Annotated in this window: 62 protein-coding genes, 1 tRNA gene and 2 riboswitches (1 of these 65 running past the window's edge); of the genes, 22 read left to right on the top strand and 41 right to left on the bottom strand. The window is 36.9% G+C overall.

Annotated elements, in window-relative coordinates; translation table 11 throughout:
* Positions 1–173 carry the 5' portion of a DUF3784 domain-containing protein gene (locus tag QI30_RS16770; RefSeq protein ID WP_126991729.1) on the bottom strand. It extends 106 nt beyond the left edge of the window, so the window shows 173 of its 279 coding nt (coding positions 1–173); the start codon lies at positions 171–173; its stop codon lies beyond the left edge, outside the window.
* A 97-nt stretch (positions 174–270) separates the two neighbouring features.
* On the opposite strand from QI30_RS16770, the gene QI30_RS16765 reads away from it, so the two are divergent.
* A complete protein-coding gene (locus QI30_RS16765; RefSeq protein ID WP_126991728.1) occupies positions 271–486 on the top strand; it encodes a helix-turn-helix domain-containing protein in 216 nt (71 codons plus the stop codon).
* 242 nt (positions 487–728) lie between these two features.
* Here QI30_RS16765 and QI30_RS21145 read toward each other — a convergent pair whose 3' ends face one another.
* From QI30_RS21145 to QI30_RS16755, 3 genes are all read right to left on the bottom strand, one after another.
* Positions 729–851: a hypothetical protein gene (locus tag QI30_RS21145; protein ID WP_255411584.1), complete on the bottom strand. Its 123-nt coding sequence runs from the start codon at positions 849–851 to the stop codon at positions 729–731.
* A gap of 57 nt (positions 852–908) precedes the next feature.
* Entirely contained in the window at positions 909–1,355 is a 447-nt protein-coding gene (locus QI30_RS16760) for a stage III sporulation protein AH (RefSeq protein ID WP_126991727.1), read from the bottom strand.
* Positions 1,356–1,455: 100 nt separating this feature from the next.
* A complete protein-coding gene (locus tag QI30_RS16755) occupies positions 1,456–1,713 on the bottom strand; it encodes a hypothetical protein (RefSeq protein WP_126991726.1) in 258 nt (85 codons plus the stop codon).
* A 149-nt stretch (positions 1,714–1,862) separates the two neighbouring features.
* Between QI30_RS16755 and QI30_RS16750 the strand changes: the two genes are divergently transcribed.
* The gene (locus QI30_RS16750; protein ID WP_126991725.1) at positions 1,863–2,120 is read left to right on the top strand and encodes a hypothetical protein; all 258 of its coding nucleotides are present in this window, start codon (positions 1,863–1,865) and stop codon (positions 2,118–2,120) included.
* Between the two features lie 40 nt (positions 2,121–2,160).
* On the opposite strand, the gene QI30_RS16745 is transcribed toward QI30_RS16750, so the two are convergent.
* On the bottom strand, positions 2,161–2,850 hold the full coding sequence (locus tag QI30_RS16745; protein WP_126991724.1) for a DNA alkylation repair protein: 690 nt from the start codon (positions 2,848–2,850) through the stop codon (positions 2,161–2,163).
* An 83-nt stretch (positions 2,851–2,933) separates the two neighbouring features.
* Positions 2,934–3,221, bottom strand: a complete 288-nt coding sequence (locus tag QI30_RS16740) for a YjcQ family protein (RefSeq protein ID WP_126991723.1) — start codon at positions 3,219–3,221, stop codon at positions 2,934–2,936.
* Positions 3,222–3,387: 166 nt separating this feature from the next.
* On the opposite strand from QI30_RS16740, the gene QI30_RS16735 reads away from it, so the two are divergent.
* Positions 3,388–3,642: a hypothetical protein gene (locus QI30_RS16735; RefSeq protein ID WP_126991722.1), complete on the top strand. Its 255-nt coding sequence runs from the start codon at positions 3,388–3,390 to the stop codon at positions 3,640–3,642.
* A gap of 52 nt (positions 3,643–3,694) precedes the next feature.
* On the opposite strand, the gene QI30_RS16730 is transcribed toward QI30_RS16735, so the two are convergent.
* Positions 3,695–3,979, bottom strand: a complete 285-nt coding sequence (locus QI30_RS16730) for a hypothetical protein (protein ID WP_126991721.1) — start codon at positions 3,977–3,979, stop codon at positions 3,695–3,697.
* Positions 3,980–4,342: 363 nt separating this feature from the next.
* Here QI30_RS16730 and QI30_RS16725 point away from each other — a divergent pair, with 363 nt between their 5' ends.
* Together QI30_RS16725 and QI30_RS16720 are read left to right on the top strand one after the other, a co-directional pair.
* Complete coding sequence (locus QI30_RS16725) at positions 4,343–4,804, top strand: CarD family transcriptional regulator (protein WP_126991720.1); 462 nt, start codon at positions 4,343–4,345, stop codon at positions 4,802–4,804.
* A gap of 207 nt (positions 4,805–5,011) precedes the next feature.
* A complete protein-coding gene (locus QI30_RS16720; protein WP_126991719.1) occupies positions 5,012–5,212 on the top strand; it encodes a cold-shock protein in 201 nt (66 codons plus the stop codon).
* A 252-nt stretch (positions 5,213–5,464) separates the two neighbouring features.
* Here QI30_RS16720 and QI30_RS16715 read toward each other — a convergent pair.
* The 5 genes from QI30_RS16715 to QI30_RS16695 all read right to left on the bottom strand — a co-directional run bounded on the left by QI30_RS16715 (position 5,465) and on the right by QI30_RS16695 (position 9,442).
* A tRNA-Arg gene (locus QI30_RS16715) sits at positions 5,465–5,538 on the bottom strand.
* 96 nt (positions 5,539–5,634) lie between these two features.
* Complete coding sequence (locus tag QI30_RS16710; protein WP_126991718.1) at positions 5,635–8,037, bottom strand: heavy metal translocating P-type ATPase; 2,403 nt, start codon at positions 8,035–8,037, stop codon at positions 5,635–5,637.
* An 81-nt stretch (positions 8,038–8,118) separates the two neighbouring features.
* Complete coding sequence (copZ, locus tag QI30_RS16705) at positions 8,119–8,325, bottom strand: copper chaperone CopZ (protein ID WP_126991717.1); 207 nt, start codon at positions 8,323–8,325, stop codon at positions 8,119–8,121.
* Positions 8,326–8,337: 12 nt separating this feature from the next.
* Positions 8,338–8,640 carry a metal-sensitive transcriptional regulator gene (locus tag QI30_RS16700; RefSeq protein ID WP_126991716.1) on the bottom strand — a complete coding sequence of 101 codons (303 nt, stop codon included), beginning with the start codon at positions 8,638–8,640 and terminating at the stop codon, positions 8,338–8,340.
* A 226-nt stretch (positions 8,641–8,866) separates the two neighbouring features.
* Positions 8,867–9,442: a transglutaminase-like domain-containing protein gene (locus QI30_RS16695; RefSeq protein WP_126991715.1), complete on the bottom strand. Its 576-nt coding sequence runs from the start codon at positions 9,440–9,442 to the stop codon at positions 8,867–8,869.
* Between the two features lie 117 nt (positions 9,443–9,559).
* Between QI30_RS16695 and QI30_RS16690 the strand changes: the two genes are divergently transcribed.
* The 5 genes from QI30_RS16690 to QI30_RS16670 all read left to right on the top strand — a co-directional run bounded on the left by QI30_RS16690 (position 9,560) and on the right by QI30_RS16670 (position 13,581).
* On the top strand, positions 9,560–9,997 hold the full coding sequence (locus tag QI30_RS16690; RefSeq protein ID WP_126991714.1) for a MarR family winged helix-turn-helix transcriptional regulator: 438 nt from the start codon (positions 9,560–9,562) through the stop codon (positions 9,995–9,997).
* Positions 9,997–11,199, top strand: coding sequence for an MFS transporter (locus QI30_RS16685; protein WP_126991713.1), 1,203 nt, complete (start codon positions 9,997–9,999; stop codon positions 11,197–11,199). The genes QI30_RS16690 and QI30_RS16685 overlap by 1 nt, the downstream gene beginning before the upstream one ends.
* A 276-nt stretch (positions 11,200–11,475) precedes the next feature.
* Positions 11,476–12,471 carry an NAD(P)H-dependent flavin oxidoreductase gene (locus tag QI30_RS16680; RefSeq protein ID WP_126991712.1) on the top strand — a complete coding sequence of 332 codons (996 nt, stop codon included), beginning with the start codon at positions 11,476–11,478 and terminating at the stop codon, positions 12,469–12,471.
* A 244-nt stretch (positions 12,472–12,715) separates the two neighbouring features.
* Positions 12,716–12,946, top strand: coding sequence for a hypothetical protein (locus tag QI30_RS21010; protein WP_233600622.1), 231 nt, complete (start codon positions 12,716–12,718; stop codon positions 12,944–12,946).
* A gap of 38 nt (positions 12,947–12,984) precedes the next feature.
* Positions 12,985–13,581: a zinc-binding dehydrogenase gene (locus QI30_RS16670; RefSeq protein WP_126991711.1), complete on the top strand. Its 597-nt coding sequence runs from the start codon at positions 12,985–12,987 to the stop codon at positions 13,579–13,581.
* A 184-nt stretch (positions 13,582–13,765) separates the two neighbouring features.
* Here QI30_RS16670 and QI30_RS16665 read toward each other — a convergent pair whose 3' ends face one another.
* Both QI30_RS16665 and QI30_RS16660 read right to left on the bottom strand, forming a co-directional pair.
* Positions 13,766–13,963, bottom strand: coding sequence for a DUF4017 family protein (locus QI30_RS16665; RefSeq protein WP_126991710.1), 198 nt, complete (start codon positions 13,961–13,963; stop codon positions 13,766–13,768).
* 15 nt (positions 13,964–13,978) lie between these two features.
* Entirely contained in the window at positions 13,979–15,475 is a 1,497-nt protein-coding gene (locus QI30_RS16660; RefSeq protein ID WP_126991709.1) for a class I adenylate-forming enzyme family protein, read from the bottom strand.
* A gap of 106 nt (positions 15,476–15,581) precedes the next feature.
* Between QI30_RS16660 and QI30_RS16655 the strand changes: the two genes are divergently transcribed.
* Positions 15,582–16,085, top strand: a complete 504-nt coding sequence (locus QI30_RS16655) for a GNAT family N-acetyltransferase (RefSeq protein WP_126991708.1) — start codon at positions 15,582–15,584, stop codon at positions 16,083–16,085.
* Between the two features lie 38 nt (positions 16,086–16,123).
* Here the strand turns inward: QI30_RS16655 and QI30_RS16650 are convergent, their stop codons facing one another.
* From QI30_RS16650 to ribE, 10 genes are all read right to left on the bottom strand, one after another.
* On the bottom strand, positions 16,124–19,984 hold the full coding sequence (locus QI30_RS16650; protein WP_126991707.1) for a metallophosphoesterase: 3,861 nt from the start codon (positions 19,982–19,984) through the stop codon (positions 16,124–16,126).
* A 152-nt stretch (positions 19,985–20,136) separates the two neighbouring features.
* On the bottom strand, positions 20,137–20,625 hold the full coding sequence (locus tag QI30_RS16645) for an LURP-one-related/scramblase family protein (protein WP_126991706.1): 489 nt from the start codon (positions 20,623–20,625) through the stop codon (positions 20,137–20,139).
* Positions 20,626–20,649: 24 nt separating this feature from the next.
* Positions 20,650–21,195 carry an RNA 2'-phosphotransferase gene (locus QI30_RS16640; protein WP_126991705.1) on the bottom strand — a complete coding sequence of 182 codons (546 nt, stop codon included), beginning with the start codon at positions 21,193–21,195 and terminating at the stop codon, positions 20,650–20,652.
* 15 nt (positions 21,196–21,210) lie between these two features.
* Positions 21,211–21,594, bottom strand: coding sequence for a hypothetical protein (locus tag QI30_RS16635; RefSeq protein WP_126991704.1), 384 nt, complete (start codon positions 21,592–21,594; stop codon positions 21,211–21,213).
* Positions 21,595–21,975: 381 nt separating this feature from the next.
* Positions 21,976–22,263, bottom strand: a complete 288-nt coding sequence (locus QI30_RS16630) for a hypothetical protein (protein ID WP_126991703.1) — start codon at positions 22,261–22,263, stop codon at positions 21,976–21,978.
* Positions 22,264–22,289: 26 nt separating this feature from the next.
* A complete protein-coding gene (locus QI30_RS16625; RefSeq protein ID WP_126991702.1) occupies positions 22,290–22,922 on the bottom strand; it encodes a FusB/FusC family EF-G-binding protein in 633 nt (210 codons plus the stop codon).
* 172 nt (positions 22,923–23,094) lie between these two features.
* Positions 23,095–23,466 carry a hypothetical protein gene (locus QI30_RS16620; RefSeq protein ID WP_126991701.1) on the bottom strand — a complete coding sequence of 124 codons (372 nt, stop codon included), beginning with the start codon at positions 23,464–23,466 and terminating at the stop codon, positions 23,095–23,097.
* A 356-nt stretch (positions 23,467–23,822) separates the two neighbouring features.
* The gene (ribH, locus tag QI30_RS16615; RefSeq protein WP_126991700.1) at positions 23,823–24,290 is read right to left on the bottom strand and encodes a 6,7-dimethyl-8-ribityllumazine synthase; all 468 of its coding nucleotides are present in this window, start codon (positions 24,288–24,290) and stop codon (positions 23,823–23,825) included.
* Positions 24,283–24,903 carry a 3,4-dihydroxy-2-butanone-4-phosphate synthase gene (gene ribB / locus QI30_RS16610; protein WP_126991699.1) on the bottom strand — a complete coding sequence of 207 codons (621 nt, stop codon included), beginning with the start codon at positions 24,901–24,903 and terminating at the stop codon, positions 24,283–24,285. Before ribB ends, ribH begins: the two co-directional genes overlap by 8 nt.
* 11 nt (positions 24,904–24,914) lie before the next feature.
* Entirely contained in the window at positions 24,915–25,544 is a 630-nt protein-coding gene (gene ribE, locus QI30_RS16605) for a riboflavin synthase (protein ID WP_126991698.1), read from the bottom strand.
* 164 nt (positions 25,545–25,708) lie between these two features.
* A riboswitch (FMN riboswitch) is annotated at positions 25,709–25,824 on the bottom strand.
* Between the two features lie 114 nt (positions 25,825–25,938).
* Positions 25,939–26,054, bottom strand: a riboswitch (FMN riboswitch).
* Positions 26,055–26,347: 293 nt separating this feature from the next.
* Between ribE and QI30_RS16600 the strand changes: the two genes are divergently transcribed.
* Both QI30_RS16600 and QI30_RS16595 read left to right on the top strand, forming a co-directional pair.
* A complete protein-coding gene (locus tag QI30_RS16600) occupies positions 26,348–26,551 on the top strand; it encodes a hypothetical protein (RefSeq protein ID WP_126991697.1) in 204 nt (67 codons plus the stop codon).
* A gap of 342 nt (positions 26,552–26,893) precedes the next feature.
* Complete coding sequence (locus tag QI30_RS16595) at positions 26,894–27,970, top strand: methyl-accepting chemotaxis protein (RefSeq protein ID WP_370323633.1); 1,077 nt, start codon at positions 26,894–26,896, stop codon at positions 27,968–27,970.
* A 98-nt stretch (positions 27,971–28,068) separates the two neighbouring features.
* On the opposite strand, the gene QI30_RS16590 is transcribed toward QI30_RS16595, so the two are convergent.
* The 11 genes from QI30_RS16590 to QI30_RS16540 all read right to left on the bottom strand — a co-directional run bounded on the left by QI30_RS16590 (position 28,069) and on the right by QI30_RS16540 (position 40,568).
* The gene (locus tag QI30_RS16590; RefSeq protein WP_126991695.1) at positions 28,069–29,481 is read right to left on the bottom strand and encodes an MFS transporter; all 1,413 of its coding nucleotides are present in this window, start codon (positions 29,479–29,481) and stop codon (positions 28,069–28,071) included.
* Between the two features lie 112 nt (positions 29,482–29,593).
* Positions 29,594–30,760: an acyl-CoA dehydrogenase family protein gene (locus tag QI30_RS16585; RefSeq protein ID WP_126991694.1), complete on the bottom strand. Its 1,167-nt coding sequence runs from the start codon at positions 30,758–30,760 to the stop codon at positions 29,594–29,596.
* A gap of 18 nt (positions 30,761–30,778) precedes the next feature.
* Complete coding sequence (locus QI30_RS16580; protein WP_126991693.1) at positions 30,779–31,972, bottom strand: acyl-CoA dehydrogenase family protein; 1,194 nt, start codon at positions 31,970–31,972, stop codon at positions 30,779–30,781.
* Positions 31,973–31,990: 18 nt separating this feature from the next.
* Positions 31,991–32,425 (bottom strand): Zn-ribbon domain-containing OB-fold protein, encoded by a 435-nt coding sequence (locus QI30_RS16575; protein ID WP_126991692.1) that lies wholly within the window; start codon positions 32,423–32,425, stop codon positions 31,991–31,993.
* A gap of 11 nt (positions 32,426–32,436) precedes the next feature.
* On the bottom strand, positions 32,437–33,600 hold the full coding sequence (locus tag QI30_RS16570; protein ID WP_126991691.1) for a thiolase C-terminal domain-containing protein: 1,164 nt from the start codon (positions 33,598–33,600) through the stop codon (positions 32,437–32,439).
* 18 nt (positions 33,601–33,618) lie between these two features.
* Positions 33,619–34,032: a MaoC/PaaZ C-terminal domain-containing protein gene (locus tag QI30_RS16565; RefSeq protein ID WP_126991690.1), complete on the bottom strand. Its 414-nt coding sequence runs from the start codon at positions 34,030–34,032 to the stop codon at positions 33,619–33,621.
* 12 nt (positions 34,033–34,044) lie between these two features.
* The gene (locus QI30_RS16560) at positions 34,045–34,494 is read right to left on the bottom strand and encodes a MaoC family dehydratase N-terminal domain-containing protein (RefSeq protein WP_126991689.1); all 450 of its coding nucleotides are present in this window, start codon (positions 34,492–34,494) and stop codon (positions 34,045–34,047) included.
* A 2-nt stretch (positions 34,495–34,496) separates the two neighbouring features.
* On the bottom strand, positions 34,497–36,665 hold the full coding sequence (locus tag QI30_RS16555; protein ID WP_126991688.1) for an acetate--CoA ligase family protein: 2,169 nt from the start codon (positions 36,663–36,665) through the stop codon (positions 34,497–34,499).
* Positions 36,666–36,960: 295 nt separating this feature from the next.
* Positions 36,961–38,829: a helix-turn-helix domain-containing protein gene (locus QI30_RS16550; RefSeq protein WP_126991687.1), complete on the bottom strand. Its 1,869-nt coding sequence runs from the start codon at positions 38,827–38,829 to the stop codon at positions 36,961–36,963.
* 110 nt (positions 38,830–38,939) lie between these two features.
* Positions 38,940–39,449, bottom strand: coding sequence for a GNAT family N-acetyltransferase (locus QI30_RS16545; RefSeq protein ID WP_126991686.1), 510 nt, complete (start codon positions 39,447–39,449; stop codon positions 38,940–38,942).
* A gap of 273 nt (positions 39,450–39,722) precedes the next feature.
* Positions 39,723–40,568, bottom strand: coding sequence for a C39 family peptidase (locus tag QI30_RS16540; protein ID WP_126991685.1), 846 nt, complete (start codon positions 40,566–40,568; stop codon positions 39,723–39,725).
* Positions 40,569–40,743: 175 nt separating this feature from the next.
* Between QI30_RS16540 and QI30_RS16535 the strand changes: the two genes are divergently transcribed.
* From QI30_RS16535 to QI30_RS21180, 3 genes are all read left to right on the top strand, one after another.
* On the top strand, positions 40,744–41,001 hold the full coding sequence (locus QI30_RS16535; RefSeq protein WP_126991684.1) for a GlsB/YeaQ/YmgE family stress response membrane protein: 258 nt from the start codon (positions 40,744–40,746) through the stop codon (positions 40,999–41,001).
* 138 nt (positions 41,002–41,139) lie between these two features.
* Positions 41,140–42,582 (top strand): NAD-dependent succinate-semialdehyde dehydrogenase, encoded by a 1,443-nt coding sequence (locus QI30_RS16530; RefSeq protein WP_139993081.1) that lies wholly within the window; start codon positions 41,140–41,142, stop codon positions 42,580–42,582.
* Positions 42,583–42,897: 315 nt separating this feature from the next.
* Positions 42,898–43,662: an NlpC/P60 family protein gene (locus QI30_RS21180; RefSeq protein WP_126991682.1), complete on the top strand. Its 765-nt coding sequence runs from the start codon at positions 42,898–42,900 to the stop codon at positions 43,660–43,662.
* 59 nt (positions 43,663–43,721) lie between these two features.
* On the opposite strand, the gene QI30_RS16520 is transcribed toward QI30_RS21180, so the two are convergent.
* The 3 genes from QI30_RS16520 to QI30_RS16510 form a co-directional block, all read right to left on the bottom strand.
* A complete protein-coding gene (locus tag QI30_RS16520) occupies positions 43,722–44,246 on the bottom strand; it encodes a GrpB family protein (protein WP_126991681.1) in 525 nt (174 codons plus the stop codon).
* A 2-nt stretch (positions 44,247–44,248) separates the two neighbouring features.
* Positions 44,249–44,542, bottom strand: coding sequence for a hypothetical protein (locus QI30_RS16515; protein ID WP_126991680.1), 294 nt, complete (start codon positions 44,540–44,542; stop codon positions 44,249–44,251).
* Between the two features lie 103 nt (positions 44,543–44,645).
* Positions 44,646–47,132, bottom strand: coding sequence for a S8 family peptidase (locus QI30_RS16510; protein WP_126991679.1), 2,487 nt, complete (start codon positions 47,130–47,132; stop codon positions 44,646–44,648).
* Between the two features lie 226 nt (positions 47,133–47,358).
* On the opposite strand from QI30_RS16510, the gene QI30_RS16505 reads away from it, so the two are divergent.
* The gene (locus tag QI30_RS16505; protein ID WP_255411582.1) at positions 47,359–47,679 is read left to right on the top strand and encodes a DUF3817 domain-containing protein; all 321 of its coding nucleotides are present in this window, start codon (positions 47,359–47,361) and stop codon (positions 47,677–47,679) included.
* A 141-nt stretch (positions 47,680–47,820) separates the two neighbouring features.
* Here QI30_RS16505 and QI30_RS16500 read toward each other — a convergent pair whose 3' ends face one another.
* Entirely contained in the window at positions 47,821–48,681 is an 861-nt protein-coding gene (locus QI30_RS16500) for an NAD-dependent epimerase/dehydratase family protein (protein ID WP_370323629.1), read from the bottom strand.
* Positions 48,682–48,781: 100 nt separating this feature from the next.
* Between QI30_RS16500 and lepB the strand changes: the two genes are divergently transcribed.
* The gene (lepB, locus tag QI30_RS16495) at positions 48,782–49,300 is read left to right on the top strand and encodes a signal peptidase I (RefSeq protein ID WP_126991677.1); all 519 of its coding nucleotides are present in this window, start codon (positions 48,782–48,784) and stop codon (positions 49,298–49,300) included.
* A 136-nt stretch (positions 49,301–49,436) separates the two neighbouring features.
* On the opposite strand, the gene QI30_RS16490 is transcribed toward lepB, so the two are convergent.
* Entirely contained in the window at positions 49,437–50,498 is a 1,062-nt protein-coding gene (locus QI30_RS16490) for a tartrate dehydrogenase (protein WP_126991676.1), read from the bottom strand.
* 140 nt (positions 50,499–50,638) lie between these two features.
* Between QI30_RS16490 and QI30_RS16485 the strand changes: the two genes are divergently transcribed.
* Positions 50,639–51,208, top strand: coding sequence for a hypothetical protein (locus tag QI30_RS16485; RefSeq protein ID WP_126991675.1), 570 nt, complete (start codon positions 50,639–50,641; stop codon positions 51,206–51,208).
* 31 nt (positions 51,209–51,239) lie between these two features.
* Here QI30_RS16485 and QI30_RS16480 read toward each other — a convergent pair whose 3' ends face one another.
* Positions 51,240–52,460, bottom strand: a complete 1,221-nt coding sequence (locus QI30_RS16480) for a carboxylate--amine ligase (protein ID WP_126991674.1) — start codon at positions 52,458–52,460, stop codon at positions 51,240–51,242.
* 238 nt (positions 52,461–52,698) lie between these two features.
* Here QI30_RS16480 and QI30_RS16475 point away from each other — a divergent pair, with 238 nt between their 5' ends.
* The 3 genes from QI30_RS16475 to QI30_RS20845 all read left to right on the top strand — a co-directional run.
* A complete protein-coding gene (locus QI30_RS16475) occupies positions 52,699–52,974 on the top strand; it encodes a hypothetical protein (RefSeq protein WP_126991673.1) in 276 nt (91 codons plus the stop codon).
* Between the two features lie 170 nt (positions 52,975–53,144).
* Entirely contained in the window at positions 53,145–54,545 is a 1,401-nt protein-coding gene (locus tag QI30_RS16470) for an MDR family MFS transporter (RefSeq protein ID WP_126991672.1), read from the top strand.
* Between the two features lie 344 nt (positions 54,546–54,889).
* The coding region (locus QI30_RS20845; RefSeq protein WP_199754710.1) for a lectin-like domain-containing protein at positions 54,890–57,671 on the top strand (2,782 nt) is incomplete at its 3' end.

Raw genomic sequence — 57,671 nt, 5'->3', positions numbered from 1 at the left:
ACGACGAAAGCACCGACAATTAACATCAGCGTTGCTAGAAAGTTAGCTGTCTTTTCTGGATTCTTTGCGCGCTTAACTTGCACACCTGCTAGTAGCTGCCAAAGCTTTTTCACACCGATTAAATAGCCACACACAATCATTACTACACCAAATACGAGTAACTCAATTGTCATATCCTCACCTCACTGTTACACTTATTATAAAACAAAGTTAGAAAATAATGGGATTAAAAGAAATAAACGGGCTTCCCCTATATAAGGATGGTATCATATGATTCACATAGAACTCGAAAAACAGTTAGCAAAAAAACAATTGAAATCACAAGATTTAGCACAAATTATCGGCATGACAAACGCTAATCTATCCCATTTAAAAACAGGTAAAGCGAAAGCGATTCGTTTTTCAACATTAATCGCACTCTGTCAGGCACTCGACTGTCAGCCAGGTGATTTATTACACTATGTACCAGACGACACAGATTTTTAAGCACCCCAAAACAACGCTCCTCCCATACGGTCGACGCTGTTAGGTATTGCATGGCACACTATTTTCCTCCTTGCCGTAAACTTCTATACCACAAACGATTCGATAGGCAATTTTTCTTTTAAAATAACACTGAAATATGGTTTCCATTTTAATTCTAGTAATTGCACAGGGTCTCCATGAATAACTTCGAATGCAAAACGCTTTTTGTTGATTTCATTATCTAAAATAATAAAACGTTGAATTTATTTAAATTCAAATGACCCTATTGTTCGATTTTCTTGTTCAATTTGAATATGAATTAAACTCTTGTCAACATATAATGTAAATGTATCGTTCTCTTCGCCTTTTGCAACTTGATACGTCACTACTTTTTTACCCGCTTTTCACCACTAAAAAAAGCCACGCCAATGCGTGACTGCTCCCTAATCGAATTGCAATGTTGCTACCTTATCTAGCAATTCTTTTGCTTCTTGCGGTTCTAACGTCAAATGACAATTCTGTTCACGACTTGATGTTGCAAGCCAGTCTGCCCCGTTGTCACGGAAAAAAGATAAATCTTCAGGAAAGTTTGGTTGCTGCCATGCATAAAGTGAGGATACGGCTTGCTGTAACACTTTCTTCGCGGCATCATCAGTATGATAATAATATACATATGCTGTTTCGCCATCTAGAATAGTGCTCGCCCATTCTGATTTTTCGACTTTCTGAATCAATGATGGCTCTAATTTTTTTAAAATTGCTTTAGCAGACTGCGCTACCGCAACTTCTTTACGAATGACTAAGTGAAATTTCGCACTTTTTTTACATGCCGCTTCAATAAATGATTGATATGCGTCACCCGTCACATCATTATGCAATTCAAATTCCATGTTATTCACCCTTCCACTTGACTGAAAATTTTAATAATTACAATTATAAAATATTATACAGCGAAAAACTACCGAGCAATGGACCTAAAAAAGCAGCTGGCTAATAAATCGTCAGCTGTTTTACATCCTCATGACAACTTGAAAAAATAGTCGATAATGGTAAGCCCATAATTTCGGTATCGCGTATAAACGCTTCACAATTCGACGTGCGCATCGAACGGTCAATTTCCTGTGTGCCAACGATTTCTACAAGTACAAAGCCACCATTCCGCTGCGCAATATAATAATGTGCATTTTGGAATATGAAGCCAATTTCGCGACCTCGCTTTAATTGCACATCAAGCTCTTGCATATTCATTGAACATCACCCCTTTCATAATAAATAACCGTTTTCTACCATTTGTAATCCTTTTCATACTATTCTTTAAAAGAATTTCTTTATCAGTAAGCATCACCATTTCTAACATGATAGACTTAGAAGGAATATGCTGCAAAGGAGGCGACATCTTGGTTGAATTTTTTCTTACGATGATTGGTCTCTTCATCGGTATCGCATTTTTTCTTTATATCGGACGACGCCTACAGAACCGTATGAACAAGCGTATGACAATGGGTATTGCGATTAGCTATTTTACAGCAGGGATTGTCTGTATGCTTCTTAGCTTTTTTATTCCCTCGCTATTTCCGCTTTTATTTTGTGGATTTCCAGTCGCAGTATGTGGTATTTTATCAGTTGTTCGTGTCCATATGACGATTGATTTTTAACTAAAAAAGAACCTCTTCCATTACACAGAAGAGGTTCTTTTTAATACACTTTCTTTTTACGCTTCATTGCGCGAATACGATCTTTCGTTTCCTTCGATACACGAAGCGACTCTGTAATTTTCGATAAAGCCTTATTATACGTCCAGTCATCCAATGTATTCTGCTGTAAATATGGCATCGTTTCAATCGGTTTTCGAATAAAGAACATGGACACTGACCATGCGACACCCATACGAACATAATAATCATCATGCTTCAGCGTATCTAATAGTGCTAAACTTTTTTCGGTGTAGTCGTCATTAATATAATAGTTGAGCATCATCACCGCTGCAAAACGTTGATCATACGCTTTATCACTTGCGGCATACTTTTCCACAAGTGGCCAGTAAAGCGCTTGATTTTTTTTTGCATCTTTTAGTGCCGAGCAAAAGCCATCACATACCGACCAATTGCGGATTTTTGGAATAAATGCCTCCACATAAGGAATACGTTCCTCTGCAGGCATTTTCATCATGCCAATAACAAAGCCTTCTAGCTGTGTTTCTTCAAAATAGCGATTTTCTACTTCTGCTAAAAAAGTAAGTGGCTCATCTTTTATAATTTCTTTTGCTAGCTGGCGAAGCACAGGAATACGCACGCCTAAAATATCTGGCTCATTCGGAATTAATTTTTTTGTAAATTCTCGGTAAGATGGCTCTTGCACTGCCTTTAGACGTTCATGAATCGACATCGTTCATCTCTCCTTCGTCCATTCATTATACGGTGAAACTAAAAAAAACGCGATGCTCGTTGCACCGCGTGAATAATCTATAATTATGATTGTGCAATCCAAACTTTTCGGTCAACCGCATCACGATACGGCATAATCCACTCAAAATGCTCTGCTAAGTATTTCATTCCCGTATAAGTAATTTCTGCTTTTTTCAAATCTAAGCCACCCTCTGGAGCTAAATGTACGTTGCTAATATAGCCATCTTTTTGTAGCTGATATACAAAATGTTGAAATTTTGCAACGTCAACACCATAATCAGCAGCACAAATTTTTGTGTTTTTGCGCTCTAATTCTTTAATAAAACTATATTGTAAACGTTCTAAATTCATAAAAATCCCTCCATACCAATTACTCATTTAAGTCGGGTATACGAATCATTTCATATCTCGGCTTTGTTTATCTTTTCCCAAAACAAATAAATCTAAAACCAATATGTACACATTTTTGACACATTTATGCTTCTTTTATATAGTGAAAACAGAAGGGGCAGGGTCTATGAATGGATTACTATGGGGTATTTTTTGTTATCATAGCTTATTTCTACTATTCTTTTTAACACAAAGCCTTTATCTCATACCGAATGGCTATATGTGGGATTTTTGGGGTATTACTGCTTCATTTTTAGCTTTCGGCATTAGTCTTTACGTATTTATTAAAGGCAAGCGTTCGTTTTTAGTTTTATGGTTACTCTTTGCTGGATTTATTACAACATTGTATTTCATTATTGGTTTATCTATCGGTTCGATTTAATCGTATGAAAAAAGCAAGTAACATGCCCCCACATGTTACCTGCTTTTCATCATTATATTTGTTTCAAACGCTCAATCTTTTGCTGGCATTCATTAATATGACGCTTTAATGTCGCCGCATCTACACGCATCTCTTCTAATAACAGTTGCAACTCAATATAAATGGTTTTTGCTTCCGCATTCATTTGTTGCTCTTCAAGACTAAATTCTTTTAAATCTTGCTCATAGCCTGCAATGCTTTGCTCATAATCAGACAAGCGCTTCATATGTAGATTGATTGCATTTTCATAATTTTGTAATACGCACGTTAAATAAACATCATTTGCACTAAATTCCATCGTAGCTTCACCCTCTGATTTTCTCTATTCCAACAATCCCATATACCCTATTTACTTACCTATAAACTAAATTCAATATTTTTTAAAACCAACGTATTCACTTTGTATTGAATATAACAAATTCCTGTCATTTGTACAACGCTGAACATACATTCTAAAGTCGCATTATTTTAAAATATAAGAGGTTATTTTTAATAAATTATTATTATAATTGTCTTATTTTTTCTATCCATATTATTATCAATGATTTTTTAATAGAAATAATTTGACACGAAAAATAACTTTATGCTATCATTAAAAATTTGATAAAGTTACGTTTAAATGTTATTATGAAATAGATGACTATAAACGGAGGTGGATTCGATGTTTCAAATTGGTGAAAACATCATTTATCCAATGCAAGGTGCGGGTACAATAAAAGCAGTAGAAGAAAAAGAAATATCAGGACAAAAACAATTATATTATGTTATTGAAATGGCTATCAGTAATATGCAAATTACAATACCTAAAGATAAAATACTAAGTTCAAATATCCGTCCCGTTACAGATATTGTAGAATTAAATCATATTATCCAAGTATTTCAGCACGAGCAGTCTGAAGAAGTACTACCATGGAAACAACGCTATACATTAAATACAACTAAAGTAAAAACTGGTAGTATGCAAGATTGTGCTGAAGTTGTACGCGACTTAAGCCGTTTAAAAAAAGAAAAAGCATTAAATACAAGTGAAAAAGAAATGCTAGATCATGCACAGAAATTTTTACGTAGTGAACTAAAATTAATCAAAGGCATTACAGAAGATCAACTAAATATTTTTAGTTAATTTAATTTTTTTATAGATGTATTAATATAGTAGACAAATGTAATATTTTCCTTTATACTATATTTAATAAGAAATTTACAAGATAATAATTAATTCACCTATTACAAAGCGTACTAGTGATTGATTTAGTATTTTTTGTAATATGTGAATTTTTTCTTTTTGAGGAATTATAATCTTATTAAATATAATTAAATGGAGGTCATTTAAATGACACAAGGTACAGTAAAATGGTTTAACGCAGACAAAGGTTTCGGTTTCATCGAAGTTGAAGGCGGTTCTGACGTATTCGCTCACTTCTCAGCTATCCAAGGCGAAGGTTTCAAATCTTTAGAAGAAGGTCAAAAAGTAGAATTCGAAGTAGAAGAAGGCCAACGCGGACCTCAAGCTGCTAACATCGTAAAACTTTAATTTTTAGTTAACGATTTCAAAAGCATCCTGTTTACAGGGTGCTTTTTTTATATAACTTTATCGTGAAATATAGTACTACTAGCAAAAAACATTTAAAAGATATAAGCTACCTAACTTCTTTACTATCAGCCTACTCTTTTTCCTCGTCAAAAAAACACCTTCAACTCATTCTATTCATTATTACGGTACACAACCTGTAATATAGAAAAAATTGAAAGTGCTTCATATAGTAATGTCTTATTTGATTTGGAATGTCCTTGACAAGAATCGAACTTGCGACCTACTCCTTAGGAGGGAGTTGCTCTATCCTACTGAGCTACAAGGACGTAAAATTACGTCTTCTATTATAGCATTATTTCACAAAAATAAAAAGCCATGCAAAAAAAACAGAAATCGTCAACACAATTTCTGTTTTTATTTCATTATTTTAATTTCACACGCTGTAATCTCAGTGCATTTAATACAACCGATACAGAACTAAATGCCATTGCCGCACCTGCTACCCATGGTGCTAATAATCCAAGTGCCGCAATTGGAATACCTAATGTATTATAGCCAAATGCCCAAAATAAATTTTGTTTGATGTTTGTCATTGTTTTTTTACTCATCAAGATGGCATCTGCAATACTATTTAGATCCCCGCGAATTAATGTAATATCGGCCGCTTCCATTGCAATATCTGTTCCTGTACCAATCGCCATACCAATCGTTGCCGTTGCAAGGGCCGGCGCGTCATTGATACCATCGCCTACCATCGCTACTTTTTTGCCTTGCTGTTGTAATTTTTCAATTTCATTTGCTTTGCCTTCTGGTAAAATACCTGCAATTACTTGCTTAATACCAACCTCACCCGCAATCGCTTGTGCAGTTGCTTCATTATCACCTGTCATCATAATCACATCAAGACCCATTTGATGTAATCGCGCTACTGCTTCTTTTGACGTATCTTTTATAGTATCTGCTACAGCAATTAAGCCAGCATATTCACCATCAATTGCCACAAGCATAGCCGTCTTCCCTTGCTTTTCAAACGCTTGCTTTTGCGAAAGTGCGAATGATACATCAATGCCGTACTGCTCCATTAATTTAACTGTCCCAACAACCGTCGCTTTCGCATTAATTGTTGATTGCACACCGTATCCTGGTACCGCTTCAAAATATTGCGGCTCATATAACGAGATGCCGCGCTCCTTCACACCATTCACAATGGCTTGTGCTAAAGGATGCTCTGACTTTCGTTCGGCACTTGCCACATATGCTAAAAATTCTGCTTCAGGTAATGTTGTCACCACATCTGTTAAAACTGGCTCCCCATTTGTGACAGTACCCGTTTTATCAACGACGACCGTATCAATCGCTCCCGTTTGCTCGAGATATTCGCCACCTTTGAATAAAATACCATATTCAGCAGCACGTCCAGAACCAGCCATAATCGATGTTGGTGTTGCTAGACCGAGTGCACATGGACAAGCAATAACAAGTACCGCAATTAATACTTCTAATGCTTGCACAAAATCACCTGGCTGTACAAAGAAATACCATACGATAAAGGTGATAATCGCAATGCCGACAACAATCGGTACAAAAATACCTGAAATTTTATCAGCTAGACGTTGGATTGGTGCTTTTGTACCTTGTGCATCTTCAACGACTTTAATAATTTGTGCGAGTGCTGTATCACGTCCAACTTTCGTTGCGGTCATTTTAATCGCACCATTTTTATTAATTGTGGCGCCAAATAACTCGTCGCCCTGTGTTTTATCAACTGGCATACTTTCACCTGTTAACATCGATTCATCAATCGTTGTATGTCCCTCGAGCACCTGCCCATCTACAGGAATTTTTTCACCTGGTCGCACGATAATTGTATCGCCAACAACAACTTCTTCTAATGGAATCTCAAGTTCTTCGCCTTGTCGGACAACAATCGCTGTTTTCGCTTGTAGTCCCATCAATTTTTTGATTGCTTCAGATGAGCGACCTTTTGCCTTTGCTTCAAATAATTTACCAAGCAGAATTAATGTAATTAATACTGCACTCGTTTCAAAATACAAATGCGGCATATGATTTCCATGCATCGTTAACACCTCATAAACACTATAGAAATATGCAGCAGATGTCCCAAGTACAACTAAGACATCCATATTCGCACTACCATTTCGAAGTGCTTTATATGCCCCTACATAAAATTGATAGCCTATCGCAAATTGAACAATGGTTGCTAACGCAAATTGAAACCACGGATTCATAAATAAATCAGGTACGTACATCCATTGTGTAAAGGAGAAATGCCCTACCATCGTCCAAAGAAGTGGTAATGATAGTATTGCTGCCGCGATAAATTTCCATTGTTGCTTTTTAATTGCTTGCTCTCGGTAATCAACAGCTGCCTCATCTTGGTGTTTATGCGCACCGTAACCAATTTTTTCAACGCGCGCAATAATATCTGCAGTAGACACTTTACTTGGATTAAACTCTACCGTTGCCCGTTCAAGTGCCAAATTGGCATTTGCTACTGATATACCATCCATTTTATTTAGTACCTTTTCGATACGTGCCGAGCAAGCTGCACATGTCATGCCGGTAATATCAAACTCTTGTTTTTCTTTAACAACACCATAGCCAAGCGCTTCAATTTTCTTTTCAAAATCTTCTTCTGTTATTTTCTCTGGATCATAATGGACGGTTGAACGTTCAATCGCTAGATTTACATTTGCATCTTCCACACCATCTAATTTTTTTAAACCTTTTTCAATCCGCGTAGCACAGGCTGCACACGTCATACCTGATATTTGAAGATTACTTTCTTTTAGTTGTTGTGTCATTTCTTCCACCTTCCTCATACCTATAAGGGGTATATAATTTTGAAAATAAAAAGGAGAGGACATTCCACTCTCCTATCTTATTTAAACAACATCATAACCTTGGTCGTCGATTGTTTCTTTAATTGTATCTAATGTAACGGTTGCTGAATCAAATGCGATAGCTACTTGACCCGCTTCTAAATTAACGTTTACTGAATCTACACCGTTTAATTCCCCTACGCTACTTTCTACTGCTTTCACGCAATGTCCACATGACATACCTTGTACATTTAATGTTACATTTTCCATTTGAATTGCCTCCTATTTTCGCATTAATTTTTGGAATGTTACGAGTAACTCATCCAATACTTCGTCATCGCCTTCATTTAAGCGATCAACCACACAACCTTTTAAATGACCTTCGAGTAAAATTTTAGCCACACTGTTTAAAGCTGATTGGGTTGCTGCAAGTTGTGTTATTACATCATCACAATACGTATCTTCTTCAATCATGCGTTTGATTCCTCTGATTTGACCTTCCGCACGATTCAAGCGGACCGTTAAATCTTTTTTTACTTTTTCCGGATGGTGGCTTTTTCGACATGATATCATTTCAGGTTCCATGCGCCTCATCCTCCTTCTGTTATTTACACCTTCAGTCTACCATACCTAAAGGGGGTATGTAAATTATTAAGATTTTATAATTTTTCAATCAATATATCTATACCTTATATAGGTATATTAAAAAATATTATAATTTATCTATAAAAAATAATATAAATGCTAAAAAAACAATTTTTTATAACTTTATATTTTTATAATTATTACTTTATATACCCCTGTATAGTATTTATAAATTCACCGGTAATCCAGATACATACAATTTTTTAGCATCCTTGTTTTTACTTAATGCTCGAATTACTCCCTCATTTGGCTCTGCATAAACTGTTTTATCATCCCATTCACCAAGCGCTGAATTCACAGTAAAAGCCAACTGCTCACGTTTAAGTGAAAACTGTGCATCAACACCTTGTTTATTCCCCCGTGCATCAACTCGTATCCAGCGATTTTCTAAATAAATTGCATTTAGGCCATGTAAACAATAGCCCTGCTCCGGTGTTTCAAATAGCAGTAATTTTTGATAGCAAAAGCCTGTGGGTATTCCTTGCGAACGTAGTATCGCTGCTAGTAAATGTGATTTTGCATAGCAAAAGCCTTTCTTATAAATGAAAACATCTGATGCGCAGCAAGTGACACGATTCGATTGAATATCCCATGTATGCGCAATGCTATCACGTACATATACAAAGGCCTTCTGTGCTTTTTGAACATCACTATCCTCTTGATGAAATAACTGTGCTACAAGTTGCTGAATTACAGGTGCATCATAATCAATAATGGCTGTTGCCTCTAAAAATTCTTTCATTTCACTTCCCCCTTTTTGTCAGTATAGCGTATTGACAAACATTGGTTTATCTCTTATGATTAAAAACGTTCTACAAAATAGTTAATCTTGTTAACTACTTTTTTATGAGGTGACAATATGCATATGTTTCAGACGCTCTATCATGAGCTTGTTTTAACGAACCGCACATTTGAGGCACAATTAAATGCTATTTTACAACAACAAGGCATTCATCGCTCAGATTGGTCCGTTCTTTATTATTTAATTCTGGATGATCAATTAACATCCGTCGAAATCGCTAAATTATTAGGGATTGAAAAACCAAATGTGACACGTATTATGAAAAACTTAGTGTCGATAGGCTATGCACGTGTTGAGCCTTCTCATGAAGATAAGCGCAAAAAGCGATTACTCATCACAGATGAAGGGCGCAAGATGTATGCTGAAGTTCGTACATATGTCGACCGATTTGAAATGGAATCAATGACAGGTATTGATGCTGAACAGCAACAAATGTTTATTGAGACATTAAATCAAATTCAACAAAATTTAATAAAGAGAGCCGGGGATAAATAGTGAGTCATACAAAAGACAAGCTATGGACGAAGGATTTTATTATCGTTTCACTAATGAATTTCATCGTCATTTTAATTTTCTATTTACTAATGGTGACCATTGCATCATTCGCTAAAAATGAATATGATGCCACCACAAGTCAAGCAGGTCTTGCTACAGGAATTTATATTGTCGGGACATTAGTCGGCCGTTTGTTTGCAGGACGCGTCATTAACAATGTCGGTGCACGAAAAATTATGATGATTGGCTTAGCAGCATTTATTATCACTACAGCACTTTATTTCGTTCATAGTGGTGGTATTACGATGCTTCTTATTTTCCGTTTAGTAAACGGCGTTGCCGCGGGTGTTGCCTCTACTGCCACAAGCACAATCATTGCACAAATTATTCCTTCTGCACGTAAAGCGGAGGGCATTGGCTACTTTAGTATGAGTACAACACTTGGTACAGCTATCGGTCCTTTTTTAGGCATTATGCTTGGGCGCCTTGTGTCCTATAATACGATTTTCTTATTCTGCGTTATTTTAGCAGCTCTTGCTTTTATTATTGGTTTAACAGTTCGTGTACAAAAAGCATCGGTATTACAATCAGCTGCTGATGCACCTAAAGTGAAATTCAGTTTAAAACAATATATTGAACCTAATGCGATTCCAATTGCCATTATTACGTTTTTAATGTCGCTTGGATACGCCGCCATTTTATCCTTTATTAGTTTCTTTGCAGAAGAGCGTGACTTAGTAGCAGCGGCAAGTTTCTTCTTCTTAGTTTATGCTGTAGCTATTTTAGTTACACGTCCATTTAGCGGTCGCCTGATGGACACCAAAGGCTCAAATGCTATTATGGTTCCTTGCTTCATTTTATTTGCAGCAGGACTTGCCATTCTTAGTGTGACACATTCTGGATTTCTATTATTATTAGCCGCCGTTATTATTGGGGCTGGTTATGGTAACTTACAGTCTGGTGCACAGGCGATTGCACTTAAAGTAACACCAGGTGCACGCGCTGGACTTGCAACTTCAACATTCTTTATCGCACTCGATGCCGGCCTTGGCTTTGGACCATACATTCTTGGTTTTGTCGAACCAATCGTTGGCTTTGGTACATTGTATATTGGCTTAGCAGTATTAATTCTCGTTACACTTGTGCTGTATATGTTGCTGCATGGTCGCAAAGATAAAGAATTAATAGCACAAGCACATTAACTAAACATATCAAAATAAAAAGAGGCTGGGACATACGTATAAAAACAACCTCTCCTATGAGCATAAGAAAAACCGGAATCGCGCGGTGGCGCGGTTCCGGTTTTTCGTTGCGAACGCTAAAAAAGAAAATAACGTGTTTTGTCCCAACCTCTTTTTCATATTATCTATCTTTATTAAAATTCTACTATATCTTGTAAGGGATTGACGATCTAAGTATATTTTATAAAGTCATCGGGTAATAAGATTAGATAATCTATTTTAATGAGGTGAGCGCATATGTTAGACAAAGTAAAAATTATTCAAGCTCCTATGTCTGGGGTTACAACACCAAATTTTGTTGCTGCTTCATGTGAGGCAGGGGCTTTAGGTTTTATTGCCGGAGGATATGCTACAAAATCCGAGTTAAAACTAGCTATTCAAGAGATACGTATGAAAACAGTCAAACCTTTTGGCGTTAATTTATTTGTACAAAATCCCCCTTTATTATCTAAAGAAGTATTCACAAATGCCTGCGAAGCTTTGCAACCTGATTATACTAAACTAAATCTTACTGCTTCCCCTAATTTACATTTTGAAAATCACTTCAATGAACAAATTCAAGCTGTCATAGAAGAAGATGTGAAAATTATTTCCTTTACTTTTGGTCTGCCAAATCAAACTATCATTGATAAATTAAAAAAACAGCATGTATTTTTAATTGGTACGGCTACAACCAAAAATGAAGCGCTAGCCATTGCGCAAGCTGGCTTTGATGCGATTGTTTTACAAGGTAGTGAAGCAGGTGGGCATAGAGGTACTTTCCAAATGCCTTTTGATTATGTTCCTCTACATCAACTTATCAGAGAAACACGGCCATTAGTAACACTTCCACTCATTGCTGCTGGCGGCTTAATGACAGCAACTCAAATTCAAGAAGTATTAAACATCGGTGCAGATACCGTACAAATAGGAACTGCACTACTTGTTGCTAAAGAATGTGAAATTCCAATCGCTTATAAACAAGCCATTTTGAATTCCACAGAGCATAGCACAACATTTATTACAGCGTATACAGGAAAACCAGCGCGTGGGCTACCTACCGCATTCACAAATCGTATAGCAGAAAACTGTATTGCACCTTACCCTTATCAATATTTACTAACGCGAGACATTTTAAAAGCAAATCAGACATTGAAAAATCATGATTATTTTTTTTATTTAATGGGTGAGCATAGCCATCAAGCAAGAGAAGGTAGCATCCAAGAAATTATGTCTTCTCTACAAATTTTATAGTAGCCACATCTCTATTGCCCGTAAACAGCTGGGACATTAGGGATGTTCTTTTTATTATACAGTCCTATTTCTATTTTGATAAAAATACCATAGCAAGTATACATACCGTATAACAATTCTTTTACTAACATTAAAAATCATTATTTTTTTATGAATTTACACTTAAAAAACCGTGATAATCATTGGTCTATTCTCGTCTCCATAACTCGTATACTGTATTAAAACTATGATGGAGGCGAAGTAGATGCAACAAACAATCGAAAAAATAACAACTACTAAAACAATGTGGCATATATTACCCTATATTTTACTGCTGTATATTATTTCATATCTCGACCGTGTTAATTTAGGATTTGCGGCGCTTGAAATGAACTACAAGGAGAAATTGTCGAACTATATGAACCACTTGATGGCTTTGCAATTGGTGACAAGGTTATCGTTCGTTCAAGTGGTGGTGGCTATGCTACGCATATAGCAGCTAATAATAAAAATGTCTTTAAAATCCCTGAAGATATGCCACTGGACTTCGCAGGAAGCTTTTCAGCTACAGCCTCAACTGCTTATTGGGGCTTACATGGTGGTTTTTATCCACTAAAAGATGGCGATACAATTGCTATTGTTGGTGCCTCTGGTAGCGTTGGTAGCTTCTTAGTTCAACTTGCACAAGAATGGGATGTTAAGATCATTGCTGTAGCTAGTAAAAAAAATGAAGCACGCTTAAAAGAGCTTGGTGCGGATATGTTCGTCGATTATCGTGACCCTGAAGCTATTGAGCAACATGGAAAAACGGCAGATTTCGTATTAGATGCTTCATTATTTAACGCTGGTGAGCATGCTGCATTAATATTAGCGAAAGAAAATGCGACCTATGTTGGCATGACGACTTTACCAGACAATTCATACCGCCCAGATGTAAAACGTGTTTTCCTATCACGTACACCAGCGATGACAAATGATATTGTCATTCCTTATTTATTTGATTTCTATGAAAAACATGGTTTAGCTGACCAAATTGCATACACACTTCCATTTACAGTTGATGGTGTAAAAGAGGCACATCGCTTACTTGAAGGTACACGTAATAGTGGGAAAATAATTTTTAAAGTTTAAACTTGCATATGTTTACTCAACCATCTTTTTCCGGTATACAACTGGAGAAAGGTGGTTTCTTTATTAATGTTCATGCTTTTTAAGCCAAATACTTTCTATTCCTATTAAAAAACACTTTCAAAGCATTTATCTCCTTGAAAGTGTCTCAATTTTTTAAGATATTTTAGTAAAAACATGCTTTTTATTACAGTGCTTGTTTATTAAGCTCCTTTTTATATTGCCAATAATTAAAGCCTAATACAAGAAGTGACATAGGGATGGCGTATAGTTGTACGACAAAAAACTTCCACGACCATATTGAATATCCTTGAATTGTTAGTAGTGCTAGCCCTATGACACAAATTAAAGCATACATCAAAATCGAAGCAAGCCATCCTTTCATTGCAAAACCTTCCTTCTATTGTCGTTCACGCAGTGCTTGCTTTAAAATTTTACCAGATGCATTGCGCGGTAAAATATCAATGCGCTCATAACGGCGAGGCACTTTATAGGTTGCTAAAAATTCATTCGCAAAATTTCCTAATGTTTCGCCGTCAATGCCTTCATTACTTACATAATAGGCTTTCACAATCTCACCAAATTCAGGATGTGGCACACCTATGACAGCTGTTTCATGAACACCATCAATACGATTTAATAATTCCTCCGTTTCGCGAGGATAAACAATTTGTCCACCTGTAATAATAATGTCTTTCGTACGATCAACGAGCCATATAAAACCATTCTCATCGCCCTTCGCTAGGTCACCCGTACGCACCCACCCTTGTTGCAATACTGCTTGTGTCTCTAATGGATTATCAATATACCCTTGCATCACACCTTCACCAGCAACCCAAATTTCACCAATCTCATCCGTAGCCGCTTCTTCCCCAAGATTATTTACAATGCGCATTTCTGTACCAAACATCGCCCGCTTCCCAATACTTCCAGCTCCTTTATCATGCTCTTCAGGTAATAGAATGGAACCACTAGGTCCTGTTTCTGTCAAACCATATACACAAACTAACCGTTGTGTGCCAAGTGCCTCTGAAACGAGCTCCACTTCTGCTTTTGACATCGGTGCTCCGCCATACGCCCACCAAATCATCGTCGAAATATCTGTATAGCTTAGTTGCTCAGAACGGGCTAAGACATGATAGGTCAGCGGTGTCCCAAAGAAATGAGTTGTCCGCTCATGCTGGATCATTTCAAGCATCGAATCATTTGAATACTCTAGTGCTGTTACAACCGTAGCACCAACTAGTATTGCGCCAAGGAAAAACATATGCAGCGGTGCCGAGTGACTCATTGATAATAAAACAAGTACCTTACTCTCAGGCTTTAACTCAAATTCAATTGCTGCCATATTAGCAACAGATAAAATATTACGATAGTTAAAAAGCACACCCTTTGGTTCACTTGTTGTACCAGATGTGTACATAATTGCTGCTAAATCATCTTCTTTTAGCGATAGTTCAAACGGTGTTTTTTCTTTATGATGAGACATTAAATAACGCATACTCAAAAAATTCCCTGCCTCATCTCCTGTTTTTAAACAAATGACATTATTAATCTCTCCCACAATTGGGTATAGTACATCATGAACGATAAGAGCTTTTGCTTTACTATGCGCCAAAATATGCTCGATTTCATATTTCGTTGAATGGGCACTGACTGGTATGACAATACCTCCAACGCGTTGAATCGCAAAATAACTTATCGCAAATTCAATTGAATTTGGCATTAACAGGACAACAGGATCACGATAGCGGATTTCTAATTCATGTAAACTATGTGCTAAATTTTCTACATAGCCGTTTAATTCGGCATACGTGAGGCGATGCTCCTCGCAGACAATCGCTTCTCGCGTCGCAAATTTTCTCGCATTTCGTGCTAAAAGTTCCGAAGTATTCACAAATATCCTCTCCTTTTAAGCCGGTATGCTATTATTTACCCGAATATTCTATTAGTTATTCGATGTATTTCTCTGTATAATGAAGCCAATAAGGGGGTTGTTTAGAATGACTATTCGTTTAGCTACGGTAGGCGATGCACCTGAAATGCTCGCGCTACACCGAAAAATATTAGAAGAGCCATATTATTTTGTCACACGATTAGAGGAATTTAATCGTTCACTTGAGCAACAAATTTTGTGGATTGAAGATAAACAAACAAATGAACGAGAAGTTATTTTTGTCGCAGAAGAAAATGAAAAAGTGGTCGGCTGGTTGTATTTCCAATCACCACGCCGCGTACTACTCCAACATACCGGCACCTTTTTTATGATGGTTGATGAAGACTATCGCCAACAAGGAATCGGTTCAAAACTATTAAAGCAATTACTCAAATGGGCAAGAGAAAATCCATTAATTGAAAAAGTTTCACTTAGTGTATTTTCAATCAATGAACCAGCTATTGAACTGTATAAAAAAGCTGGCTTTGTCGTAGAAGGTCGTAAAGTAAAAGAGTTCAAAATTGACGATGATCAGTATATTGATGATATTTTGATGTATAAATTTGTCTAAAAAAAGGAGGCCTCGCTTGAAGCGAGAAACCTCCTTTTTTATTTCTTCTTATTTCCATTATGTTTGCCATTATCTTTAGGTGTTGTAAATGTCCATAATGGGGAGCGTGTTGTGCCTTCAAATTCATCCCGTACAACCGCATACCAACTGTAAGTAGACTTCATTTCTAACTTATCCCATAAAACATTTGCTGTTTCACCACTTTTAACATCATCTACATGCCCAATTGAGTCATTCGTATACACTTCTACAGATATTGCATCTGTTGATACTTCTTTTTCTTTCGGTGCAATGTCTGCATCTATCACAAATTCATCTTTTGCTGGATATTCTGTTGGGTCATAGAAATTATATTTATCTAAATAAGGTGAGTATGTTTTCATTTGAATTTGATTATTAATAGGATTCATCTGCATAAGGCGCATATATCCTTGTCCACCTTCTGGACCACCTTGATAATCTGCAAGCATTTGATGCACCCGTCTATCGGGTTTTCCATCTCCATCATCGTCTATGGCATCTGTTAACGTTTCTGCATCATGATAATGTCCTGATAATACAGCTAGTACATTTTTATTTGGTTTAACAACCTCTTCAAAAATATCATTTCCAATAGGACTACGCTGTCCAGATACAAGTAAGTATTCGTGGAAGTTTAAAATTGCCTTACGCTCTGGATATTTTGCGAGTATTTTATTCATCCAAGCGATATCTTCCTGTGTGATGCCCCATCCCATATACAGCATGATAAAATCCTGTCCCTTTTCGCTAATTAAATCATAATGCCCTCGATTATCTTTGTAGGATTCACCGTAAGACGCATTATCTTCAAATCGAGCAGCACCGAAATATCGACTATATTCACTATAATCCTCATCTTTATGATTTACATCATGATTCCCTGCTAATACACCATATGGCATATCCGCATCATCTAACGTGTTCATAAATTTATCTGCATTTAACCATTGATAAGGTTCATAAGATTTATCAACTAAATCACCTGTGTGAAACACATAACGTATATTCATAGCTTGACGATTATTCACAATCCATTTCGTCATCGTATCAAAAATTTGTGGATAGCTTTGAGAATAATACTGTGTATCACTCATCCACACAAAGGAATAATCAAATTGATTCGTTGATGCGATTTCATCCTGTACCATTACTTCAAGTTGATGATTTCGAATATATTCGTTCCCTTTTACAGTTGCATTAAGAGGAAAATTTTTCTCGTCATTAGCAATCTTCCATTGTTTTATTTCCCATTTTGATGTTTCATAATTCCATACATAGATTGATACTTTTCGTCCCAGAAGTGATTTCCCTTCCCAGTGAATATCAATTGAATCTTCTGCAGTAATGTTTCTATCCAAATTTACACTAAACCGATGATATGGATACTTTTCTGTGCTTTTCGTTGTTATATATTGTCCATCCGCTTTCGCAAGGGCCTCTACATTTTCAATTGTTTTTTCCTGTGCTGTAGTGATTGTCTCAGGCGGTTCCTTATCTGCATTATGTTCAAACGCCTCTACTCCTTCGTCCGTTGGTTTATATACATAGCCTCGCTTAAAATCTACTCGTAATCTATCTTTTGTTGGATCTGCTACCTCTACACTTAATTTTGCAGATTTTCCTCGTAATTCATGTGATAAATTTTCAGGTGAAAATGGGTGTTCTTCTACTGTGTTAAAATTGATTTTCTTAGTAGCAACATTTCCTACAGCATCTGTCGCTTTAATAATTAATTGATGCTTTCCACTCTTTAATTTTGCAGAAGATGTATCGTATGGAAGCGTAATTTTTTCTCCATCTAATGTAGCTTCAGGAACTTCTGTACCAATATTAGCATCTTCTATTTCTGCATCAATCGTGATAAGCCCCTTGTATAGTTCACCTTCATTTAACGAAGTTGTAATGATAGGCGATGTATTATCTACAAGCACAGTGGCTTTTTCATTGTCTTTATTATTTTTTGCTTCGAATACATGTTCTCCATCTTTTACTGCTGTCGTATCTAAACGGTAAGCTTTCCCACTAAATTGACTTTTTGGAATAGTAAAGTTGAAATCAACATCTGGTTCCATCCCTGAACTATCTCCTACTTTTATTTCTCTTTTCGGATCTGTATACTTCTCATCACGTAAAATCTCACCATCGGGCATAACTAAACGAATATTTTTAACTGTATAATCATCTCGATTTTCACCTGCTTCGCCAAATGGCGATACTTTGTCCCCCGCATGAATTGAAATGGTTGTGGTCTCTCCAAGATTAAAATATGAGGGATCCACTGGTACAGTAATCGTTGCGTATTCATTGATAGTATCATCATAAATACGTAATACTTCTCTACCAATTGTCACTGCATTTTTAAAGTATAAATTTGTTTGATTGACATCTAACGCAAAATAAGCTTGATTCGGCAATACTCGTTCTACTTTAGTTGTTACATCTTGTCCGTCAAATGATAGCGTCGTTGGTTCATTGTCTTTTGAATGAAATGCTTTTAATAGTACTTCCTTTGATAGGAGCGATTGATTTTCAACATTTAATGATAGCCCTTCTTTTTCTTTTGGTAATTGATTTATAATTGTACGTGTAGAAGTTTGTATTGGATTAAACCCATCTGTTGCATCAATATAGTATTCTACTTTTTCTTTTTGAATTAAATCAACTGCATAAATTGTATGACTAAAATAACCATCTGCACCTCGTTTTAAATTTACAGAATGATAGTTACCATCATTCATCCGATAGTATAAACGTGCCGAGCGTAGTTGTCGCTCATCTTGTATATCAAATTTTAGCTGAATATCCTTCTGATCTGTTACTTCCGTCAATCCTGATATATCTTTTACAACCGGTGCTTTAGTATCTCCTGATAAATCGACTTTTTCAGTCGGAACTTGAAAATCACTTACTTTACCTGGATTTCCTTTCACTGTCTTTGCGCTATGCTTACGCATAACCAAACCTTCTTCTGGATATTGATACTGAATTCCCATATCCTTCGCAACATCATTTATCTCAGTTGGATCTTGTGTATTGTTTGTTAATTTTTCATTATAAGATGCAATAACAATATCTTCATTTGCATTTGTAGAGATTGTCAATTGACGGTATTCTGAATTCGTCATGCCAGAATGATACACGCGCACTAAATGATTCTCATCCACATTAGAGTCATAATTTTTGTTAAAGTCCGCAAGTTTTTTATGATTATTTTTCCCATTCATAATCCAGTAAATCATCGTTTCACCTGGAGCTAATGGTAAATTACGATTTTCATTCTCATCTCCCCAAAATAAATCAGCTTTTGGCCCCTTTGTTGGATAACGATAATGAATTTTATAATCTTTTAAATCAATTGTTTGGTTTGAATTATTGTACACCTCAATAAATTCATAACCATCTGAACCGTCTACATTTGTTGAGTCAGGTACAACTTCTGTCAATAATAGCGGTGGTAAGTGTTTTGATTCGTATTTGGGTAATTCCACCGTAACATCTTGTGGTACCGTTTCCTCTATGATTTCACCATCTGTTGCTGAAATCATATATGTAAAATTTTCCTGCAATTCATATGGGGCTAGACTTGTATGATACTGCCCTTCCTTTAATTGCATCGGCTTTTCACTCCACGCTTCTGCTCCCTTCTGCGCTTTATATAATAGAGTCATTTTTTGAAGTGGAACATCTCCTTTAAAATCAGCTGTAATTGACAACTCTTTTTTAGCATCCGCAGTTGAAATTGCTTGATGTTTAATCATTAAATTTTTATTTATTTTAGCTTCTGACGCCGTTGCCACTCCGTAGATAGGTGAATAAGGTACGATTGTTGTAGCAAGTAATGTTGCGACAACTACGTTAGACATCCATGTTCTTTTCACATTAAAACACTCCTCTTATACTCAATTGCACTCTAGTATAAAGTTTATTCTTTAATACTTTATTCATTTTTTGTAAATTTTTATTAAAAAATCCATTTTAGAGCACAAAAATAGGAATCATATTATTTATGATTCCCACTTTCTATTTTTCACTATGAACTTGCAGCTGCTGCTTCAGATGCTTTGACACAATCAATCGCAACAACTAATGAAATTAAAATCGTTTCAAATGCTTCATCGTTAATGGTTATTTCATACTGGTCGCCCCAACTCAACCACTTTTTATGCACATCTCCAATTAACTGGCCGTCGTGGTAGACAGAAAAATCCATGTCCCACCAATCACCGCGCATTTCGATTGCAGCATCTTCAATGGTATAACGACCTTTAAAAAAAGATAGTTCTTTTTTAATTGTTAAAATTTCACGTCCATCAACTTCTACAAAAAACTTCGGTAAAAAGCTAAATACTTTTTTCGTAATATGCGCTACTTCATTACGCTGTTTATCCAAAATCGTAAATGTTTTAGGTATTTGCATAAAGCTCCCTTCAACAAAGTATTGGTCCTGTTGTCCCGAATCAGTTACTGAAAACTTACCACTTAAGCTAAATATTTTTTGTTTCATATAGAGTTGTTTCATAATATAAACGCCTCCTTTTCTACACTATAGCATTATTTCCAAATTTTCAGGCATAATAGCGTCAACAAGCCAAATATCTTCATTTCCAAAATAGAATGGCTCCTTCACTTGCTGTGTATCAATACGAAATAATACAGGAGTTGCTGTACGACGTTCGGCTACAAGACGTGCCGTTTTAATATTTGTTGATAGATGCACATATTGACGTGACATAGGCTTAAGACCTTGTTGTACAATCTGTTCCGCTGCCTCTGGTGTTGTGCCATGATACAAATAACGCGGTGGTATAGCAATTTCTTTTCTAATTTTCCCCTTAAATGAGTGCCCATAATACGCACGAATTCGTCCATCTTTTATTTCGTGTCGCTGTTTAGTGGCCTGTTTCATCATATTCTCAATATCTTGAATCGTTACAAAACGCCATTTATCCATTTGATGCAATGCTGCTACTAATTGTTCCAGTGACACCCATCCCCCATCATCTAGAACTAAGTTATATTTTTCTGGCATATGTCTAAGGACGCGCGATAATTCCCGACTCAATTTTTCATAAAAACGAGCTCCACTCATTTATATCCCCCCTCACTATTCACTTAAAATAGGGTGTATAATTTCTCCTACTTGAATTAAATCTTTCCGTTCAACATGAAAGCGTATAAATTTACAATGATTCTTCATGTGAAAATCTTCTATGTAATAGATATCTCCCTTAAAATTAACAATTTCACAAAAATGTTGTGTACCTATTGAAACATAACGATTAAAACGATACGTTTCTCCATCAGCTGTTACTTTTCCTGATAAAAATAATTTACAACAATATGTCTCTCCAATCTCCATAAAACGAAAGTTACGAAAACTCAATAGCATTGTATGATCAAAACAAATTTCTTCTGTACATGTTTTTAAGTTTTTCAAAATAATTTTTCGAATGGAGATACCTTCTTCAATAAACTCGATTTTAAACAAACTATCATTCCTTTTTCACTCAAAATTACTTATCCAAACATCCCTATATTATTCATTTTATGTTATTTGTTTGTAAATTAGAATAAGTAATTAGGAGCAGGTTATAGTACTAAATAACTTTTTCAATATAGGAATATATTAATAATAAGCCTTTTTATTTAAAAACTTATACTCTCTATTGACAACACTATATTCCCTGTTCCTTTATTCATAATCGTAATTTTTATTTCATATTTTCACCTTTATATTACGGTCTATTTAATTTAGAAATCTAGCATACAAAAAAGCGGAACCGCGTCACAGCACGATTCCGGTTTTTCTTATGCTCAAAGGAGCGGTTGTTGTTACTCGTATGTCAAAGCCTCTTCTTAGGTTAATGACTCATAAAATTGCCCAAATAAATGTCACAACGACCCATGCAGCAAAGAAAATACCGCCTAGTATCATTAGCCATTTATAGCGCACATTATAATAAAATCGTAGTGCAAATCGAATACATTCAATTAAAAATAAAAATAATGCACCAAAGAAAATATATTTTGCGGTACTGACATCAATCACAACAGGTTCCTTTGAAATCGCAACCATTGCGATAAAAAGAGTTAAGCAGATGAGCGAGACAAATGTAATTGTCGCACGAATATGCAACCATGTAGTATTTTCTTTCATAAAAACTTCCTACTTTCTGCTATAGACTATACTAAATTACGCGTAACAAAGTCTTCTAGCACCTTATAATCGGTCACATGTGCATTGCATTTTTCAGGGTCATCACAAATATAATTACTATAAGATGTGTACCGATCTTCATTTCCTTTTACTGTTGCCGTAAATAAATGAACTGGTCCATGCTGATTACAAATTGCACAAATGCCTTTCGTATAATATTGTGGCTGCGATATACCACGCAACGCTATAAATGTGCCATCTTTTTCAATGACAATATATTGGCGATGTGTGCCTTGGTCTGCCCAAGATAAGTAACTAATACCGTGCCAATCAATTGTTTCAAGTTTCGGCAATTTTAATTTTTTATCTTTACGAAATAGTTTTTGCAGTCCTTTTTCAGAAATTGCTTTAAATGGAATCGTATAAATTTTTAAGCTCTCAATAAAAAGCTCAGCATCCGTACGATCAGAAATTTGGGTAACAGCACGCAAAATTTCTTCTGTCGCTACAGGGAGTTTTTCTTTTAGTTCAGCAACTGCAATACCTTTTACTGCACTTAGTATTTCCGGGTCTTTTGATAACGATTTCGAGTTTAAAATTTTATTTACTTGTTGCTCAATCAAGCGTACATTAGCTACTGTTAAAATTGGATTTATCATCATTATTCCTCCGTTTGTCTAGGCAATTGGTTTATGGTCCAAAGCCGAACGGAATTGGACCGCATTAGCCCACTTGAGAGCAGGCATGTATTGTACAAGCCATGTCAGATCCCTCCTACACTTTCATTAGCCTCATTATAGCACAAAAAAGAGTGGCCAAAGCCACCCTCCATTAGTCATTTGTCCAGTCATCATCGCTCATAAATGACTCGGCTAAACTTTGTTTTTCTCGTACAAACTCATGAATGGTCCGTAAAAACATATCCATGAGGCGTGGACCTAATATATCATTAAACCACAAGTAGATTTCATAATCATCGGTGCCATATGGCGTCGCATTAATAAAAAACGTTGTATCACGCTCCTTATTATGTACGATGTCGATATCAAACTGTGTAATTTCAAAATGCTCCGCTCGGATACCTAAACTCGTTAAATCAATTTCAACTTCTGTCGACCACGTATCGTACTTGTCCCCGGTTTCTCGGTTCATCAAGCAAACTTCCGTATTCTCTAGTAAATGTTGTAATGAATAATATTCCATATGACTACCTCCAATTCATTTGATATTGTTTTCATTATACATGATGGAAATTTTTTTACATAATAGAACACTTCAATATGTCTCTAGTCTTGTCTTTAGAGCTCTTTCCTTTATTTTCTTTCATATAATAATTCTTCACAGCAAAACTATTACTAGCTTTTATTTTTTATTCGCTTACTAAGTCCTAAGAGATTTTAAAGGAATACAAAGAAGACAAAAACGGACATTCATATTACAATGCCCGTTTTTTGTGTTTCTTCTATTATATTATATAGTCAATTTTCTAAACTTAGATTATTGCATCCATTCTTTTGACGTATATCTTTAATTAGCTATTAAACGTAACAAGAATTATATTATTTTAATAATGTTGTTAAGTTTGCCATTTCAATTGCAGATATTGCCGCATCATATCCCTTATTACCAGCTTTTGTGCCCGAACGTTCAATTGCTTGTTCAATCGATTCTGTTGTCACAATACCAAAAATAACGGGTATACCAGTTTGTAATCCAACTTGCGCAATACCTTTTGCTGCTTCATTACATACATAATCATAATGTGTTGTAGAGCCACGAATAACCGTACCTAAGCCAATTACTGCATCATACTCGCCTTTTTCTGCTAATTTTTTTGCAATAAACGGCACTTCAAATGCTCCTGGCACCCATACCGCGTCAATATCTTTATCTTCAACACCATGACGTAAAAGCCCGTCCATTGCCCCATCAACTAATTTTGAATTAATAAATTCGTTGAAACGACCAACAACGATTCCGATTTTTAATCCTGTACCTACTAATTGTGCTTCGATTGTTTTACCCATGTGTAACCAGCTCCTTTTGTTGTTTTACATATTCGACTAATTGCTCAATAGAAATTAATGGACAGTTCATCATTCTTGAAATGCGTTCAAGCTCTGGCAGGCGTGCCATATGACCATCTGCACTCATGATTTCACAAATAATGCCGGCTTCCTTCACACCTGCAAGCTTCGCTAATTCAACGGCTGCTTCAGTATGACCGCGGCGTTCTAACACTCCACCATCTTTTGCAATGAGCGGAAAAATATGGCCAGGACGACGGAAATCTGTTGGCTCATCACTACTAATCATTTTTTCAATTGTTAGCGCACGTTCAAATGCACTAATCCCTGTTTCGGTTTCTTTATAATCAATACTTACTGTAAAAGCAGTACCATGATTGTCTGTATTATTCGTAACCATTGGTGTAAGTTTTAGTTTTTGAGCAATCGATGTCGAAATTGGCGTACAAATCAAGCCTTTACCGTATGTAGCCATCGCATTGATTGTATCTGGAGTCACATAGTCTGCCAATGCAACAAAATCGCCTTCATTTTCACGATCCTCATCATCAACAACAATAATCATGTTACCTTTTAGTAATTGTTCAAGTGCCTCATCAATTGTATGTAGCATGTCGTTCCCTCCTAATAGCCATGATGCGCTAAAAAATCGCGTGTTAATGGCTTCTGTTTAGCTGTCAGTTTTTCGACGTATTTTGCAATTACATCATTTTCAACATTAACAATAGCACCTTCTCGCTTTTTGCTAAAAATCGTTTCCGCATAGGTGTGAGGAATAAGTGATACCGTAATTCCGTTTTCACGAACATCAAAAACCGTTAGACTTGTACCATCGATTGTAATCGAGCCCTTTGGAATACAGTAATGTGTCAGTTCAGCATCCATTCGTAAATCAATATAAACGGCATTTGATACTGTACGTTTCTTCGCAATGGTTGCGGTACCATCAACATGACCCGAGACAATATGACCACCAAATCGACCATTTGCCTGCATGGCACGTTCTAAGTTAACACCATCACCCGATGCTAGCTTTGCAAGACTTGTTGCATGAAAGGTTTCCGGCATGACATCTGCTGTAAAGGCTATTGATGTAAAAGCTGTCACCGTTAGACATACACCATTGACTGCAATACTATCGCCAATATGCACATCCTCTAACACTATCTTTGCCGAAATCGTTAATACTAATGCTTGTTGCTGTCTAGAAACTTTTTGCACGGTCCCAACTTCTTCGATAATTCCTGTAAACATCGCTCATTCTCCTTTCTAAACCAAATAAATTGGTTTTATCGGATAAATGAATAGAGGGGTACTACGAACAAACTTTTGGGCATTTAAAAAAGGAACCTCACGTAATAGCGGGGTTCCTTGATTTATGCGTCGACAAACAAGCGTACAATTGTACACTTTTTCTGCGCATTCTTCTCTCATCCAGACTATACTGTCGGCCCTGGAGTTTCACCAGATCCTGCTCGAAAGCTCGCGGGCTATAACCGCCGATTGGGAATTGCACCCTACCCCGAAGAATTGCTATGTAGTTTTAAAATTAAAAAATCCCGTCTGGTATTCTAACCAAGCGGGGTTTACATTTTACGATGCTCAAATAAACCATAGTGAAACGCTGCTGCGCACCATCGTCATACATCGATTCCTTCTCTCATCCAGACTATACTGTCGGCTCCGGAATTTCACCGAATCCTGCTCGAAAGCTCGCGGGCTATAACCGCCGATTGGGAATTGCACCCTACCCCGAAGGAAGTTATTCATTTATGGGATTGATTGTAGCACTAATTTTTTCATTTGACTACTAAAAATAAAAATTCAGAAAATTAAGGTCTTATTTTCAGTGTTAAAAACTTGCTTTTACCCTTTATTTTTTAAATCATTTTGACCTATAAAACAACATATTTTATTTTTGTGAAATACATTTTTTTATTATTTAAATCGCATTTAATTAGCCTTAAGAATCATTTTTAATAAATAAAAATAGGATTAAATTTTTATTAAAATGGGATTTTTAGGTTAAAAAGACTATATAGTTAGGAGGCATTTTTATGACATTAAAAAAATATTTAAATATTGGTTTAATTAGAACTATTATTTTAGCTCTTATTTTAGCTATTTTTGGTAGTATCTTTGTAAAAAATAATATAGAAATGCGAAACACATCACTTAATAAAGCAGAAATTGAAGTGCTCGAAACATCGCTAGAATCTGAAAATGAATACTTATCTTCTCAAATACGCTTATATGTGTAAACAGGAAATAAACAATTTAACGATAAGTATGAAAAAGCCCTAGAAGCAAATTTATTTGGTAAAGTTGAAAAAGAACTTAGTAAATTAAATGTACCTACTACAATTACTTCTCAGCTGACAACCATCCAATAAAAATCAAATGAATTAGCGGATATTGAAATTCAAGCTTCTGATTTTCACACGAAAGGTGATCAAAAACAAGCTTCTACATTATTATTTTCAAATGAATACGAGCAAAAATTCACAGAAATCGAAGGTTTATTTAAAACCTTTGAAAGTGACTTGGATAGGTTTATTCAAGAAAAATCTTCAAAGGCTGAAACAACCGCTTTCACTAGCTTAATGATTATGGGTATATTTATTATATATATTCTCTTTATTTTAGGAACATTCATCCTGCTTAGAAATAAAATGAAACCATTATTTAAAATGACAAATCAAGCACAGAAAGTAACTGAGGGTGACCTAACAGTCGAAGATTTAGCCATTAATGACAAGTCAAAAGACGAGATTACGATTTTAGCAAAGGCCTTCAATTTAATGACACAAAGTTTACGAAATGTGCTAACTACTGTCTCTAAAATAAGTAATGAAGTAGCAGCCGCTTCAGAAGAACTATTAGCGAATGCAGAACAAACAAATATCCAACAAAGTGGCACCTCTTTATCGAATGTTACAGCAAGCATTCAGCAAGTAGCGGCAGCAGCGGAAAATGTTTCTACTATATCAACAGATGCACATAAGCAGGCTAAATCTGATCAAAAAGATGTTCAAAATACGGTTTTATATATGCAAGAAATCGAAAAATCAGTAGATGATATGCTTGTATCTATTAAATCCTTGAGTGAGCATTCTACAAATATTGAAACATTCGTTTCAGCCATTACAGATATATCTGATCAAACAAATCTACTTGCACTTAACGCAGCGATTGAGGCAGCACGTGCAGGTGAAGTAGGTAAAGGGTTTGCAGTAGTAGCGGATGAAGTTAGACAATTAGCGGAACAATCGAATGAATCTGCAAATAAAATTACTTTAATTATTGATGCGCTTCAAAAGGAAATGCGCGAAACAGCAACACAAATGGAAAAAGTAACGACACAAGTAAAAAATGGTGTACAAACGGTCAATTTAACGGGTAAGACATTTAATGACATTCAACAAGCAACTTCTATTGTGGCGGAACAAATTAAAAGTGTGGCCTCTATTACAAATCAAATGACAAGCAGCGCCACGCAAACCAATGCCACATCTGAGCAATTGGAAATCACAGCCGTGGAATCTGCAACAAATGCTCAGGGCTCTGTAGCACTCGTTGAGGAACAATATGCATCAATGGAAGAAATCACAGCCGCCGCAAATATGCTGACGCAGCTAGCAAATAATTTAAACGAAGAAAATTCAAAATTCAACGTATAAATAATAAAAAAATAGAACATCAGAAAAAGGCATCGCGCGTTGGCGCGATGCCTTTATTTGTTCCAAACTGTAAGACAAGTTCTATCCTCTTGGCATTTTTAGCTTTCTGGAATACTTTTCTCTAGTTCTGCGGGAATTGGCGCAACAACTTGCTTCTTTTTTGGTACGACAATTACAAAAGCAACTAACGTCACAATTACAACCGCTAAACAAGTATACAGTAAGTAGCTAAATCCTTGGCTTAAATTTTCAGTTTGCACGAACATGCCTAGTAAAGACGTTGCTAGTAAGGCACCCATACTAACCGCTAATTGCATAACACTCATCGCTACACTAATTTCTTTTGTAGGTAAATTCATTTGAATACCTGTATGGAAAATAGAAATTAATACCCCACTTGAACTCCCCCACACAAGAAAAATAGCGGTGATTATAATCGTTGGTGCTGATACTGTAAAGAATGTTAATACAAAAATCATACTTGCAAAAATACACATTGCCACAATCGCAACAAGCTTAAAATCCTTCAATTTTGCTACAATAAAACCGCTTATTGCTGCGAAAATAAACGATGTAATGCCTCTTTCTGTCATAAAAATACCGGTTTCTGTCGGTGAGAAACCATGAATATTTTGTAAAAACAGTGGTAAGAAATAAATCATTCCTGTTGCCGCAAACATGCATGCCATACTCGCTAAGATACAAATTGTAAAAATACGATGCTTAAATAAGCGTAATGGAATTAATGGATCTGCACTTTTCTTTTGACGAATAATAAATGCAACTAAACTAACTGCTAATACAACAAGTAGTACAGGCGTAACGGTTGGACTTCCAAAAGATGTTAAGCCCACCAATGATAAAATAGAAACGGATAGAATACTTGCTCCTAGATAATCCATCTTGGCACGTTCTACTTTCGGAATATTTGGCATTAATTTCAAAATAATAATTAAGCCAATAAGGCCTACCGGTGCGATTGAATAAAATACCCAATGCCATGAGAAGTATTGTACAAAAATTCCACCTACTGTAGGCGCAATAATAGCTGTCAGTGCATTTAATGATCCATAGAAGCCTAAAAATTTCGCACGATTTTCGATGTCAAAAATATCGCTAATGACAATTAATGCGACAACAGCCGTCGTGGCACCACCGATTCCTTGAATACCTCTAAAAATCATCAGATGATAGACGTTTGAAACGAGTAGTGGTGTAATCACTTCCGATACTAAAATAATTAAAATACCAATAATTAAAATTTGACGTCGTCCATAAATATCACTCAATTTACCAACAAAGGGTGTAACAATTGCAGATACAGCAAGATTAACCGTGAAAATAAGCGCATAAAACTCCGCTCCGCCAATGTCTGTAATAATGCTAGGCAGAGCAATTGAAAACTCCATAGACACCATGAGTCCTAATTCCATACATAAGAAAATTCCAGCGACAAGCAGAGCTTTTTGTTTATAGGACATCGATTCAACTGTACGATTTGTTTTAAACATCGACTTCACCTCGAAATAAAATTTTCAACAAAAAAAGACTTCCATTAGCAAATGTTCTATACATTAACAAATGCTTCAAGAAGTCCCATTCCAAATAGTAACCAACTATCTTTTAAGAAATCAGTAAATTTTCATGTTCTTTGGCTTTAGTTGCTGCATCCCAACCAAGTGCCGAAATGGCTTGGTCATAGTACTGCGCTTGTGTACCTAAGTAATTTTCGTAGAAACGTGAACGCTTCACAAATAAGTGGCAATCAATTTCTTCAGTGAAGCCGATACCACCATGAATTTGAATATTATGCGCGGCAATTTCAACAAAGGCTTGCGTCGCAAAAATACGTGCACTACAAATAGCTTCTACACGATCCTCCGATGTTGTTTCAAGTGCCCAGTTTGCATAATAAGAGAGTGAACGTGCTGTTTCAAGTGACAGCTTCATATCTGCTAGACGATGCTTAATGGCTTGGTAGCGCCCAATTGCTTGCCCAAACTGTTCACGAATACATGCATATTCACTCGCCACTTCAATAATTTTTTCCATCGCACCGACGCAAACGGATGATACAGCCGCATTATACGATAACAAACCTTCTTGAAGGATTCCCCAACCATCTCCAAGTGGTCCGATTAACGCACTAATTGGCACCGTCACATTATCAAAATAAATACTTGATAGCTGACGTGTTTCATCAAAGCCTTTTTGCGCTGTGATTGTAAGGCCTGGCGTCTCCTTATCTACCACAATAATACTCACTTCACCGTTAACACGTACCGGTACAATAAGGTACTGTGCAAATGCCACATCGGCTACTTGCGTCTTCATACCATTTAGCGTAAATTGTTCTTGCTCAAGTATAGCTTCTAATTGAATGCCTTTTTCTGTATAACTTCTACTAGGCTCTAGCCAGGCAATGGTGAACGCTTTTTCACCACTTGCGACTTCTGATAAATACTGTTGCTTTTGCTCCGTTGTCGCAAACTGATTAATAATTGGCACAGCAAAGGCACTTGTCTCTAAAAAGACACCTGGCATTAATGTGCGGCCAAACTCTTCCATAATTGGCACAAGATCAAGTTTACCTAAACCCATGCCATCATAATCATCTGGAATATTTACCATCATACAGCCAAGCTCATTAACACCTGTAATTGCTTGCTTCACTGCTTCGACATTTCCTGCAATATAATCGCGCGCTACTTTCGTTTGCTCTTGGTCATTAAGATATTTACGTACAAATTTTCGAAATAACTCTTGATCTTCGTTTAATGAAAAATCCATCGACCTTCACCAACCCTTCTAGCGACCGACATCTTTTGGTAAGCCTAAGATGCGCTCCGCAATCGTATTTTTTTGAATCTCGCTCGTACCACCACCGATTGTTTGACCAAATGAATACAAATAATTTTTCTGCCAATAACCCTGGTCTTGTACAGCATCTTCTTCCCACAGCATTCCCGCGTGACCTTGAATTGAAATAGCTTCTGAGAATAATTTTTTCGTCATTTCACTAACGAATAATTTATCCATCGAGCCTTCTACACCCGGATGTCCCACTTTTAGCTGCTTTGTTAAATTGCGATAATAATTTAATAACGAGCCACGTTGATTCATATATAAGTCAAGTAGACGCTTACGTACTTCTGGTTTCGCAATCAATGGTTGGTCATCCTCTGTAACCGTTTGAGCTACATTCACAAGCTCTGCAAATTGCTGTTCAAGTGAAAATACTTGAGCACCAATGCCTGTACGTTCATGCATTAATAACGCAATCGTCACACGCCAACCATCATCTACTTGTCCGATAATTTCGCTGTCATAGGCTACTGCATCCGTTAAATACACTTCATTAAAATCATGCTCACCATTCATTTGAATAATCGGGCGTACTTCTACACCAGGTTGATTCATATCCAGTAAGAAGCATGTAATGCCATGATGCTTTTTCTCCCCTTTACTCGTACGTGCAACAAGGAAGCACCGGTCTGCAAAGTGAGCAAAGCTTGTCCAAATTTTTTGACCATTAATCACCCACTTGTCCCCTTTTTTAACGGCCGTCGTTTGTACAGCTGCTAAATCCGAACCTGCATTTGGCTCTGAATAGCCTTGGCACCACACTTCTTCTCCTGTTAAAATTTTCGGGATGTATTTTTCCTGTTGTTCAGGTGTTCCGATTTGCATCAAGGTTGGTCCAACCATATGAAGCCCCACATAGTTTACAAGTGGTGGCGCTTTCACACGAACCATTTCTTGATGGTAAATAATTTCCTCCATCAGTGTCGCATTACGTCCACCATGTTTCTCAGGCCATGCAATCGCTGCCCAGCGGCTATCGGCTAATGTTTTTTGCCACTTACGTAAAAATTGACCTAGCTCTGCTTCCTCTGACGGTAGTTGTTGCGACGCTAGCCATCCCTCTGGAAGGTTTTCTTCAAGCCATGTACGTAACTCCTGTCGAAATTGTTCTTCCTGTGCTGTATATGAAAAATCCATCGCGTTTCCTCCTCAACCTTATGCGAGCGTCCATTGTGGCAACGCACGATCCTCTGTAATGTCTTGCCACACCATTTTTACTGGTGTTCCAATATCAATTTGCTCGACTGTTGCCTCTAAGACATTGCCAATAATTTTGACTTCTGGTAATTCATCGAGTTCAACAACCGCAATCACTAACGGCATATCATTTTCAAAGCCTGGTAAAAATGGACGATAAGAAACGACATACGTATAAATTGTGCCACTAATTTCCGTTCCTCGGTTTTCCCACACAAGCTCCTGGCTTCCACAATGAGCACATGCTGGGCCTGGTGGATGTGCATAGGTATTACAGCTCGTACATTTTTGAAGTACAAGCTCATGACGATCCGCCGCATCCCAGTACGGTGCATTGTCGATTGTTTTTAATGGAATTGGTTTCGCGTATTCTACTTTTGTTTCTTCAATCATGTGAACTCCCCCTATTTTCGTAAAATCATTGCGCCAGCCATATCCGGACCTGCCCAGCCTGTACAAATCGCGATATCATGTTTTTTCGCCTGACGTTCTGTTCCTTCATATTCACCGCGCACTTGGCGGACAATTTCTAATACATTATTCATACCATGTGTATAACCTTCTGACAGCATTCCGCCCGCTAAGTTTGTCGGAAGTTGTCCATCAATTTTCAAGTTTCCTGCAGCGACAAAGTCCCCTAATTCGCCTTTGGGAGCAAGACCATATGCTTCTAATTGGCGTAATACCACCCAGCTAAAGCAATCGTAAATCGATGCAATATCAATGTCTTTTGGCCCGACACCTGCCGCTTCGTATAACGGCTGTGCGACATAATCAGACGCCACTTCATCAATGTTTTTCCAGTAATGTGCATGAGATACCGCGCGACGAGCAGCCATCCCCATAATATAAGCGGGTTTTGACTGGCAATCTTTTGCACGTTCAGCACTTGTGACGATAATCGCATTCGCTTCGTCCGACTCTAAGCAAAAATCATGTTTTGTAAACGGTGAGCTTAGCTGCGCCGTTTGTAGATATTCTTCCATTGTTAATGGTTTACCATAGAAGAAGGCATTTGGATTACGCTGTGCATGTTCATAGAAGCTTGTACATACATGACCTAAATGCTCTTGTGTTAAGCCATTTTGCTTCATATGACGCGTAGCGAATAAACCAAACCATTGCCCTGGACTTGCCGCGCCATATGGAATGATGTAGCTGCCGCCATCAAAGGCTGATTGCAATAAATCACTACTCCAGCCACCGCCTCCCATACGCATACCAGAGCGTCCATTCATCGAGCGATAAATGAGCACTGTATTCGCCTGGCCTGTTTCAATTAAAGCAACAGCATCTGCAATTAGCATTTCCGTACTACTACCGCCCCCCAAAATTTCTTTAACATAGTTTGGTCGTACACCTAAATAGGTTGCTAATTGATGCGGTGAGCAAGAATCATTTTCACAATAGCTCATAAAGCCATCGATTTCTTTTGCTTCAATTCCTGCATCTGCAATAGCTGCACGAGCCGCATCTAATGCTAAATGTAACGGTGTCGTTCCTGAATTTTTTGAACGTTTACTTTCACCAACACCTACGATGGCGTATTTATCTCGAATTTGATTCATCCATAACACTCCTTCGACTTAAAATTGTAGCGTTGCCTCTCCTGAACCAACGATTTTTTCTGGACCTTTTTCTGCATATAATGTCAGCACCGCAAAGCGTGAACCGTCTTTTTCATACGTTTCTTTAATCACGCCTCGACATGTGATCGTATCTTTCGGAAATGTCATCGCACCAAAACGCATACTAAAATCTTTTACCGTTGCAAGAGTTCCTGCAAGATGATTGACGTATTCTCCTAAGAAACCCATGATGAGCATGCCATGTGCAATAACACCAGGCATCCCAATTTTTTGTGCAAATGCATCATCTGTATGAAGCGGGTTAAAATCTCCTGAGGCTCCCGCATATTTTACGAGCTGTACTTTTGTCACAGGCTCCTTTATATAAGCAGGAAGTTCCTGCCCTGTTGTTAACTGTGCTAGTTCTAGCATCGTCATTCCTCCTTATGCATTCGCCGAAATCGGACGATAAATAATATTTGTACGACTTGTGACAACATGCTGTCCCGCCTCGTCTGTCATTTCCGTATCCATCACAATAAATTCCATCGTTCCATTTTTACCGTCACGTTCATATACATCCGTCACTTTTAATTGGCATGTTAATACATCCCCTGGGCGGATTGCACGCGTATAAATAAAGCGCTGCTCCCCGTGTAACATACGGCTATAATCTAATCCTAAATCTAACTCCTCTTCACTTTCTTCTGACATCGCAATTGGGAATGTTGGCGGTGCAATAATACCACCATGTACCGTTGTTTTTGCAAATTCCTCATCACGATAAAGCGGGTTTGTATCCCCGATTGCCTCTGCAAACTGACGAATATGACGTTTTTCAATTTCTACTGTATAAGGTTTTCCTGTTTTTCCAATTAAATGTGCTAAACTCATTACTATCCCTCCATCGCTTGTCGAATCACTTGTTGCTCTTTCACAACAAGCATCGCATCCGCTGCCCTAATACCTTTTTCGTATACAACAAGTGGATTAATATCAAGCTCTTGAATCTGCTCTCCATGGTCTATCATGAGTGCCGATACTTTTAACAGAACATCGACAATTGCCTCTGTATCTATTGGCGTTTTTCCACGCGCACCATGTAAAATTGATTTTCCTTTTAATTCATCAAGTAAATTCAATGCATCTTGACGATTGATTGGTGCTACTTTAAAAGCGATATCTTGGAATACTTCAACGAAAATACCACCAAGTCCCACCATAATTACTGGCCCAAATGTGCTGTCATTATGTGCACCGATAATTATTTCAACACCTTCACCCAACATCTCCTGTACAGAAACGCCATGGACACGTGCCTCTGGGTTGTAGCTTCGCGCATTTTTCACAATTTCCACATACGCTTGACTCACTTCTTCTGGTGTTTGTACATTTAACCGAATTGCGTCTGCTTCTGTCTTGTGTGGAATATCTGGTGAATCAATTTTTAGCACGACTGGGTATCCTATCGCTGTTGCATGCTCTACCGCTTCCTCAAGTGATGTCGCAATACGACGCTCTGTTGTTGGAATATCATAGCGTGCCAGCACTTCACTTGCCTGTGCTTCACTCAACGTTTCACCTGATACTAATAAATCATCTAATACCGCATGTGGTTGACGATAATCTGCTAGTGAAGTAATCGAAGATTGTCGATATGCCTCACTATATTCCACTAGCTTCTTCAGTGCGCGCACTGGATTTAGATTACATGGTACAACCGCAATACCGTTTTCTACTAAAGCTTTTGTCGCTTTTGGATAGGTCATACCATCGAGTGGGAATGGGAATAACCCAATGACTTTGTCACTCGCCTTACTTAATTCAATAAATTCTTGTAGCTGCGGTGAATTTTCATCCCAAGCATATGGGAAATCAGTAAAGATAATATTATGAACTTCCGGATCATTTACAAGTACTTTTAATGGCTCCAAATAAAACTCCGGGTTCGATACCATTGCGGCAGCTGTTAAATCAACTGGGTTCGTTGTGCTCGCATAGTCCGGCAAGCTCTTTTGAATAGCCGCCTGTGTTTCAGCAGATAGCTCCACAATGTTTAAACCATGTGCTTCACAACGGTCCGCCTCATTAATGCCACGACCACCTGAACTTGTAATAATGACTGTATTATTTCCTTTAGGTAATTTATTGGGATTAAATAATTTCGTAAAACCGATAACATCATCAAAATCCTCTGCACGAATAATGCCATGCTGTTTAAAAAAGGCATCATAGATTTTATCTGAGCCTGCAAGTGAACCTGTATGAGATGCAGCTGCACGACTACCAGCCGAGCTCTTACCTGTTTTCATCAATAAAATTGGCTTATTTTTTTGAAGAGACTCTTTTGATAACGCTTTCAATTTTTCTGGATTTTTAGCACCTTCTAAGTAACCACTAATAATATTCGTTTGCGGATCATGTACCATATATTCCATGAAATCTTCAAAGCTGGACTCCATTTCATTCCCTGTACTAACAAAATAGTTAAAGTTAATACCATGCTGTGCGGCTGCCATATACGTTAATACACCAAAAGCGCCACTTTGCGAAATATAACCGACGCCTCGCTGACCATCGAGTGGTACAGTTAAAAATGATGGCGTAAATGTGCCAATCAAGCCATTCTCTGTGTTCACTAAGCCTACACAGTTTGGTCCTACGATACGAATGCCGTGTGTTTTTGCGAATTGACCAAGTTCTTGCTGCAGTTGCTCACCATATGCCCCTGCTTCTGAAAAACCTGAAGCAAAAATAATCGCCGCTTTTACATTTTTTGCTGCACACGCTTCAAGACCTTCTTTAATTTGTTCTAGACCAAGGCAGAAAATAACAAGATCCACTTCACCTGGTACATCTGCTAATGATGGGTAACATGTTAAGCCCGCAATTTCTTTTGCCGTACGATGGATTGGAATAATATCGCCTTTAAATTTACCATCAATTAATGCGCGAATTTGAAGATGGCCGATTTTATAGGGGCTCTCAGAGGCACCTAAAATCGCAATAGACTGTGGGTTAAACAACGGCTTCAATGATTCATAATTTTGTAAATTTTGTGTCATCAACTTATCCCCCTTATATCATTCGTTCGCAGATTCGTTATCTGTGTATCTATCATACCTTTAGTATTCTGAAAATAATGAAAATTAAAGTTAGCTAAAATAATAAACTAATAAGGAATTTAACGTCCCTATTAATCACTTCAAAAGCTTGATATAATAGACTTTCAAAAAAAGCGGTATTTTTTTATGCACAACTTAACCCCGACTTTGCAACTTGTAAGCACGACTTTTTAACAATGTAAGCGCTTTTATTCCAACAAAAAAACAGTACGCGTCATATAAGACAAGTACTGTTTCAAGATAATAACCAACGTTCTAAACGTTTGCGTAATTTTAGTGATGGTCTAACGATATTTCGCTCTAATTGACTCATATAAGCAGCTGACACATGCAACATCTCACCTGCCTGTGATAACGTCAGATGCTGGCTTTTACGAAAATTGGCAAGTTGCTTTGCAAATTCTTCATTCTCTTTTTTTGTTGTCGTCATAGGTACTCTTTTTTTCTCAAGTGAATGATATGTTTCGAGTACCGCTTGTGGCGGTTCAATAATAACTGCCGCATTGAGCCAATAATTCCCCCAGCCTTTGCCTACCGCTACAGCTTCATCCCAATTGACATAATGCCAGCCTGCAATCACACCATCTGTCGTTAATTGATCGAGTGCCTTTTCAAAACGCTCACGTGTTCGAGAAGGTGAACGTTGATTTAAGGTTTCCCCAATAGCTTTTAGTAGCGTCGACACCTTATTCGCTTGCCAATACTTTGCTTGCGAAGCTTGTGTACGCCAGCGCCAACTTAAATATCGACATAATTGTTTTTCATGGCGAAAACGATATACATGATAATGAAATGCACGAAATGGTAATAATGCCAATTGTCGCTGAGAACCACTCAAGTACGGTGTAAAAATAGGACCTAATTTATAGCAATATTCTTGTTCAAAAACGAGTAATGGTCCTTTCAACTTTAAAGGCGTCGGTTGATTTGTATGATAACTGACCATTTGCTCAATCTCCACATGGATATTTTTTAGCAATGCTAAAACAGCTAGAACTTGTTGCTTTTGCTTTGCCTCGTAGCCTCCTCGTCGTCCTTCTCCACCTAATTTCTGCTTAATATCACGCATCATTAAAATATCTGTTAAACGAATTTCGACTATATTCTGCATGTTTTCTGACTGGTGAAGGAAAAAACCACATAAAATATCTAAAACATCTACCGCTAATACAGCCATCGTAGCATCAATTATTTGTCCTTCTTTTAAAAATAAAGTTCCTTTTGTTTTTCCTTTTTGAAATGAATAGACTGTTTGGGAAGAGTTTAATTGATAAAGCACTTCTCGAATTACTTGATAAAGTGTATTATTCATCACATACATATAATGAGGCACTGTTGCAAGTTGTGAAAAATCGCGTGCATTTTGCATTGTTTGTGTTACGCTTTTTTCGACCTCAATATATACTTCTAAATCCTTCTTTAAAAGAAGAATTACTTGCTCCTGCCACTCTTTAATATAGTCGTCAACTACAAGTGAAATTTTATCAATAAAAGTCTCATCATTCGCGACATCGTTCATGTGAGCGAAAAATAATGCATTCAATGCTTTATCAGGTAATTTTTTCAACGAATTAAGCCCTTCTACAACGACAATATCTTCTAAAATTGCCATCGTCAAAGTATCGCTATACCATGTAGTGAATGCATCCCATGTTTTTTCCTCACCGATAAAGGTCCATTTTTTAAGGACATTTTTTGTAATCGTTAATGAATCGTCTAGTAAGTGCTGATCTTGTAACAATGTTAAATTTAAATGCTGTTGCTGACTAACAACATAAAAAATAACAGATTTTGCGAGCTTTTCAATTAAACGTTCCCGTGCACGGACGCGTAACTGAAAAAACAATGCTTGATTTTCTAAATAAGCCGATTCTTTTACAATAAACACTTCAGATGTGTGGAAAATTTTCTCTTTTTCTAATTTTAAAATGGTTCCCATGGATTGATAGGTTTCAAAAAGCTTCACATAATCGTAAGGTTGCTCATCTTGTTCAAACATAAAAAGTACATAAAAAGGCTGGATTCGTGCACATAATTTAATCATTTCTTGCCTAAACATTTCCGAGGATTGACTTAGCGATAACGAGAGATGTGACATCGACATAATTGACCCCCTATTTTTCTTATCACTAACAATAATTCGACATTTAAGCATTAAATACCTTCAAAAAACAGCTTTTTTCACACAAAAAAAACCATGCAATCACATGGTTTTTAGGCTTTTGTTGTAAAAACATGTACTTCTTGTCCATTCAACATTTCTGTCTTATCCAAATGCATACCAATTGTTTCTGCAATGCGCATCGAAGCTTTGTTACCTGGTTGAATTAGCGCAATTAAATTTGTTAAGTGCATTTCTTGCTCGGCATAGTCTTTCATTGCTTCTGCTGCTTCTGTCGCAAAGCCTTGACCCCAGTAAGCTTTCGCAACCCAATAGCCGATTTCAAATTGTTTTTGACCATTCATCACTTGTGGTACGATGCCCGCATGCCCCATTGGCTCACCTGTTTTGCGGTTTTCAATAATTTTTAATCCGGTATGTTCGTCTTCACGATAATGCGTATAAATCCACGATAAAAATTGCTCAACTTCCGCATCATTACGAGTTTGACCGTCACCGATATAGCGCATCATATCCTTTGATTGTAATAGACCCTTTAAAAAATAAAAATCCGCATTCGTGTAATTGCGAAAACGTAAGCGCTTTGTTTGTAGATGGAACATAAAAGTCCCTCACTTTCTGTAACTTATTAGGTGGGAACACTTGCAAATAATGACATGTAACTAATATGCCAACTTTTTAAGTCTTTGTTCTATTGTACCTTTTTTTAGGTCATTTAGGGCGAGAAAATGAATGTTTTTTAATACATGCTTATTCTATCTGATAGTTATTGCTACTTTTATACAAATAGATGATAACACTCATTGTCTATTAGAAAATCTGCATAAGAAAAAGAGGCATTTTTTAGTAAACAATACCTCTTTCTTTTACCTCTATTATCGAACCACAACAGCTTGCTTTCTTGCTAAATAAGCTGCTTCAAATTGCTCTTTTGGTACCCAATAAATCTCTTTTTCATCTGCTGGATCATGAACACGATATTTTTGTGTGACACTATTATAGCCTGTTAAAAGCATGACATGTAGATTACTTACAAATGTTGCAGAATGTTTTTTACCAATATCCCATTCCCCTTCGCGCGGAGGTTCAAAACGAAACGTCACCCATACCACTACAGGATTTCCATGAGCTAATTCTTGTTGTAATTGTTTTGGCGAAGCACCTGAAATATCAACAATCATTTTACTATAGGCTTCACGTGCATAGGATGTAAGTGGTTTTGGGAAAATCGTTTGGAAATAACCCTCCATTGCATAATAAGGTGACCCAACAAAGCCTTTATTTGGATTACGATCTGCTTTTGGCATATTATCAAGAATTGTTTTTAGGGAGACATCATCATTGTAGCCTTTATAACGTAAGGCCATTAATAGAGATGTCCCTTCACAACCAAATGGCGCATCAAGTGGCCGATACTGACTAATATATGGAACATTTAGCGCTGTATATTGATATCCCTTCGGAGCATCTGCAACATCCACTTTTGCTACCCACCCAACAAAATTACCATAGGTTACATAATAATGAGCACCTTCATAATTTGTTGCTTGTAGGAGTGTATAAGCTGGTATATTGGCCAACGTAGTTCCTTCATAAGGAACACTTTTTAATTTGGTTTCTTCTTTTGTATACAATGCTTTTTTCTGTCCCGTTTTAAATTGGTACGATACCGCTGCTAACCCAAGTGCGGCAGCGATAGGCATCCATTGCTTTTCTGCCATCGAAATCCCTCCTCACTTATTTCTTTTATTATAGTATCAACGTCGATTCGTTTACAAATATATACTTATTTATAATAGTAATATAATTCGATGAACGAAGAAATTTAAAAAAAAACGTTTATTTATTATTTCACTGGGAATATATATTACATAACAGCAAAAAGGAGGTTTTACCATGTTTTCATTTATCTGGTTCATTATTATTGGTGGTATTCTAGGATGGTTAGCAGGACTTATTCTTGGTAAAGACATTCCTGGCGGCGTTATTGGTAATATCATTGCTGGTATTATTGGTGCTTGGCTAGGTAGCCTAATTCTTGGTGACTGGGGTCCTAAAGTTAGCGACTTCTACATTTTACCAACTTTATTAGGAACAATTGTACTAATTTTAATTGTAAGCTTTATTATGAAAGCTATTGGCGGTAAAAAATAATCGCTCATAATAAAAAGCCTTTTCCATTATAGGAAAGGCTTTTTATTATATAAATATATTTTAAAAAGCATTAGAGTGGTTATTTCATCCATTTTGTGGTAGACCTATAATATAAAATGTTTTTAAGGAGGAGAAATGATGAAATTTCCAGAAGTAAACAATCAACTATTTATCAATGGCGAATGGGTGGATGGTAGCGAAGATGCTGTTGCTGTGTACAATCCATCTACAGGTGAAAAAATTGCTGATATTGCACAAGGTGGCACAAAAGAGACAGCTGAGGCTATTGCCTATGCAGAGGGAGCTTTTGCTGGCTGGGCTGCAACGGATCCTAAAGAGCGCGCGCGTATTTTACACAAAATTGGCTCTTTAATAGAAGAAAACCTCGATCGCCTTGCGCTTATCATGACACTGGAACAAGGAAAACCACTCTCTCAATCAAAAGTAGAAGTTCAAACCTCTGCAGATTCTTTCCATTGGAACGCAGAAGAAGCTCGTCGCTTATATGGTCGTGCGATTCCCGCTCCAAGTGAACATCATTTCTTAACCGTTTATCAACCGCTTGGCGTTGTTGGCGCAATTACGCCATGGAACTTCCCTTCAAACATGATTGCACGTAAAATTGCTCCTGCACTGGCAGCTGGTTGTACGGTTGTTATTAAACCTGCGAGCGCGACACCATTTTCTGCACTTGCTCTTGCTGAATTATTCGTTGAAGCAGGATTACCAAAAGGTGTTGCAAACGTTGTGATGGGTAAATCAAGTGATATCGGTAAAGAATTAACAACGAATGACACAGTGAAGAAAATTACGTTCACAGGTTCAACAGAAGTTGGCCAATTATTAAATGAACAGTCTGCTAGTACATTGAAAAAAGTATCTATGGAACTTGGTGGACATGCACCATTTATCGTCTTTGATGATGCAGATTTAGATCAAGCTGCAACAAGCCTTGTGACAGCGAAATTCCGTAATAATGGTCAAGTATGTGTCTCACCAAACCGTATTTACGTTCAAAAATCCGTGAAAAAAGAATTTACTGAAAAATTATTAGAAGCTATGAAAACGGTTGAAGTTGGCTTAGGCATCGAAGATAAAACAGTGGGTCCATTAATTAATGAAGAAGCACGCGAACATGTAGAAGCACAGTTAAAAGATGCGACTGATAAAGGCGCGACGATTTTACATGGTGGTAAACGTCCTGAAGATGAAAAATTTGCAAATGGTCCATTTATTGAACCTACTGTCATTGATGGTATTACAAAAGATATGGATATCTACTATGTAGAAACATTTGGTCCAGTCATTCCATTAATCGAATTTGAAACAGATGATGAAGTAGCAGAAGCAGCAAATGATTCTGAATTTGGTTTAGCTTCTTACTTTTTCTCAAAAAATATCGCACGTATTTCACGCTTTTCAAGTGCACTTGAATACGGAATGGTCGGTGTTAATACAATGGCGATTTCACAAGCTGAAACACCATTTGGCGGCGTAAAACATTCTGGCTTTGGTCGCGAAAATGGTACAGAAGGTATTCATGAGTATGTTTATGCTAAATCTGTTTGTATTCATGACTAATTACTACGTATAAAAAGGTTCTCTTCTAAAGATCTCACGTCTTTGAAGAGAACCTTTTTTTATGCAATTCTTTTTCTTATGATGCTAAAACTATTTTTCTAACAAAACACATAACATATCCAAATAGTTTCATACAATAACAAAACAGTCGCATTTTCATTACAAAACGATGACGATATGTCAATTTTAACAGTCAGATTAAAATGATAGCTTTTTGTCATATTTTTAACATATTCACATAATAGTATTGTTATGAATTCGATATATGATGTGTTTGTAACAAAAAACAAGTACGAAAAAGGAGTTCATTGATTCATGAATACAAAAGCAAAAATCTTTTCTTCATTAGCATTAACGGGTATGTTATTCTCAGCAACAGGTGGTTTTAATGCATCAGCTATGGCAAATGACGGTGGTGCTGCCCCAAAAACAACGTATAAAACAACTTCATATAAAACAACAACTTCATCTTCAAATACATACACTGTAAAACAAGGTGATACTCTAGGTGCAATTGCCTCTAAATTTGGCACATCTTACAAAAATATTATGGCATTAAATGGCTTATCTTCTACAACGATTTATACAGGTCAAACATTAAAAGTAAAAGGTACTGTAAAAGCATCAACACAAGCTGTGACAAAAACATCAAATAGCACAGCTTCAACACCACAATATAAACGTTCAACACAAGCTTCTACAACTACACAAGCTTCTGCAACAGGTATGGCAGGTGCAGCAAAAGTAGCATTAGCACAAGTTGGCACACCTTATAAATGGGCTGGTAAAGCTCCAGGTGGCTTTGACTGTTCTGGTTTAGTTTACTATGCAGCACAACAAGCTGGCGCAAATATCGGCTATGCTACTTCAGCTGGCTACTATAGCATGGGTACATCTGTGTCAACACCTCAAGTTGGCGATTTAGTATTCTTTAAAGACACGTATAAAGCCGGCATTTCTCACGTAGGTATCTATGTAGGTAACGGTCAAATGGTAAGTGCTGCTTCAGGCGGCGTACAAGTGGATGATATTCACGGCGCATACTGGGGCGATCACTTCGTCGGCTACAAACGCATGTAATCTTAGCAATCACCTATTCTAAACACTGTATAGACCCCCCTCTACCTAAGAGGGGTTTTTCATGTTTTCTGTGCCATCATCCATTTAAGTGCTTGTTGCTCTAATTGTTTAATAAAATCATTTTTTCCATCACAATAGGCGTTATTATCATAAGGAAAACGTGCAGCCAATTGACTTTTCAACGCCTCATACAGCTGGCTCTGCTCAGGATGTCTACGTAAATAATCACGAAAAGCAATATGCCGCTCGATTTCAACAATATTTGAATAATGAAACGCATGGATATGATGCGTACGCATATCGCCGCCCTTTCGATAGAAGCGACGACCTATAATGCCATATTCACCAAGTGCCTCATATCCTAATTGCTTAAAATCATCATCTAGTTGATTAAGTTTCTCTAAATCCTCAACAATTAATAGCATATCAATAACCGGCTTCGCACTTAGCTTCGGTACAGATGTACTGCCAATATGCAAAATGTTCACGTACGTTTCATAAACAATGCTTTTTATTTTTTTACTTTCTAACTCAAATAACACCGGCCACTGCTCATCATAGGGTACGACATTAATTTTCCTCATTGCTACCTCCGATGTTGTAACACTTTTTCAAGATATTCCTCTAACGTCATATCCCGTTCTGCCGCAAGTGACTCCGTATCTTCAATAATTGACTCAACAGAATAATAAGGTTTACAGCGAATCCAGCGCGATGATTTTTCGTGAAGAACAATACCCTCACTTTCTAATAGACGCTCAATTTGGCGATAACTTATTTCCTCACCCTGGTCCTTCAATTCTAAAAAAACTTCTGCCTTTGATGCTTGCTCATCTAAAATTTTTTGAACACTAAATAACTGAATTTCTCGATACGTCATCTCATTCACCTCTGTACAATTTACGCTATTATAACAAATTATTACATTTGAACCTATTAAAAAAGCGACCATTCTCTAAGAAGAGAATGATCGCTTTTCGTTATTATTTTTTCACATAAACAGCTAATACTGCTTTAGCAGTTGTTGCTTTATTTGTAACCACAACCGTTAACTTTTGTTTATTTTTTTGTTTTGCTAATTTGATATTGAATTTACCATTTGAAGGAACTTTCTTCGTTGCTAACACTTTGCTACCTTTTTTGACAACAATTTTTGACCCAGCTAAAGCTTTACCTGATAAAACAGTTGGTTTAGTTGTTTTCGCAATGTCTGTCTTTAATACCGCTGTACTTAATGCATTGAATCCATTAAGACGCCCATAACCAGACACTAAGTCTTTTCCTACTGCTAACTTATAAGTAGCTTCTTCTTCATAATCATCATAATCCTCCGAGCCGCCAATAAGGTTTAAAATATCATCATCACTTGATGTACCATCATTGTCTCTTTCTTCGAAGGCAACATTTTTCGATGATTCATGTAATACCGTACGAATTTGACCAATCTTCATAGAAGGATTAGTACTTTTTAATAGTCCAACAACCGCTGCTACATGTGGTGTGGCCATCGATGTCCCACTCATATATGTGACATTACCATTTGGTACAAGACTTGGAATATTCGAGCCAGGTGCTACTAAATCTAATTTATGACTATAATTTGAATAATCGGATACGACATCAAGCGGGCTTGTAGCACCCACTGAAATTACATAACGTGATGACCCTGGATATGAGATACCTTCTGCACCGTCATTCCCGCTCGCAACAATAATTGCCACATTTTTAGCATGTGCATATTTTAGTGCTGCTTCAATGGTACGGCTGTAAGAACCACCTAAGCTTAGGTTGATTACTTTAGCACCTTGGTCAACCGCATATTTAATACCTAACGCAACACTTTCAAGTGAGCCACTACCTGATTCATCTAACACTTTTACAGGTAGGATTTTTGTATGTTGGTTAATACCACGCATTGAGTAACCATTTGTTGCTTGCGCAGCAATAATACCCGATACATGTGTACCATGACCATTATCGTCAAGCGCTGTTTGCTGGCGATCAACATAGTTACGTCCTTTATTCATTAACACAACATTTTTTAAATCCGCTAATGTATTATCAACACCCGTATCTACAACCGCAATTGTTGTCGTTTTTAAAGCTGTTGCATTGACTAATTTTTGTAATCTTACATTGCTTACATCTGCTCCAGTAATTCCTTCAGAACCTGTGTTTTGAAGTGACCATTGATATGGATATTGAATATCTGCTGCAAGTGCATGATAGGTTGTAACCGGCTCTACATATTCAACAGCCGCCATCTTCTCAATTTGTGTGGCTGTTTTCGCTGTCGTTGCTTGCTGTGCCTTCATCGACATTGACGTATCCTGAGGCTCTAGTTCGATTACGTACGTATCTTCTAAAATTTCATCATTTTTTACAGCTAATGTAGAAGCTGTCGTTTTACCCGTTGCTTGCTGTTTAAATTTAGTAAATGAATAGCCATCTTTCAATTTTACAATAAATTTATTTTTTGACGATTTTTTCGTTAATTCGCCTGTTGCTTGCTTCACAACATCGGCTAAATCTTCACCAGCTAAACCATCTGTTAAGCCAACCTTCTTCGCTGCCGTTGTCATTTTTTGTTGTAATGTTGCTGGAACATTATTAAATGTGATATCAAATAATGCTTGAATCGCTTGTGCCTCTGATTTCGTAATCACGCGCGTACTTGCTGCCCCGTTTTTATTCATATCTTTCACAAGCGGTTGAATCGTTACTAAATGTTTGTATACCGTTTGTTTTAAGCTGCTATCTGTTAGTAATTTTGCAGCTAAAAATGGCGCTGCTTTATAATACAATGCTGATAGTTCGCGACCATCTGCTGTTTTTGATAAAATACCATCACGGAAAACGCGAATATCTGATAGCATCGTTTTCGCATCTTTTTTCCCGTCAACGCCAAGCTCTACTGGGCAAGCATTGCCACTTGATAACTCGGTTGCCGGCGCTAATGTAACAGGTTGTGCAGTTAGTGTATATGCTACTGTCGGCACTTGCATTTCTTCATCCGTCACACCATCTTCTGTTGCCGGTTCACCGGCCATCGATCCGTCATCCATAAAGCCACTGTACTCTACTTTAATATAATACGTTTCATCCCAAGCATATGGAAATTTGATAATTGCTTTACCGTTTTCGACAGTTCCAGCTACATATTGTTCATATGCCTCATTATTTTGTGCTTTCTCAGCACTTGAAAACATTGTGACATTTAAAATATAATCACTTTTCAGTGTTAATTTTACGTGTGAATGCTTTTTAATATCACTTGCCGTTGGTTTATATTTAAACCATTTAACTCCGGCTTCGTTAAATGTTTCATCAATTGTGGTATTATCGCCTAGCTTAATAGCATTTGCTAAATCTGCATCAGTTACGGCACTTGCATTTGCAACCCGCACAGTTGGCAAAAGCACACTAATGATTAGTACTAAAATAGCTAACCATAGACTACTTTTTTTCATGTAAATCCCCCTATAATTATATTGGTAGTTTTCACTCCTTTTCCTATTGTAAAGAAAATAACAGGAAGATGATATATGTTTTAAGTTTTTCCTTGCATTTCATCCATTTTATAGAATTTTTTTGATGATAATATGACTTTTGACGTAAATTCCAATGGCGTTCATATTCCGTTCATATAACGGTTTTATAATAAATTTAGTTTTTTAATAGAGAGGGGTTTATTCCTTGGAACCAAAAGAAATCCGATTTCTACGTGTAATGGGGATTGCAGATGGTATTTCGCTTCTTGTACTATTGCTCATTGCGATGCCATTAAAATATTTTGCTGGATTACCGATTGTTGTAACAATTGTAGGTAGTCTTCACGGCGCGATTTTTGTAACCTATGTTATTGCAATTGCTATTGTACAATTACGTATTCGCTGGCATATTATTTATAGCCTAATTGCAGGAGTAGTTGCCTTTATTCCCTTTGGAAATTTCATTTTCGATAAATATATTAAACAAGCTGGCGAGAAATATTATGCAGCTAAAATAAATGCTTAAAAAAGACACTGGGGCAAAATACGTCATTTTCCTTTTTTAGTGTTCACAACGAAAAACCGGAACCGCGCTGTGGCGCGGCTCCGGTTTTTCTTTTGCTCATAGGAACGGTTGTTTTTACACGTATGTCCCAGTCTCTTTTTATTATTTAGCAATTTTTTCGATTAATGGCTTTAACCAATCTGTTAATTGTGTAAACGTAAAACCTGCTTCTGTCGCTTTAGCATTTGTCATATACCAAGATGCTGGAATGCTATAAGGAGAAGCCCCCTCAACAATGATTGCTTTTTTGCCAACTACTTGTTCAATAGTTTGTATTAATGTACGCATTGAAATTTTACCATTTGCTGTAGCATTATAGGGGCCTTCAATATTAGCAAAACCTGCCCAGTAAAGAAATTCTGCAGCCTCGTCTGCCAAAATAAATGACATTTCAGCATCAAGATTAACAAATTCTATCGCTTCACCCTGCTCAATATGCTCTACGTAATAACTTAAACGACTTGTATAATCATCATCGCCCATGACAATTGGAAATCGGACAGCGACAACTGGGAAATTAGCGTAATCTTCAAATACGGCCTCTGCCTGACGTTTACCTTCCGCATAACTATGCTGCTGTGAAGGAATTAAATCATAGATATAATTCATAGCATTAAAATCTTCTTCACGTTTCGCTACACCATCCGCTTCATAAACGGACATCGTTGATGTGAAAATAAGACGCGTCGTATGGTCATTTAAAATAGCGCAAAGCTCCATTGCTTCTTTTGGCGTATAACAAATATTGTCGTACACAATATCATACACCGTTTCTTCAAAAGCTTCGCGTAACTCACTACTATTTGTTCGATCTAGTATTGTATGATGAACACGCTCATCAAATGGATTATCATGCTGTCCGCGTGTTGCAATTGTCACATCATGACCTTGTTGTACAAGCTTTTCGACTAAATGTTTGCCGAAAAAGCGCGTTCCTCCGATTACTAACACTTTTGCCATCATTCATTCCCCCTGTTCGCATAATCCTCTGTATTTTGTGGTATACAGTAAGTACTATTAACCATACCATACTCTATTTTCGGAGAACAAGGGAGGCAACCCTATGCAAATAATTCGTGAAAAACGTTGGCTATATATTCTTTTTTTTAGTATGCTATTGCTCATTTCTTTGACGCTCTTTATTCATTATAGTATTGGCTCTGTTATTGTAAACGGTAAGAGTATGGAAAACTCTATTCATGATGGCGATAAGTTTATTACGAGTCAGCTGGCCTATAAATGGAACGCCCCGCACTATAATGATATTGTCATTCTCGATGCCTCTACAATTCCTGGACATGAATTATACATTAAGCGCGTCATTGGCCTTCCTGGTGACGTGCTCGTTATTCGTAACAATCAACTTTATCGCAACAAACAGCGTATTGAAGAGCCATATATTAAAGAACGCATGATCGATACACATCTATCTATTACAGTACCTGAAAACCATTTATTTGTAATGGGTGATAACCGCAATCACTCCACAGATTCACGCGTTTTTAGTGCCATTGATATGCGTAAGGATGTTAAAGCTGTTGTATTATTTCGTATTAAACCATTTCGACAGGATTATGACTGACGATACCAGTTGAACGCATTTTCATATAAAACTTTTGACGCCACCGCTTTGTCAAAAAGCCCCTTAATTAATTTAATATCTGTATGGCTAAACGGGTACTTCGCACGACCGATGATACGACATTCCTGCTTATACTTTATAACAGCTCAACTAAACGCATACCTACTGCTTCAGTGGTTGCATGCCCGCCAAAATCAGGTGTTAATGTTGTTTTTTCAGCGAGTAACTTTTCAATCGTTGTTAAAATATGTGCCCCCATCTCTGGTCGTTCAAAGAAATCAAACATTTGACTAACCGACCAAATGGCGGCAAGTGGATTGGCAATGCCTTGTCCTGCTATATCTGGTGCAGAGCCATGAATAGGCTCAAACATAGACGGATAGAGGCGTTCTGGATTAACGTTTGCACCTGCAGCAATGCCCATACCACCTGCGATTGCTGCGCCTAAATCGGTTAAAATATCGCCAAACAAATTAGATGTCACAACAATTTCAAAACGTCCTGGATCCATGACCATAAACATGGCCGCTGCATCGACTAAATATGAATGTGTTGAAATGTCTGGGTACTCTTGTGAAACCTCTTCAAATACCTCATCCCAAAAGACCATTGAGTAATTAAGCGCATTGGCTTTACTAATGCTTGTGACTGACTTACCACCTTGACGGCGCGCTTCTTCAAAAGCGTAACGAATAATCCGTTCCACTCCCTTGCGTGTAAAGACACCTGTTTGCAGTACTTTCTCCTGAGGCGTTCCTTTTTCAAGCCATTCCCCAACACCTGCATATTCACCTTCACTATTTTCACGAATAACGAGCATATCAATTGTTTGCTCTGTACCATGACGTAGCGGCGACTCTATACCTTTTAATAATTTTACAGGACGAATATTAACATATTGGTCGAATTTTTTACGAATCACTAATAGCAATTCACGTAATGAAATATAATCAGGCACCCCTGGGAATCCTACTGCACCTAGATAAATGGCATCAAATACTTGCAATTGCTCTAGCCCCTCATCTGGTAGCATCTTTCCATGCTTTGTATAATACTCACAGCCCCATGGGAAATATGTATACTCAAATTGAATCGTACCGTCGATTTGCGCGGCACGATTCATCACCTTAATCCCTTCTGTCACTACTTCTGGTCCAATGCCATCTCCTGCAATGACCGCGATACGTTTTGTTTCCATTTCTTCATCACCTCTACGTTTAAAATACGCCTCCTAAAACTACTTGGCAATAGTTTTTTCCATATTATCTCATTCAAATAAATGACCATCGTTTCCGATACATAAAACAGGGAAAGGACAAACTAGGAGGTGTATGAACGATGATTTTCCATTCAAAACCTGATAAACGCTTTCTGTTAGTTGCACTTATCTTCATTAGCTGTCTTGCAATAGCGGTTGCCCTCCCCATCCTGTTTATACCACAACTCAAATTGATAGATCGATTTCTTATTTTAGGTATCGGATTTATGATAGTAAGCTTTATTGCTTGGTATCTGCTTGTTGTTAAATATACGTTGACAGCGCATGGTTTAGTAGCACAAGCTGGGCCATTTAAACGCTTTATGCCGTATGAACATATTTTATTCGTTCATCAAACGATGCGACGTCGTGGCAATAATCGTATTGCGAATGCACAAAAGGCACTAACACTCTATGCGATTCGACCAGACCGCCCTACTCAACTAAGAGAAGCAGAAATACTCGCACAAAAACATGGTGAGAGTATCAACAACTATGTAATGCGCTTTATTGCCGATCCTACAAAACGTTCAACCTATTTAAAAGAGGGCTTTGATCCAAGCATTTTACAACGTATTACAATTTCCCCTTATGAGCAGTCATTATTCGTTACAGAATTACTACGTTATTTGGATACGCAGACGACATAAAAAAAAGAGCTGGATATCCAGCTCTTTTTTCTTACCATTGGTTGTTTTTATATTTTTGATAGTAATTGTATTGACGTGCTGCCATGTACAATTTACGTTTAAGGCTTTTATCTTTTGGATAGAATAATGGATTTGCCCATTTGCCTTCTTTAATAAGACGACGGCACTCTGCATTGATTTCATTGTTCTCAACGAAGTCACGTAATACTTTTTTCGGTACAACAGAGAATAAAAATTCCCCATTTGCATAGACAACATCTTTTTTCTTATTATCAACACAGTCATCTACAAGATAGCGCGCTAGGTTGTGACCTAGACGTGTAACGTAGTAACTTGAACGACCTTGACGAATATTGATTTCAAATACTTTGAATTTACCATCACGTGTATCGTATTTTAAGTCAAAGTTTGCAAAACCTGTGTACCCGATATATTCGATGAAATCCTGCATTTTACGCATTAAATCTTTATCGAAGCGGCTAATGATAGATGTATAGTTCCCAATAGCTGTTGGTGTATGTTCTTGTAATACAACTTGGCCAAGTGCTACTAATTGAACATTTTTGTTCTGATCGGCATAAACTACACCATCCCACATTAACGTATCGTCGCCAGGAATAAATTCTTGAATAATGATTTCATCGTGATAGCCTGCATTGTGTAATAAGTGTAAAATGCGGTTTACTTCTTCTTCATTTTCCGCTTTGTATACTTTTTCTTTTCCTTCAAATTTTAAATCTAAGTATAAAATAACATTACTTGGTTTTAAAATTAATGGATAAAGAATTTTTTTATCATCGAATGGTTTTTCGATTGATGCACAGTTATAAAAACGTGTTGTTGGGTAATCGATGCCATATTCTTCACAAAGCTGATAGAAATTTGCTTTATATTGTAAGGTATCCATTACTTCGATTGAAGGATAGTTGAATACGAAATATTTTTTAAGGAACTCCGCGTTTTCAACGATATAACGAACGTACATATCGTTTGTCCCAACAAGCATTAATTTCTTACCTGATTTACCGTATTTTTTCGCTACTTTCTCCATGATTTTCGGGAACTCTTCTGGTTCACCTAATTTTGGAAAGTATTCAATTTTACCAGGAATTGTACTAAATTTTGTGAATGGCAACTCACCACGTCCCACTAAAATAGGATTCACACCATATTCTTCGTGGAAAGAAATTGACATATTATATGCGTTAATATCTGTACCGACAATAATCGGAATAAAGTTTAATTTTGACATGATAGCCTCCATAAGTTATCCATAAGAAATGGTTATTGCTTTCATATTACTTTTATATGATAATATACTTAGTAAAATTGACATGAAAGCACATTTTATCTGCATTTGTGTACAATCTACACACCTTGTTATTATATTACTAATCTTGGTAGTTCGTAAACTAAACACTGCATTTTTTTCACGCGTTTGCGTGTTTTTTTTATATAAATGGGTAGAGAGTAAGAAAGAGGTGATTTTAATGAATCAGCAATTGAAAATTGGCACGCTTTTACTCATCGCCTTATTACTTGCGATCTTTATTACACCAATTGCTACATTATTTTACAATTGGACGTTTTTATCACCATTTATTTGGCGACTTTTAATAGCGTTCTTTTCATTTGTAATGCTGTGCATTGTCCTCGTTATGGCCTATCGTCAAAAATCAGATAAAAATTATGTACTGTATTACGCGACATTACTATTTATGCTCGCATTAACACCGCGACTTATTTATAGCGTTGCATTTGGATAAAAGTAGAGAAATGGGCATCGTATATACGACGCCTATTTTTTATATTCATTGAAGAAGGTATATTTTTTGAGAAAATAGACAAAAAAATAAATAGTTCAGTCAAATGGCGGTTGCCTTATCGCTTCTAATAGATTAGCGTTAACATAGACAAAATCATATTGGAGGATTTTATGACAACAACGCTAAAAGTAATTAAAAATCCGAAGTTAATGGCAGCTGGTCTCATGCTCAGTGCCTTCATCGGATTATTTGGAGAGACTGCACTTAATATGGCTTTAACAAATATTATGGCTGACTTCTCTGTCTCTACAGGAACGGTACAGTGGCTAACGACTGGCTACTTGCTTGTTTTAGGTATTTTAGTTCCTGTCTCTGCACTATTATTACAATGGTTTACGACCAGACAACTCGCTGTCGCTGCACTTCTTTTTTCAATTGTGGGGACCGTGATTTGTGCCGTTGCACCAAACTTTACATTCTTAATGCTCGGAAGAATTGCACAAGCAACTGGTACAGGGATTCTAATTCCTCTATTAATGAACGTTATTTTAGTCATCTTCCCTATTGAAAAACGTGGCTCAGTGATGGGAATTATGGGGCTTGTCATTACACTTGCTCCTGCTATCGGTCCTACATTATCAGGGATTATCGTTGACGCATTAAGCTGGCATTACATTTTTTGGATTAGCTTAATCTTCTATATTATTTTATTTATCGTATGGGTACCTACCATTCAAAATGTTTCAGATATCACAAAACCAAAAATCGATGTTCTTTCTATTATCTATTCAACAATTGGATTCGGTACATTGATTTATGGTCTTGGAACATTAGCAGGTACAGCAATTACAGAACCAGCTGTGTTTATTCCGCTTATTATTGGCGCCGTTGCACTTGTATTATTTAGTATTCGCCAATTGAAAATGGATGAACCGATGATTAATCTCCGTGTTTTCAAGTTTAAAAACTTTTTACTCGGAACCATCTTATTATTTATCGGATTTTCACTTATTTTATCATCAGCAATCTTATTACCACTTTATTTAAAAGGTGCGTTACTACTAACTGCTGTTACTGCAGGGTTAATGATGTTGCCTGGTAATATTTTAAATGCTATTTTAGCACCGATTGTTGGTCGCATCTTTGATAAAATTGGTCCACGCTTCTTATTAATAATTGGCTTCGCAATTACAGTAGTTGCTAATGTGCTCTTTGTTTTCACAATGAATAGCAATCCACCACAATGGATCATCATTGTCGCATTCGCCTTATTATGCCTTGGACTAGCAATGTCATTAATGCCCGCACAAACAAATGGTTTAAACGAATTACCTCCTCAGCTTTATCCACATGGTGCCGCTGCAATGAATACATTGCAACAAATTGCCGGTGCTACAGGTACAGCACTTGCTATTACATTAATGAATATCGGCATGACGCAAGCTGAAGGAAAAACAGAAGCTACACTTATGGCTTCTGGTACACAATACGCTTTTATTTTCATCTTAGCGATTTCAATCGTAGGATTTATTTTAACGCTATTTGTAACACCAGCAAAATTTAAAGAATAACATTAAAATCCATATAAGCAAGCATGCTGCGAAGCAAACGTAAAGCAGGTAAGTAACACTCATTATGACTTAAAAAGAAAAGACATGATTACATCGATGTAATCATGTCTTTTCTTTATTTAAAATTAAATTATTTTAAGAAATAAATGGAAACCATATTACATATATCTATATGTCTTTATACACATATATAATAAATTAGAACTATTTAATTTAAAAAAATAACATTTTAATTGAATAGTATTACATATGAACTAAATGTTTATTTTATTTTAGTTAATATTATACTTATAAAGGTAAAATTATTCTATATAGTACAAAAAATAACGGTGGTTATTATAAATATGAGAGAAAATAATCAAAATATAAAAATCCATTACAAAATGTATAAAAAAGGCAAGCACTGGGTATTCGCATCTATCACTGCATCAACTATCGCAATCGGCGCATTTACATTGACTGGATTATCAGCATCAGCAGAAGAATCCACTACTGTTACTGAACAAACGGTTTCTCAGCCTAAAACTGAAACTGCTCCTGTTCAACAAGAGCAAGTGGCTTCTCAGCCTAAAACCGAAAATGCTCCTGTTCAACAAGAACAAGCGGTTTCTCAACCTAAAACTGAAACTGCTCCTGTTCAACAAGAGCAAGCGGTTTCTCAACCTAAAACTGAAACTGCTCCTGTTCAGCAAGAGCAAGCGGTTTCTCAACCTAAAACCGAAAATGTTCCTGTTCAGCAAGAGCAAGTGGCTTCTCAGCCTAAAACTGAAACTGCTCCTGTTCAGCAAGAGCAAGCGGCTTCTCAACCTAAAACTGAAGAAAATCCTGAGGCAAAACAAGCAACTGCTTCTGCACCCGTAACAACAACTACTTCTTCTACAGAAGCAGCTAAAACGGTTACAACTGCGGCAAAAGAGTATGCAACAACGACTGTTAAAACATCAGCTAAAGCAAAAAAAGCTGTTGCAAAAGCAGCAGCCGCTACAACAGAAAGTAATATCACTTCTGTAACTAAAGATAATTTTGAAGATCATTTCGTGTTAAATGGCTCAGCTAAAAACCAATACAACAAAAATTCGGGTACTGTAACACTTACACCTGACAAAATAGATCAATCCGGTAACTTTGCATTAAACGAAAAAATAGATTTATCAAAGAGCTTCACCTTAAAAGGAAAAATTAATCTAGGAACAAAATCTAAAAGTCAAGGCGGTGCAGATGGTATTGGTTTCGCATTCCATAATGGTGACCCTTCTACAATCGGTATGAGTGGCGGTGCTTTAGGCATCGGGAACCTAGTCGATGCTTTTGGATTCAAATTAGATACTTTCTTTAATGGAGAAGGTGCAAATGGCACAAAAGGTGAATACTTTATGAGGGATCCTTATAAAAAAGATAATACATCATATGGCGCGTTCATTTATACAGACCCAAACGTTGTACCTAAATATGGTGAAAATGTAAATAAAGATGAAATTGGAAAAACAAAACACTATGCCTATACAGATGAAGCATCTGTAAAAGAAATCTCAAACCCATATAATAATACATTCAGAGACATTTTATTTGAATATAATGGCGATACGAAAATGATGAAAATCACATATGAAGGAAAAGTATGGGAAGCAGATATCACAAAGTGGAAAAATGCTGATGTAGACGCCTACTCATTTATTGTAACTGGTTCAACTGGTGGTTCTAGTAACCTACAACAGTTCAAAATTGAAGATTTTTCATATACAGCAGCTGGAAAATTCACAGCATTATTTAAAAGTAAAGAAAATGAAACGCTGAATGAAGCCTACTCAAAATACGATAAACAAGGTGTGACAGCTGATTATTCATCAGATATAAATAGCATCTTCAGTGATATTTATAAACAAGGCTATGACTTTGTCGGAACAGATTCAACACAAACAGATAAAGGCGAGTATACTGAATCCAAAAATAAAGATGATTCACTGAATGTCGCGGTAAAATTTGATAATACACCTAGTCAGGTCATCTATTACTTTGACCGTGCTCCAGGTAAAGTCGTTATTAAATATGTAGACCAAGATGGTAATGAGTTACGCTCACAAATCGATAAAACAGGAAAATTTGGCGAAAATTATACCTCTAATAAATTAAGTTTCGATGGTTACCGCTTCGATACAATGGATGAAAACAGTGCGGCAACGAATGGTACATTAATTCGCGTAGAAGATAATTTAACTGTTATTTATAAATATATCGCGCAAAGTACAATTGTTTTTTCATTCTTTGATGAGGAAGATTTGAATACCTCTTTAAAGCCTAGCTTTGATAAAACAGGTGATGAAAAAACATCTGATTCAGTGAATGACGAGCTAAGTACTATTTTAGAAGCTATTAAAAACCAAGGGTATGATTTTAAGGCCGTTACAACTTCACAAGATAATATGTTTGATGAAAACGGAAAAACAATTACGTATTTAAAAGAAGATGGTTCTGTAAAATACATCTTCAACAAAGCATCCGGAAATCTAATTGTGAAGTATCAAGATGAATCTGGAAACGAAATTTCATCAACTAGCTCAAATACAGAAAAGGTTGGTACAGATTACACAACTTCTCAGCGCGATATTGAAGGCTATACATTTAAAGAAGTAAATGGTGAAACACAAGGTCAATATACTCGTGAAGACACAACAGTCATCTATATTTACACAAAGAATCCAGATATGATTGGTAATTTAACTGTTCATTATTACATCCAAGATACAACGACTTCGCTAAAAGATTCTATTACTCATAAAGGCAAAGTGGGCGAGTCATTCCCACAAACAGGAGCTGATATTGAAGGCTACACATTAGTTAATACAGTGGGCTCGCCTTCCGGTTCATTCACTGCTGGTGAACAAACGATTACGTATTACTACACGAAAAATCCTGTTGTGGAACCACCTGTCGTAGAACCACCTGTTGTGGAAACCACCTGTCGTGGAACCGCCTGTCGTGGAACCACCTGTCGTAGAACCGCCTGTCGTGGAACCGCCTGTCGTGGAACCGCCTGTCGTAGAACCGCCTGTCGTAGAACCACCTGTCGTGGAACCGCCTGTTGTGGAACCACCTGTCGTGGAACCGCCTGTTGTGGAACCACCTGTC

This window comes from Candidatus Kurthia intestinigallinarum (assembly GCF_003991225.1).
In the GTDB taxonomy this organism is placed as follows: Bacteria; Bacillota; Bacilli; order Bacillales_A; family Planococcaceae; genus Kurthia; species Kurthia populi.
Note: the sequence above shows the minus strand (reverse complement) of the source record. Positions and strands in the feature narration are given on the sequence as shown.

What these genes read in the sequence shown, in the direction of transcription:
- QI30_RS16765 (WP_126991728.1), top strand. Translation starts at nt 271, where the DNA reads ATGATTCACATAGAACTCGAAAAACAGTTAGCAAAAAAACAATTGAAA.
- QI30_RS16760 (WP_126991727.1), bottom strand. Translation starts at nt 1,355, where the DNA reads ATGGAATTTGAATTGCATAATGATGTGACGGGTGACGCATATCAATCA.
- QI30_RS16755 (WP_126991726.1), bottom strand. Translation starts at nt 1,713, where the DNA reads ATGAATATGCAAGAGCTTGATGTGCAATTAAAGCGAGGTCGCGAAATT.
- QI30_RS16745 (WP_126991724.1), bottom strand. Translation starts at nt 2,850, where the DNA reads ATGTCGATTCATGAACGTCTAAAGGCAGTGCAAGAGCCATCTTACCGA.
- QI30_RS16740 (WP_126991723.1), bottom strand. Translation starts at nt 3,221, where the DNA reads ATGAATTTAGAACGTTTACAATATAGTTTTATTAAAGAATTAGAGCGC.
- QI30_RS16735 (WP_126991722.1), top strand. Translation starts at nt 3,388, where the DNA reads ATGAATGGATTACTATGGGGTATTTTTTGTTATCATAGCTTATTTCTA.
- QI30_RS16730 (WP_126991721.1), bottom strand. Translation starts at nt 3,979, where the DNA reads ATGGAATTTAGTGCAAATGATGTTTATTTAACGTGCGTATTACAAAAT.
- QI30_RS16725 (WP_126991720.1), top strand. Translation starts at nt 4,343, where the DNA reads ATGTTTCAAATTGGTGAAAACATCATTTATCCAATGCAAGGTGCGGGT.
- QI30_RS16720 (WP_126991719.1), top strand. Translation starts at nt 5,012, where the DNA reads ATGACACAAGGTACAGTAAAATGGTTTAACGCAGACAAAGGTTTCGGT.
- QI30_RS16710 (WP_126991718.1), bottom strand. Translation starts at nt 8,037, where the DNA reads ATGACACAACAACTAAAAGAAAGTAATCTTCAAATATCAGGTATGACG.
- copZ (WP_126991717.1), bottom strand. Translation starts at nt 8,325, where the DNA reads ATGGAAAATGTAACATTAAATGTACAAGGTATGTCATGTGGACATTGC.
- QI30_RS16700 (WP_126991716.1), bottom strand. Translation starts at nt 8,640, where the DNA reads ATGGAACCTGAAATGATATCATGTCGAAAAAGCCACCATCCGGAAAAA.
- QI30_RS16695 (WP_126991715.1), bottom strand. Translation starts at nt 9,442, where the DNA reads ATGAAAGAATTTTTAGAGGCAACAGCCATTATTGATTATGATGCACCT.
- QI30_RS16690 (WP_126991714.1), top strand. Translation starts at nt 9,560, where the DNA reads ATGCATATGTTTCAGACGCTCTATCATGAGCTTGTTTTAACGAACCGC.
- QI30_RS16680 (WP_126991712.1), top strand. Translation starts at nt 11,476, where the DNA reads ATGTTAGACAAAGTAAAAATTATTCAAGCTCCTATGTCTGGGGTTACA.
- QI30_RS21010 (WP_233600622.1), top strand. Translation starts at nt 12,716, where the DNA reads ATGCAACAAACAATCGAAAAAATAACAACTACTAAAACAATGTGGCAT.
- QI30_RS16670 (WP_126991711.1), top strand. Translation starts at nt 12,985, where the DNA reads ATGCCACTGGACTTCGCAGGAAGCTTTTCAGCTACAGCCTCAACTGCT.
- QI30_RS16665 (WP_126991710.1), bottom strand. Translation starts at nt 13,963, where the DNA reads ATGAAAGGATGGCTTGCTTCGATTTTGATGTATGCTTTAATTTGTGTC.
- QI30_RS16655 (WP_126991708.1), top strand. Translation starts at nt 15,582, where the DNA reads ATGACTATTCGTTTAGCTACGGTAGGCGATGCACCTGAAATGCTCGCG.
- QI30_RS16645 (WP_126991706.1), bottom strand. Translation starts at nt 20,625, where the DNA reads ATGAAACAACTCTATATGAAACAAAAAATATTTAGCTTAAGTGGTAAG.
- QI30_RS16640 (WP_126991705.1), bottom strand. Translation starts at nt 21,195, where the DNA reads ATGAGTGGAGCTCGTTTTTATGAAAAATTGAGTCGGGAATTATCGCGC.
- QI30_RS16630 (WP_126991703.1), bottom strand. Translation starts at nt 22,263, where the DNA reads ATGAAAGAAAATACTACATGGTTGCATATTCGTGCGACAATTACATTT.
- QI30_RS16625 (WP_126991702.1), bottom strand. Translation starts at nt 22,922, where the DNA reads ATGATAAATCCAATTTTAACAGTAGCTAATGTACGCTTGATTGAGCAA.
- QI30_RS16620 (WP_126991701.1), bottom strand. Translation starts at nt 23,466, where the DNA reads ATGGAATATTATTCATTACAACATTTACTAGAGAATACGGAAGTTTGC.
- ribH (WP_126991700.1), bottom strand. Translation starts at nt 24,290, where the DNA reads ATGGGTAAAACAATCGAAGCACAATTAGTAGGTACAGGATTAAAAATC.
- ribB (WP_126991699.1), bottom strand. Translation starts at nt 24,903, where the DNA reads ATGCTACATACAATTGATGAGGCACTTGAACAATTACTAAAAGGTAAC.
- ribE (WP_126991698.1), bottom strand. Translation starts at nt 25,544, where the DNA reads ATGTTTACAGGAATTATCGAAGAAGTTGGGACCGTGCAAAAAGTTTCT.
- QI30_RS16600 (WP_126991697.1), top strand. Translation starts at nt 26,348, where the DNA reads ATGACATTAAAAAAATATTTAAATATTGGTTTAATTAGAACTATTATT.
- QI30_RS16595 (WP_370323633.1), top strand. Translation starts at nt 26,894, where the DNA reads ATGATTATGGGTATATTTATTATATATATTCTCTTTATTTTAGGAACA.
- QI30_RS16590 (WP_126991695.1), bottom strand. Translation starts at nt 29,481, where the DNA reads ATGTTTAAAACAAATCGTACAGTTGAATCGATGTCCTATAAACAAAAA.
- QI30_RS16585 (WP_126991694.1), bottom strand. Translation starts at nt 30,760, where the DNA reads ATGGATTTTTCATTAAACGAAGATCAAGAGTTATTTCGAAAATTTGTA.
- QI30_RS16580 (WP_126991693.1), bottom strand. Translation starts at nt 31,972, where the DNA reads ATGGATTTTTCATATACAGCACAGGAAGAACAATTTCGACAGGAGTTA.
- QI30_RS16575 (WP_126991692.1), bottom strand. Translation starts at nt 32,425, where the DNA reads ATGATTGAAGAAACAAAAGTAGAATACGCGAAACCAATTCCATTAAAA.
- QI30_RS16570 (WP_126991691.1), bottom strand. Translation starts at nt 33,600, where the DNA reads ATGAATCAAATTCGAGATAAATACGCCATCGTAGGTGTTGGTGAAAGT.
- QI30_RS16565 (WP_126991690.1), bottom strand. Translation starts at nt 34,032, where the DNA reads ATGCTAGAACTAGCACAGTTAACAACAGGGCAGGAACTTCCTGCTTAT.
- QI30_RS16560 (WP_126991689.1), bottom strand. Translation starts at nt 34,494, where the DNA reads ATGAGTTTAGCACATTTAATTGGAAAAACAGGAAAACCTTATACAGTA.
- QI30_RS16555 (WP_126991688.1), bottom strand. Translation starts at nt 36,665, where the DNA reads ATGACACAAAATTTACAAAATTATGAATCATTGAAGCCGTTGTTTAAC.
- QI30_RS16550 (WP_126991687.1), bottom strand. Translation starts at nt 38,829, where the DNA reads ATGTCGATGTCACATCTCTCGTTATCGCTAAGTCAATCCTCGGAAATG.
- QI30_RS16545 (WP_126991686.1), bottom strand. Translation starts at nt 39,449, where the DNA reads ATGTTCCATCTACAAACAAAGCGCTTACGTTTTCGCAATTACACGAAT.
- QI30_RS16540 (WP_126991685.1), bottom strand. Translation starts at nt 40,568, where the DNA reads ATGGCAGAAAAGCAATGGATGCCTATCGCTGCCGCACTTGGGTTAGCA.
- QI30_RS16535 (WP_126991684.1), top strand. Translation starts at nt 40,744, where the DNA reads ATGTTTTCATTTATCTGGTTCATTATTATTGGTGGTATTCTAGGATGG.
- QI30_RS16530 (WP_139993081.1), top strand. Translation starts at nt 41,140, where the DNA reads ATGAAATTTCCAGAAGTAAACAATCAACTATTTATCAATGGCGAATGG.
- QI30_RS21180 (WP_126991682.1), top strand. Translation starts at nt 42,898, where the DNA reads ATGAATACAAAAGCAAAAATCTTTTCTTCATTAGCATTAACGGGTATG.
- QI30_RS16520 (WP_126991681.1), bottom strand. Translation starts at nt 44,246, where the DNA reads ATGAGGAAAATTAATGTCGTACCCTATGATGAGCAGTGGCCGGTGTTA.
- QI30_RS16515 (WP_126991680.1), bottom strand. Translation starts at nt 44,542, where the DNA reads ATGACGTATCGAGAAATTCAGTTATTTAGTGTTCAAAAAATTTTAGAT.
- QI30_RS16510 (WP_126991679.1), bottom strand. Translation starts at nt 47,132, where the DNA reads ATGAAAAAAAGTAGTCTATGGTTAGCTATTTTAGTACTAATCATTAGT.
- QI30_RS16500 (WP_370323629.1), bottom strand. Translation starts at nt 48,681, where the DNA reads ATGATGGCAAAAGTGTTAGTAATCGGAGGAACGCGCTTTTTCGGCAAA.
- lepB (WP_126991677.1), top strand. Translation starts at nt 48,782, where the DNA reads ATGCAAATAATTCGTGAAAAACGTTGGCTATATATTCTTTTTTTTAGT.
- QI30_RS16490 (WP_126991676.1), bottom strand. Translation starts at nt 50,498, where the DNA reads ATGGAAACAAAACGTATCGCGGTCATTGCAGGAGATGGCATTGGACCA.
- QI30_RS16485 (WP_126991675.1), top strand. Translation starts at nt 50,639, where the DNA reads ATGATTTTCCATTCAAAACCTGATAAACGCTTTCTGTTAGTTGCACTT.
- QI30_RS16480 (WP_126991674.1), bottom strand. Translation starts at nt 52,460, where the DNA reads ATGTCAAAATTAAACTTTATTCCGATTATTGTCGGTACAGATATTAAC.
- QI30_RS16475 (WP_126991673.1), top strand. Translation starts at nt 52,699, where the DNA reads ATGAATCAGCAATTGAAAATTGGCACGCTTTTACTCATCGCCTTATTA.
- QI30_RS16470 (WP_126991672.1), top strand. Translation starts at nt 53,145, where the DNA reads ATGACAACAACGCTAAAAGTAATTAAAAATCCGAAGTTAATGGCAGCT.